The organism is Ruegeria sp. O4, from assembly GCF_056535125.1.
In genome coordinates, this window is sequence record NZ_JBQERO010000025.1 from 1 (window position 1) to 48,363 (window position 48,363).

At 60.3% G+C, this 48,363-nt stretch carries 40 protein-coding genes; 22 read left to right on the plus strand and 18 right to left on the minus strand.

Annotation, left to right across the window (positions count from 1 at the left end):
• Positions 1–124: 124 nt before the first annotated feature.
• The 6 genes from ACR0J7_RS18790 to ACR0J7_RS18815 all read right to left on the minus strand — a co-directional run bounded on the left by ACR0J7_RS18790 (position 125) and on the right by ACR0J7_RS18815 (position 5,469).
• A complete protein-coding gene (locus ACR0J7_RS18790; protein WP_480915228.1) occupies positions 125–1,528 on the minus strand; it encodes an NAD(P)/FAD-dependent oxidoreductase in 1,404 nt (467 codons plus the stop codon).
• 37 nt (positions 1,529–1,565) lie between these two features.
• Positions 1,566–1,952 carry a nuclear transport factor 2 family protein gene (locus ACR0J7_RS18795; protein WP_480488946.1) on the minus strand — a complete coding sequence of 129 codons (387 nt, stop codon included), beginning with the start codon at positions 1,950–1,952 and terminating at the stop codon, positions 1,566–1,568.
• A 26-nt stretch (positions 1,953–1,978) separates the two neighbouring features.
• Positions 1,979–2,473, minus strand: a complete 495-nt coding sequence (locus ACR0J7_RS18800) for a universal stress protein (protein WP_209507926.1) — start codon at positions 2,471–2,473, stop codon at positions 1,979–1,981.
• A gap of 17 nt (positions 2,474–2,490) precedes the next feature.
• A complete protein-coding gene (locus tag ACR0J7_RS18805) occupies positions 2,491–3,831 on the minus strand; it encodes a TRAP transporter large permease (protein ID WP_267366013.1) in 1,341 nt (446 codons plus the stop codon).
• A 17-nt stretch (positions 3,832–3,848) separates the two neighbouring features.
• Positions 3,849–4,385, minus strand: coding sequence for a TRAP transporter small permease (locus tag ACR0J7_RS18810; protein ID WP_209599380.1), 537 nt, complete (start codon positions 4,383–4,385; stop codon positions 3,849–3,851).
• A 67-nt stretch (positions 4,386–4,452) separates the two neighbouring features.
• Positions 4,453–5,469, minus strand: a complete 1,017-nt coding sequence (locus tag ACR0J7_RS18815; protein ID WP_267366014.1) for a TRAP transporter substrate-binding protein — start codon at positions 5,467–5,469, stop codon at positions 4,453–4,455.
• Positions 5,470–5,626: 157 nt separating this feature from the next.
• On the opposite strand from ACR0J7_RS18815, the gene ACR0J7_RS18820 reads away from it, so the two are divergent.
• The 4 genes from ACR0J7_RS18820 (at position 5,627) to ACR0J7_RS18835 (ending at position 12,269) form a co-directional block, all read left to right on the plus strand.
• Positions 5,627–6,553 (plus strand): LysR family transcriptional regulator, encoded by a 927-nt coding sequence (locus ACR0J7_RS18820; protein ID WP_480508719.1) that lies wholly within the window; start codon positions 5,627–5,629, stop codon positions 6,551–6,553.
• A gap of 286 nt (positions 6,554–6,839) precedes the next feature.
• A complete protein-coding gene (locus ACR0J7_RS18825; RefSeq protein ID WP_480484810.1) occupies positions 6,840–8,879 on the plus strand; it encodes an oxidoreductase in 2,040 nt (679 codons plus the stop codon).
• A 58-nt stretch (positions 8,880–8,937) separates the two neighbouring features.
• Positions 8,938–10,956 carry a CocE/NonD family hydrolase gene (locus tag ACR0J7_RS18830; protein WP_480915230.1) on the plus strand — a complete coding sequence of 673 codons (2,019 nt, stop codon included), beginning with the start codon at positions 8,938–8,940 and terminating at the stop codon, positions 10,954–10,956.
• A gap of 170 nt (positions 10,957–11,126) precedes the next feature.
• The gene (locus ACR0J7_RS18835) at positions 11,127–12,269 is read left to right on the plus strand and encodes an amidohydrolase (protein ID WP_480477513.1); all 1,143 of its coding nucleotides are present in this window, start codon (positions 11,127–11,129) and stop codon (positions 12,267–12,269) included.
• A gap of 88 nt (positions 12,270–12,357) precedes the next feature.
• Here ACR0J7_RS18835 and ubiV read toward each other — a convergent pair whose 3' ends face one another.
• Genes ubiV through ubiT form a run of 3 tightly spaced genes read right to left on the minus strand, consistent with a single transcriptional unit; the run spans position 12,358 to position 14,802 of the window.
• Positions 12,358–13,278 carry a ubiquinone anaerobic biosynthesis protein UbiV gene (gene ubiV, locus ACR0J7_RS18840; RefSeq protein ID WP_480915232.1) on the minus strand — a complete coding sequence of 307 codons (921 nt, stop codon included), beginning with the start codon at positions 13,276–13,278 and terminating at the stop codon, positions 12,358–12,360.
• Between the two features lie 4 nt (positions 13,279–13,282).
• Complete coding sequence (ubiU, locus tag ACR0J7_RS18845; protein ID WP_480915259.1) at positions 13,283–14,260, minus strand: ubiquinone anaerobic biosynthesis protein UbiU; 978 nt, start codon at positions 14,258–14,260, stop codon at positions 13,283–13,285.
• Positions 14,260–14,802: a ubiquinone anaerobic biosynthesis accessory factor UbiT gene (gene ubiT, locus ACR0J7_RS18850; RefSeq protein WP_480915234.1), complete on the minus strand. Its 543-nt coding sequence runs from the start codon at positions 14,800–14,802 to the stop codon at positions 14,260–14,262. The genes ubiU and ubiT overlap by 1 nt, the downstream gene beginning before the upstream one ends.
• Positions 14,803–14,938: 136 nt before the next feature.
• Between ubiT and ACR0J7_RS18855 the strand changes: the two genes are divergently transcribed.
• The gene (locus tag ACR0J7_RS18855) at positions 14,939–16,447 is read left to right on the plus strand and encodes a UbiD family decarboxylase (protein WP_480901029.1); all 1,509 of its coding nucleotides are present in this window, start codon (positions 14,939–14,941) and stop codon (positions 16,445–16,447) included.
• A complete protein-coding gene (locus ACR0J7_RS18860; RefSeq protein WP_480915236.1) occupies positions 16,444–17,025 on the plus strand; it encodes a UbiX family flavin prenyltransferase in 582 nt (193 codons plus the stop codon). Before ACR0J7_RS18855 ends, ACR0J7_RS18860 begins: the two co-directional genes overlap by 4 nt.
• Before the next feature lie 117 nt (positions 17,026–17,142).
• Here ACR0J7_RS18860 and ACR0J7_RS18865 read toward each other — a convergent pair whose 3' ends face one another.
• The 8 genes from ACR0J7_RS18865 to ACR0J7_RS18900 all read right to left on the minus strand — a co-directional run bounded on the left by ACR0J7_RS18865 (position 17,143) and on the right by ACR0J7_RS18900 (position 28,763).
• Positions 17,143–19,560 (minus strand): GcvT family protein, encoded by a 2,418-nt coding sequence (locus tag ACR0J7_RS18865; RefSeq protein WP_480915238.1) that lies wholly within the window; start codon positions 19,558–19,560, stop codon positions 17,143–17,145.
• A gap of 28 nt (positions 19,561–19,588) precedes the next feature.
• Positions 19,589–20,839 (minus strand): aminotransferase class V-fold PLP-dependent enzyme, encoded by a 1,251-nt coding sequence (locus ACR0J7_RS18870; protein ID WP_480915240.1) that lies wholly within the window; start codon positions 20,837–20,839, stop codon positions 19,589–19,591.
• Positions 20,840–21,149: 310 nt separating this feature from the next.
• Positions 21,150–21,890: a maleate cis-trans isomerase family protein gene (locus ACR0J7_RS18875; RefSeq protein WP_480915242.1), complete on the minus strand. Its 741-nt coding sequence runs from the start codon at positions 21,888–21,890 to the stop codon at positions 21,150–21,152.
• Positions 21,887–22,954, minus strand: coding sequence for a pyridoxal phosphate-dependent aminotransferase (locus tag ACR0J7_RS18880; protein ID WP_480915244.1), 1,068 nt, complete (start codon positions 22,952–22,954; stop codon positions 21,887–21,889). The genes ACR0J7_RS18875 and ACR0J7_RS18880 overlap by 4 nt, the downstream gene beginning before the upstream one ends.
• Complete coding sequence (locus tag ACR0J7_RS18885; RefSeq protein ID WP_480915246.1) at positions 22,951–24,603, minus strand: hydantoinase B/oxoprolinase family protein; 1,653 nt, start codon at positions 24,601–24,603, stop codon at positions 22,951–22,953. The genes ACR0J7_RS18880 and ACR0J7_RS18885 overlap by 4 nt, the downstream gene beginning before the upstream one ends.
• Entirely contained in the window at positions 24,603–26,696 is a 2,094-nt protein-coding gene (locus ACR0J7_RS18890; protein WP_480915248.1) for a hydantoinase/oxoprolinase family protein, read from the minus strand. Before ACR0J7_RS18890 ends, ACR0J7_RS18885 begins: the two co-directional genes overlap by 1 nt.
• Positions 26,697–26,939: 243 nt before the next feature.
• Positions 26,940–28,040 (minus strand): Gfo/Idh/MocA family protein, encoded by a 1,101-nt coding sequence (locus tag ACR0J7_RS18895; RefSeq protein WP_480915250.1) that lies wholly within the window; start codon positions 28,038–28,040, stop codon positions 26,940–26,942.
• 12 nt (positions 28,041–28,052) lie between these two features.
• Entirely contained in the window at positions 28,053–28,763 is a 711-nt protein-coding gene (locus ACR0J7_RS18900) for a GntR family transcriptional regulator (RefSeq protein ID WP_267365599.1), read from the minus strand.
• 105 nt (positions 28,764–28,868) lie between these two features.
• On the opposite strand from ACR0J7_RS18900, the gene ACR0J7_RS18905 reads away from it, so the two are divergent.
• Genes ACR0J7_RS18905 through ACR0J7_RS18930 form a run of 6 tightly spaced genes read left to right on the plus strand, consistent with a single transcriptional unit; the run spans position 28,869 to position 34,445 of the window.
• Positions 28,869–30,023 carry an LLM class flavin-dependent oxidoreductase gene (locus tag ACR0J7_RS18905; RefSeq protein ID WP_480915253.1) on the plus strand — a complete coding sequence of 385 codons (1,155 nt, stop codon included), beginning with the start codon at positions 28,869–28,871 and terminating at the stop codon, positions 30,021–30,023.
• The gene (locus ACR0J7_RS18910) at positions 30,023–30,913 is read left to right on the plus strand and encodes an aldo/keto reductase (RefSeq protein WP_480915255.1); all 891 of its coding nucleotides are present in this window, start codon (positions 30,023–30,025) and stop codon (positions 30,911–30,913) included. Before ACR0J7_RS18905 ends, ACR0J7_RS18910 begins: the two co-directional genes overlap by 1 nt.
• Positions 30,913–31,428, plus strand: coding sequence for a flavin reductase family protein (locus ACR0J7_RS18915; protein ID WP_480484813.1), 516 nt, complete (start codon positions 30,913–30,915; stop codon positions 31,426–31,428). The genes ACR0J7_RS18910 and ACR0J7_RS18915 overlap by 1 nt, the downstream gene beginning before the upstream one ends.
• A gap of 53 nt (positions 31,429–31,481) precedes the next feature.
• Positions 31,482–32,069 (plus strand): TRAP transporter small permease, encoded by a 588-nt coding sequence (locus tag ACR0J7_RS18920; RefSeq protein ID WP_209507970.1) that lies wholly within the window; start codon positions 31,482–31,484, stop codon positions 32,067–32,069.
• Positions 32,070–33,359, plus strand: a complete 1,290-nt coding sequence (locus ACR0J7_RS18925) for a TRAP transporter large permease (protein WP_209599366.1) — start codon at positions 32,070–32,072, stop codon at positions 33,357–33,359.
• 24 nt (positions 33,360–33,383) lie between these two features.
• Positions 33,384–34,445: a TRAP transporter substrate-binding protein gene (locus tag ACR0J7_RS18930; RefSeq protein ID WP_480915256.1), complete on the plus strand. Its 1,062-nt coding sequence runs from the start codon at positions 33,384–33,386 to the stop codon at positions 34,443–34,445.
• Positions 34,446–34,475: 30 nt separating this feature from the next.
• On the opposite strand, the gene ACR0J7_RS18935 is transcribed toward ACR0J7_RS18930, so the two are convergent.
• Entirely contained in the window at positions 34,476–34,946 is a 471-nt protein-coding gene (locus ACR0J7_RS18935; protein WP_480477549.1) for a tetratricopeptide repeat protein, read from the minus strand.
• A 33-nt stretch (positions 34,947–34,979) separates the two neighbouring features.
• On the opposite strand from ACR0J7_RS18935, the gene ACR0J7_RS18940 reads away from it, so the two are divergent.
• From ACR0J7_RS18940 to rfbA, 10 genes are all read left to right on the plus strand, one after another.
• Positions 34,980–36,233 carry a cytochrome-c peroxidase gene (locus ACR0J7_RS18940; protein ID WP_480901013.1) on the plus strand — a complete coding sequence of 418 codons (1,254 nt, stop codon included), beginning with the start codon at positions 34,980–34,982 and terminating at the stop codon, positions 36,231–36,233.
• Positions 36,234–36,367: 134 nt separating this feature from the next.
• On the plus strand, positions 36,368–37,474 hold the full coding sequence (locus tag ACR0J7_RS18945; protein ID WP_480508683.1) for a saccharopine dehydrogenase family protein: 1,107 nt from the start codon (positions 36,368–36,370) through the stop codon (positions 37,472–37,474).
• Between the two features lie 3 nt (positions 37,475–37,477).
• Positions 37,478–38,989, plus strand: coding sequence for an L-piperidine-6-carboxylate dehydrogenase (gene amaB, locus ACR0J7_RS18950; RefSeq protein ID WP_480871486.1), 1,512 nt, complete (start codon positions 37,478–37,480; stop codon positions 38,987–38,989).
• A gap of 275 nt (positions 38,990–39,264) precedes the next feature.
• Positions 39,265–40,161: a cyanophycinase gene (locus ACR0J7_RS18955; RefSeq protein ID WP_480915258.1), complete on the plus strand. Its 897-nt coding sequence runs from the start codon at positions 39,265–39,267 to the stop codon at positions 40,159–40,161.
• Positions 40,162–40,176: 15 nt separating this feature from the next.
• The gene (cphA, locus tag ACR0J7_RS18960; RefSeq protein WP_480774354.1) at positions 40,177–42,978 is read left to right on the plus strand and encodes a cyanophycin synthetase; all 2,802 of its coding nucleotides are present in this window, start codon (positions 40,177–40,179) and stop codon (positions 42,976–42,978) included.
• A gap of 14 nt (positions 42,979–42,992) precedes the next feature.
• Positions 42,993–44,738: a Mur ligase family protein gene (locus ACR0J7_RS18965; protein ID WP_480871487.1), complete on the plus strand. Its 1,746-nt coding sequence runs from the start codon at positions 42,993–42,995 to the stop codon at positions 44,736–44,738.
• A 142-nt stretch (positions 44,739–44,880) separates the two neighbouring features.
• Entirely contained in the window at positions 44,881–45,438 is a 558-nt protein-coding gene (gene rfbC / locus ACR0J7_RS18970; protein WP_480488984.1) for a dTDP-4-dehydrorhamnose 3,5-epimerase, read from the plus strand.
• 3 nt (positions 45,439–45,441) lie between these two features.
• Complete coding sequence (gene rfbB / locus ACR0J7_RS18975) at positions 45,442–46,485, plus strand: dTDP-glucose 4,6-dehydratase (RefSeq protein ID WP_209508309.1); 1,044 nt, start codon at positions 45,442–45,444, stop codon at positions 46,483–46,485.
• Positions 46,482–47,348: a dTDP-4-dehydrorhamnose reductase gene (rfbD, locus tag ACR0J7_RS18980; RefSeq protein WP_480871488.1), complete on the plus strand. Its 867-nt coding sequence runs from the start codon at positions 46,482–46,484 to the stop codon at positions 47,346–47,348. Before rfbB ends, rfbD begins: the two co-directional genes overlap by 4 nt.
• Positions 47,345–48,235, plus strand: a complete 891-nt coding sequence (gene rfbA / locus ACR0J7_RS18985) for a glucose-1-phosphate thymidylyltransferase RfbA (RefSeq protein WP_480484785.1) — start codon at positions 47,345–47,347, stop codon at positions 48,233–48,235. Before rfbD ends, rfbA begins: the two co-directional genes overlap by 4 nt.
• The last annotated feature ends 128 nt before the right edge of the window (positions 48,236–48,363 follow it).

Consider the following 48,363-nt stretch of genomic DNA (forward strand, 5'->3'; position numbering starts at 1 on the left):
CAGAGCCAATGATCCCAAACGCATGTTCAATACCATGCATCTGCAAAACCTTAACAAAGGCCTCTTCCGTCGTCATCTTCATAGGGGTGTTTCCTTATCTTCAGAACGCCAAAGCGTTGGTAAATTAGAGTATTTCGTCTCTGAGGTAATAGCCGACATAGGCTATGCGCTGGCCGAGGCGGCGGAAGGGTGTCAGGATGCCATGGCTGGGCAGCGGGGACGTGAAGATCGGCAGGGCAAAGGCCTTGTCTTTCTTGCCCGCGATCAGCTGTGCCATACGACGCCCGGCCTGAGCCGAGTACATCACGCCGTTGCCACCATATCCCATCGCGTAGAACACGCGCTGTTGCGGGTCTGGTTGAAAGATACGCGGCATCATATCGTGGCTGACATCGACCCAGCCCCACCACGAGTAATCGAGGTTGATATCCGTCAGCGCCGGGAACTTTCGGGCAAGACCCTTTTTCAGAAGCTCCAGATGTCTTTCGTTCTCGGCATCCCGCCCCGTTACCGCGCTGCGGCTGCCGATCTGCATCCGGTTGTCGGGCAATAAACGATAGTAGTGGCGCAAGGTGCGGGTGTCCGTCAGGGGTGATTTGGTCTGAATGCCACACTCATCCAGTTCGGCCTGGGTCAGCGGCCGTGTCACCATCGAGTTCGACAAGATAGGCATCAGGCGGTGCTTTGTGCGCGTGTTCAGACCCGGTGGGGTATAGCCCGCGGTTGCCAACGCCACGGTTTTGGCGCGGACGATGCCGCCCGGTGTGCGCAGGTGATGCACGCCGCTCTTCGTCTGCCATCCCATGACCGGGCTGCCAGTGTGAATTTTCACCCCCAGACGACGCGCCATGTTGACGTAGCCGAACGCCAGTTTACCCGCATGGATGCAGGTCCCGTCAGGTTCCCACATGGCACCTGCGGCCTCCATATCGCGCACGTGCTTTTCGTGCAGTTCTTCCTGGGAGAGGATGCGCGAGCCATAGCCGAACACATCGTTGAGCAGCTTGCTCTCTTTCTTGAGGGACGGCATGACCTTGTCGCGATGCGCGATGTAGTAGTGGCCACCCGGCTGGGGGTCGCAATCGATATCGTCGGTCGCAATCAGATCGTTGAACAGCTGAAACGCTTCAGTGACCTCGGCATGCATGCGCTTGGCCACGTCCGTTCCCCACCGTTCGATCCATTGCGACCGCTTGAGCCGCCCGGATGAGATCTGGGCCTGCCCGCCGTTGCGGGTGGAGCAGCCCCAGGAGACGGTATTTGCTTCTAAAACAACGGCTTGAATGCCATGTTCCTTGGCAAGATGGATGGCGGTGGACAGGCCGGTATACCCCGATCCGATCACCACCACATCTGCATCCATATCGCTGGACACAGGTCCATCATCGGCCGGAGGTGTTCCGGCCGTTCCAATCCAATATGTGGGCGCGTGGTCGCGATTGTGACCCGGACCCGCATCAATGATCGGGTCATATTTAGGGTCATAGCTGGCCTTGGGCCAGTGACGCGGGATGCTGTTATCCACCATTCTTGTTTTTCTCCGAGGCTGCGCGCAGGGCGGCGGATCAGGCTTTGAACATTGGGCGCGTTTTGCGAAGCGCCTGTTTTACAACAATTTTACCGTCACGAACGGTGAACAGATCCGCACCTTCAGCTTCGATCCGCATACCGTTTGCATCGGTTCCCGAGAAGGTCCACTCGGACACCGCACGATCACCGTGGACAAAGTGGCTGTGATGATCCCAATGGGCGTCTTTCATGCCTGCCCAGACGCCCGAAAACGCGGCGGCGATGGCGGCGGCACCTTCAACCTTGTTGCCGTATTTCTCGTCACCGGCCACGGTGTAGAACACGCAGTCGTCGGCGAAGTGGGTCATCACGCCGTCGATGTCGTGGCGGTTAAACGCGTCAAACGTATCCGCCAGGTCCTGCGCGGTCAGGGTTTTGTTCATTTTGTACTTCCTTGTCAGTGGGGTTGTTACATTTCGTCCGGGTTCGGAACGATCAGTGTCGGGATCCTCGAGCGCCGCAAAACGCGTTTTGCGACCGTGCCCAGAAAGGTGTGCGAAAAGCCGTGATCATGCGCGCCCAGCACGATCAGATCACAGCCCAGTTCGACCGAGCGGCGCAGGATCACTTCGGCCGGATGGCCATCAGTCACCTCAACCGAGGTAACCTGATCGCGAATTTTCCCGTCGTCGCCGTCGAACTGCGCCCAGAACTTGGCTTGGCGTTCGGCCAGAACCTTGCGCACCATCTCGTGACGACGCTCAATCGCGGTCTTGCGGGTCTCTTCGTTCATGATGAATATTTCCATCGTGATCTTGGCATCCTCCGACAGGGGTTCATTCACATGCAGCACGTGAATCTCCGCCCCGGTGGCCTGCGCGATGCTGGCGGCATGGCGCATGGCGTGACCCGAGTTTTCGGACAGGTCGGTGGCAAACAGGATGTTGGTGACCATCTGTTTCATGTCGTCATCCTTTCAGATCAGTAGCCAAACAGCCGTGGGAGCCACAGCGACAGTTCAGGGAAGAAGGCGATAACGAAGATCGCCACCGTGTTTGCAGCCGCAAAAGGCAGCGCGCGCAGCGAGATCTGTTCGATCGAGATGTTCGAGATACCGGATGCGATGAACAGGTTCTCGCCCAGCGGCGGGGTCTGGAACCCGATGCCCAGCGTACAGACCATCACCACGCCAAAATGGATCGGGTCAATACCCACCGAATAGGCCACCGGCAGCATCACCGGAACAAGGATCAGGATGGTGGCCAGTGTTTCCATGAACATGCCGACGAACAGCAGGAAGAAGATGATCAGCGCCCAGATCACATAGAGGTTGTCGGTAAAGCTGAGCATCCCTTCTGCGATGATTGCCGGGATCTGGTTTTCCACCAGCAGACGACCAAACACCGTTGCTGTGAACAGGATCAGCAGAACGCGGCCGGTTAGCCATGTGGTGGCTTCAAGCGACTGGAACAGCGACTGCCAGGTCAGTTCGCGATAGATGACAACACCCACGAACAGGGTGTAGAAGATCGCGACGATTGCAGCCTCGGTCGGGGTGAAGAAGCCGGTATAGATACCGCCCAGGATCACCAGCGGAGCCATCAGCGACCAGAACCCGCGATACATCTCGCACCCGACATTGCGGATCGACCAGCCCTCGGCGACACCTTTGTAGCCACGCTTTTTCGACATGAAATAGTTCAGGATCAGCAGGCTTGTGGCGATCAGGAAGGCGGGTACGAACCCGGCAATGAACAGTTTCGAAATCGAAACCGACTGGAAGGTGCCGAATTTCTCGACCGCTTCGGGCGGCGGGGCCATACCGAGCGCGGCAATGCCGAAGATCACCATCGGGATGGAGGGAGGAATGATAATCCCGAGGCCGCCAGAGGACGCAGTGATCGCCGAGGCATAGCCGCGCTCATAGCCGCGGTCAATCATTGCCGGGATCATCAGCATCCCAACAGCCGCGGTTGTTGCCGGGCCCGAGCCCGAAATTGCACCAAAGAACAGGCAGGCCATGACCGTTGCCGCCGAAATACCACCGGTGAAGGGACCGGCCAGACTTTCGGCAACGTTGATCAGGCGTTTTGAGATACCGGCGGCCTCCATCAGGGCCCCGGCAAGGATAAAGGCTGGCAGCGCCATCAGCGGGAACGAGCCCACGGATGTAAAGGCGATCTGCACGAATTTGATCGGGTTGTCGCCCAGATAGAGAAACGAGATCAGCGACGCGACACCCAGCGCCACCGTGATCGGCGCGCCAATGAGCAGCAAGAACAGAAATGATCCAAACAGGACCGTGACGATTTCGGATTCCATGGTTACCCCTCCCGGTCTCAGTGGTCTTTGGCCGCTTCGGCAGCGGCCTTGATCTCGTCCAGATCGATCTGGTCGGGATCGTGAATGTCCTCGCCTTTGACAAGGCGGAGGTAATTCACCTGAATGATGCGGAAGGTCATCAGCGCAAATGCGATGGGCAGCACCATGTAGATATACTTCATCTCGATGCCCAGTGTCTGGGATTTCCAGAACTTGTTCATCTTGTTGAAAACAAAGTCTGTCGCCAGATAGAGGAAGTAGACATTGAAGAAGAGCCAGAAGAGGTCGGCAAAGGCTTCGACATATTTGATCGACCCGTCAGGCAGGAATTTGAACTGGAACGTCACGCGGTTATGCGCCCCTTTCAGGGCGGCGTAACTTGCACCGAAATAGACGAACCATACGAACATGTAGACCGAGAGTTCTTCGATCCAGCTGACCGAAAAGCCGAAGACCTCGCGCGCGATGATCTGCACGAACAAAAGGCAGACAAAGCCGGATAAGAGTATCCGGCAGATGACACTTTCTATGTTGTCCAGAAATTTCCAGAACATGTGGTTTCACTCCTCCCTGAGATGAGAAGAGCGCCGTGGCGCTCTTCCCGGTATCGCTCTGCGGCGATTATTGCTGCACCGGCTCGCGGCCGATGGCTTCCAGAACGGTGTTCAGTTTTTCGACGCCACCGATGGAGTCGTAGAACTGGGGCCAAACGGCACCTGTTGCCAGTTCGATGAACTCGGCTTCGTCGTTTTCGGGATCGATGATCTCCATGCCTTTGGCGGTCAGCTCTTCCTTGATGGCGGCCTCGGAATCCCGCAGGAATTGTGCGGATGCCAGGGTGGCTTCCTGTCCTGCTTCAAGGAGGATTGCCTGATCTTCTGCGGACAGGTCCTGGAAGACCGCTTCTGAAACGATCAGCGGTTCAATCGAGAAGATGTAGCGCAGGTTGGTGACATGGTCCTGAACCTCGTAGAACTTCATCGCGTTGATGGTCAGGTAAGGGTTGTCCTGCCCGTCGACCACCTTGGTTTGCAGACCGGTGAAGGTTTCCGACCATGCCATCGGCGTCGGGTTGATACCCCATGCCTTGTAGGTTTCGATCATGATCTCGTTCTTGGGAACGCGGATGACCAGATCCTGAAGGTCAGCAACCGATTTGACCGGTTTTTTCGAGTTGGTCAGGCGGCGGAAACCGGTATAGGTCCAGCCGATGATGCGTACTCCGGCATCACGGATGGTGTTTTCGACCAGTTCCTGACCGATTGGGCCCTGGGTCAGCTTTTCGGCATCTTCCAGGCTGAGGATCACGTAAGGCAGCGTGAAAACACCGACCGAAGGCGAGAACGGCGTGATGTTGTTGATCGCCAGCAGCGACATATCCAGCGTGCCGATCGCTGCCTCGTTCACGGTGTCCTGTTCGGACCCCAGCTGACCGTTCAGAAACAGCGTTGCGGTGTGGGCACCGCCCGATTTCTCTTCCAGCGCCTTGACGAAGGCGATGCCCAGAGCTTCCTGTGCGCTTCCTGCGCTATCGCCCACCGCGATCTTGAAGTTCTTCGCATCAGCCGTGCCCGCAACCATCAGTGCAGCAACGGAAACGGCGGCGCTGATGGTGCCAAGCTTTTTGATAAATGACATGGATGTCCTCCCATTTGTCGTGTTTCGAGGTGCGCGATGGCCTGGGGAGAAGGTGGCCAGTCCGATTCTGCCTCGGCCACAAGAGGCTATCTTGCCAACATGGTTTCGTCGTTGTTAATATTTGCGTGAAAGGTTTCACAAATGTCGAACTTATAATATGAGACAAAACCCACTGGCCACCCGCATCGGGGACACGGACATCCGCCTTCTTCGGGTTTTCAAAACCGTTGCGGAAAGCGGAGGGTTTTCAGCGGCGGAAAATGAGCTCAACATCGGGAAGTCAACAATCTCGAAACACATATCGGATCTGGAGCTTCGGCTGGATTTGAAGCTGTGCAACCGTGGCCCGGCGGGTTTTTCCCTGACTGAAGACGGCGAAAAAGTGCTGGCCGCGACAGAAGACCTGCTGATTTCGGTTTCTCAGTTCAGAACCGAAGTCAACGAGATCAAGCAGCAACTGGCAGGAAGTATCCGCGTGGCGTTGTTCGATCAGTGTACCACGAACCCAGAAGCGCGCCTTGCCCGCGCCATTCACAGGTTCAACGAAGCCGCCCCTGCCATCCAGATCGAGTTGTCGATCGAACCGCCCAACGTCATTGAGACCATGGTTATCAGCGGGCAGCTGGATGTCGGGATCATCGCCCTGCACCGCCCCTCGGCAAGCCTGCATTATGCGCCACTTTATGGGGAAAACATGTTTCTGTATTGCGGGCAGGACAATCCGTTGTTCAGCCAGTCCGCTGACACGCTGAGTTTGCGGGACATTCAGGCGTACAACTATGCGGGTCTGAACGTGAACTCGCCCAACCTGATCTATGGCCAGCAACTGGGGTTTCGGCGCGCTGCCAAAGTGCAGAACGAACAGGCCCTTGCAATTCTTATTCTGTCAGGCAGCTATCTGGGCTTTCTTCCGGACCATCTGGCGCAGGAATTTGTCGAACAGGGGCTTATGAGGCAGGTGATGCCGCAGGAAATCAAATACAGAACGCGCTTTGCGGCGGTGACACGGAAACATCCGGATCCGACACGTGCGGCCAAGCTGTTTCTGGAAACCCTGCTGAGCGTTCATTCCGACGTGCCCTGAGCCCGGCCTCGCCGCCTGTTTGCGCGTGGCACCCCGCAAGAGAATTTGTTCACCGAAGGCATGCGCCAACCGGGTGCGCGCGGCCACGCTTGTCCTGTCCACTCGGGCGTAAGGCATGAGGAAAATGGGTCGAAAACGTCTGATTGAAAACAAGTTTGACTTGGCAATTCCAGTTTGATTTCAATCAGCAAAGACCCTCACCTCTTGCCCCCAGACAACCGGAGAGCCGCATGTCATCCGACCCTGTTGCCGCCTTGCGCACTCAAACCGATCACGAGGCGCTATCATGAGCCGCGATGCCTTGCTGCAACCTTATCAGCTAAAGCACCTGACGCTGAAGAACCGGATCATGACGACCAGTCACGAACCCGCCTATCCCGAAGATGGGATGCCGACGGAACGTTATCGTGCCTATCACGAGGTGCGGGCCAAAGCGGGGGTTGCGATGACCATGACGGCGGGGTCGGCCGTTGTCAGCCGCGACAGCCCGCCTGCGTTCAACAATATCCTAGCTTACAAGGACGAGGTGGTCCGCTGGATGGCGGAGCTGACGGATGCCTGCCATGCCCATGGCTGTGCGGTGATGATCCAGCTGACCCATCTGGGGCGGCGCACGGGCTGGAACAAGGGTGACTGGCTGCCATCCCTGTCGCCGTCGCACGACCGGGAACCGGCGCACCGGGCCTTTGCCAAGAAGATGGAAGATTTCGACATCGCGCGGATTGTGACCGATTACGCCGATGCTGCCGAACGGATGCAGGCCGCCGGGCTGGATGGAATTGAATTGCAGGCCTATGGCCATCTGATCGATCAGTTCTGGTCGCCGATGACCAATCGGATGGACGCGCCTTTTGGGGGCAATCTGGACAACCGGTTGCGCTTTGGCTTCATGGTTCTGGATGCAATCCGCGACCGCGTCGGGCGCGATTTCATCATAGGGGTCCGTTACACCGCCGACGAGGTGGAAAAGGGCGGCATCACCGAAGCGGAAGGGCTGGAGATTGCCCGAAGGCTGCGTGACAGTGGTCAGGTCGATTTCCTGAACATTATTCGCGGGCGTATTCATACCGACCCGGCCATGACGGACGTGATCCCGGTTCAGGGCATGAAAAGCGCACCCCATCTGGATTTCGCCGGGCGCGTGAGGGCCGAGGTTGGGATGCCGACCTTTCACGCCGCGCGCATTCCCGATGTGGCAACGGCACGGCATGCGGTGGCCTCGGGCCTGCTGGACATGGTCGGCATGACCCGCGCACATATGGCCGATCCGATGATCGTTGCCAAAATCCGGGCCGGACGGGAAGAGGACATCCGGCCTTGCGTTGGCGCCACCTATTGTCTTGACCGCATTTATCAGGCGGGTGAGGCGCTGTGCATCCACAACCCGGCCACCGGGCGCGAATTGTCGATGCCGCATGTGATCCCCGCCGCTGAAACGCGCCGCCGCGCGGTGATTGTGGGCGCAGGCCCCGGCGGGCTTGAGGCCGCGCGGGTTGCGGCCGAGCGCGGGCATGACGTCACCGTTCTTGAGGCCGCGCCCGAACCCGGCGGTCAGGTGCGGCTGACCGCGCAATCCCGACGCCGGGCCGAGATGATCGGGATCATCGACTGGCGCATGGCCCAATGCGCGGCGCGCGACGTGACATTTCGGTTCAACACCTTTGCGGACGCCGATGCTGTAACCGCGCTTGCGCCGGACATGGTGGTGATCGCAACCGGCGGGTTGCCCGAGGTGACGGTTCTGGAGGCGGGTAACGATCTGGCGGTTACTGCCTGGGATATCCTGACCGGTGATGTGCGCCCCGGCGACAATGTCCTTATCTATGACGATGCGGGGGATCACCCGGCCCTGATGGCGGCTGAGGCTATCGCAAAAGCGGGCGGGCGGGTAGAAATCATGACCCGCGACCGAAGTTTTGCCCCCGAAATCATGGGAATGAACCTGGTGCCCTACATGCGGGCCCTGCAAAAGACCGGAGCCGTGTTCACAGTCGCCCGGACGCTGAAATCACTGGTGCGATCAGGCAATCAGCTGGAGGCAGCCATTGGAACGGATTACTCGGACCTGACAGAAAAGCGCCTGTATGATCAGGTGGTTGTCAATCAGGGTGTTTTGCCGCTGGATGATCTGTACTTCGACCTGAAACCGCTGTCGCGCAACCTGGGCGCCGTGGATTATGAAGCGCTGGTTAGCGGGTCCGGCCCCGTGTTTCCGCAATCTGTCCCAGAGGCGGGGTTTGATCTGTACCGGATCGGCGATGCCGTTTCATCGCGCAACACGCATGCCGCCATTTATGATGCGCTGCGCTTGGGGCTTCGGTGGTGAGATCAATGAAGCACACCACAAGCAGCCTTTCACCTGACAGTCAGTCAAAGGACCGGACATGAGCAACACAGAGGTCATCGAAACCGTTTGGATTCCCATGCCGGACGGCGCAAAACTTGCGGCCCGGCTTTGGCTGCCCGGATCGGCGCGAACAACGCCTGTTCCCTGTGTTATGGAATACATCCCCTATCGCCGCCGGGATCGCACCCGGATGCGAGATGAAAGCATGCATCCGCATTTCGCCGCGGCGGGCTATGCGTCGATCCGGGTAGATATCCGCGGTTATGGCGACAGCGACGGGATTCCCGAAGACGAGTATTCGCATCAGGAGATTCAGGATGGGCACGACATCATCCAGTGGATTGCCGATCAGGACTGGTGCGACGGAAATGTCGGAATGTTCGGCAAAAGCTGGGGGGCGTATAACGCCTTTCAGGTGGCCGCGACCCGCCCGCCTGCGCTGAAGGCGATTGCGCCGGTGATGGGAACGGATGACCGCTGGCGCGAGGATATTCACTTTTACGGCGGCTGTCTGGCCAATGACAATTTCTGGTGGGGCTCGATCATGCAGCTGTACAATGCCATGCCGCCCGACCCCGAGATTGTGGGCGCGGATCGCTGGATCGACATGTGGCGCGCACGGTTGGAGGGGGTCGAATTCTGGCCCGCCATGTGGCTGGAACATCAGACCCATGATGACATGTGGCGGCGCGGCTCGATCTGCGAAAACTATGCGGATGTCGATGTGCCGGTGTATTTCTTTGGCGGATGGATGGACCTGTATCGCGACACGCCGTTCCGCATCGCGGAACACCTGAGCGGGCCGGTCAAGATCCTGATGGGCCCCTGGGCGCATCTGTATCCGCAAGAAGGGGTGCCGGGGCCCCGGGTCGATTTCGTCGGCGAGGTAATCCGGTTCTGGGACCATTGGCTGAAGGGGATCGACACCGGCCTGATGGACGAGCCGCCGCTGCGGTTTTTCCTGCAAGACAGTGCCGCCCCGTCCGGAACTCATGTACACCGCGAGGGGCGGTGGATCGAAGAGCCGAGCTGGCCATCGCCAAATGTCAAGGACCAGCCCTTGTGGCTGAATGACGGAACGCTGGACGCCTCCACCGGGTCGGGCGGGGAGATGTCGGTCTGTTCGCCACAGAATTTCGGGGCCGCAGCGGGCGACATGTGTTCCTTTGCAATACCCGGAGATATGGCAGCAGATTGCCGGATCGAGGCCGCAGGGGCGCTGCAATTCAAAGCAAAGCCCTTGGAAAAGCCCATAGATATTCTGGGCCAGCCCTCGGTAGACCTGACAGTTTCTGCCGATCGGGCGCAGGGCTTTGTTGCGGCCCTGCTGGTGGATGAGGCCCCGGACGGCGCACAGACGCTGATTGCACGCGGGTTCTGCAACCTGACGCACCGGATCAGCGACACTGAACCGACACCGATTACACCCGGCGAAGATTTGCACGTGACTGTCCCGCTTTATGGAACCGGTTATCGGGTATTGGCGGGTCATCGCATCGTTCTGCAAATCGCGTCTGCCTATTGGCCGGTTCTGTGGCCAGCGCCGGAGCCGGTTACGCTGACGATCCGACCCGGCACGTCGCGGCTGATCCTGCCCACGCGCAGCCAGCGAGATGACGCGCCAGCCCCACGCCCGCTGCCGGAACCTCAGGGTTCCGACGTCGCCCCGCGGAAGACGAACGTTCGCTCCGGCTCGATGGAGCGTTCGGTTCACACCGATCTGACCAATGGCGCGGTGACACACAGGTATTTCCTTGACGGGGGTGTCTTTGGGCCGGTGGGCGATATTCGCCTTGACGATATCGGCACGGTGCTGAGCGATATGTCGGATCGACGCTACACCATCCAGCCGGGTGATCCGTTGTCGGCAGTGGCCACAATGGAGCAAACCGCCGGTTTCGACCGCGAGGGTTGGTCAGCCAAGATCTGGACCTGTTCCGAACAAACGGCGACAGCGACCGAATTTCACCTGACCGCGCGCCTAAAGGCGTGGTCGGGTGACGATCTGATCTTTGAGGACGAACAGTCTTATGTCATCCCCCGCAACGGGATGTAGGCGCAGAATGGTTTACAGACCTGCCCGTCTTGAGGTGTGTGGGTTCACAGGATCGAAACTGTTCAGGGCGCTCATCCGGGGACAACTTGCATCAATCGGAACCGATCTTTGAGCGAGATTGCAAAATCCTGTAGCAAGGGCGCAAGAAAGCAGGATGAAGGAGTGTTGCCATGACGAGTTTTTCCGAAAACCTGCGCGCCCTGCGGCATGAGTTTCACCGTAACCCCGAGCTTGGCTTTCAGGAGGACTGGACCAAGGCCCGGATCGCCGATCACCTGAGAAGCCTTGGCATCGAGGTGCATGAAGGTGTCGGCGTTGTTGGTGTTCTGCGCGCGGGCCATGGCAACCGGTCCATCGGTCTGCGCGCGGATTTCGACGCGCTGCCCATTACCGAAGCCAACAGCTTTGCCTACAAGTCTCGGAACCCGGGCGTGATGCATGCCTGCGGCCATGACGGCCATACGACGATGCTGCTGGGCGCGGCCGAGCTTTTGGCCAGGGATCAGGGCTTTGACGGCACCGTTGTCTTCCTGTTCCAGCCCAACGAGGAGCACGGGCTGGGCGCGCGGGCGATGATTGAGGAAGGCGTCCTGCGGGATTTTCCGATTGACGAAATCTATGGCGCGCACAATCTGCCGGGCGAACCCGTCGGGCGGGTTTCAACCCGCGCCGGTGTCATTTGTTGCAGCGAAAGCCTATTCGAGATCACCATCACCGGTCAGGGCGGCCATGCCTCGATGCCCCATGTCGGGCGCGAGACAATCACGCCCGCAGCAGAGCTTGTTCTGGCCTTGCAAACCATCGTTTCGCGAAAGCTTGCCCCATTGTCTGGCGCGGTCGTTTCCGTGACCGAGTTCATCACCGATGGGCAGCGCAACGTCCTGCCGGGTCGAACAGTGTTGAAAGGGGACGCACGGGCGATGTCCCCCGATGACCGCGCGCGGATTGAAAACCATATGCGGCAGATCGCGGCGGGCCTGGCGGAAAGCCATGGTGTCGCGGTGACGGTGGAAATCCGGACCGAATTCATCGAGGCAATCAACGATGCCGACGCCGCAACCCATGTGGTTTCAGCAGCAAAAACGCTGGGCCTTGAGGTTGACGGCGACCGGACTGCCATGTCGTTTTCCGAGGATTTCGCGGAATTTGCGGCTGCGGTTCCGGGGTGTTTTCTGCTGATCGGCAATGGAACCGAGGGGTCGAATGGCCGCCCCCTGCACGCGGACGATTATGATTTCAACGACGCGCTGCTGCCATTGGGGGCAAACCTGTGGGCCGAACTGGTGCGGCAACGTCTGCCAGTGACCACCTGACTGCGCAGGACGATCCGTGGATGTTTCGGATCGCTTCCTCTGGTCGCCTCAAACATTCGCCCACGGATGCCGGACTTTTCCAGAATGATCAGCGTGCCGCTTCGGTGGACACGCGTGCCGAACCCGACCATTCAGCACCGGATGCGCCGGTCAGGAACCCATCGCTTAGCCTTATACCGGGATCGGCGGCGCGCAGCGCATGTTCCAGATCGCCCCTGCCAAGCTGACCATCCAGCCGCTGTCGGTAGAGGGCACACAGCCTTGGGAACCCCTGAGATTGCGGCGACAGTCGCAGGGCCGAGACGCCCGCGCTTTGCAGCAACTCGACCTGATGATCCGTGCAGGCATAGCTGTCTGACAGGGTCTGCACGCCGTTCATGGCCATGAACGGCTGTCCATCCCCGGTCAGCACATCCAGCCCGTCGGGATCGTTTTCACAGGCAAACTGGCAGTTGTCTTTGCTGCGCCCATGCAGGCGCGCGTGGTAACACCGGCCGGAGATGGCCAGCGGCAGGCGACCATGGCCCCAAACCTCGACCGCGACACCCAGACGGGCGGCGGCCTGTGCCAGAACCCTGACCGAGGCGATTGGCAGTTCCGGCGGCAGGCATATGCGACGCGCCCCGCGTGTCGCCAGCCATTCCAATGTGCCTTCGTTATAGACATTGATCAGCGGTCCGACATCGAAATCGGTGTTTTCGGGCAGATGCGCCAGCGCGGTCAGATCGTTGATCTCGACCGTGACGCCCAGATCCGCCAGATCGGCGGTCAGCTTGCGTTCACGCCTGAGCGTCACCAGTGCAAGACTGGTCAGCGCAACCTGTTTGCCAGCCTCAACCAGCCGGGCAATCGCGTCGGGAATCCGGTCCTGATAAAACGGCAGGCGCTTGGAGCAAACCAGCTCACCCAGCACGATGCGGTCGACGGGGGTTTGGGCCAGATCCTCATAAAAGGAAGTCCAGTTCTCGGCGGGCCAGAAAAACTGGTTGGGGCCAACGGTCAGTTCCATCGCGCTATCTCCAGGTTTTTTTGTAGGCGCCGGTTGTCATGGCCTGGCCTTCGGACAAACGGGCCAGCATCCCCTCGGGCAGAGGGCGTCCGGCCTCAAGCGCGTCGACAGCGGCGCGGAAATTCCGAACCACCTGCGCGACGTAGGATTTCGAACGCTGGCGCCCTTCGATCTTCAGCGCGGTAACACCGGCCTTCTGCAATTGCGGGATCAGCCGTTCCGCGTTCAGGCTGACGGGGTCTTCGAACAGGTGGCCCGTCTTTTCACCTGCGGAAAAGCACCCTTTGCACAGTGTCGGATAGGGTGCAGGCTGGTTTCGTTCGACCCGGTGGATCAGGTAGCCACCCAGACGGGTGTTCAACGCGCCCTTGTCGTTCTGGTATTCAACATGGCTGGCGGGCGAACAGACGCCATTCATGTTCGGAGACAGCCCGGTGGCATAAGAGGACAGCGAACAGCGACCTTCGGCCATCACACAGAGCCCGCCGAACACAAAAACCTCGGTCTCGACATCCGTTTCAGCGTTGATGGCAGCGATTTCGGGAATCGACAGCACGCGCGGCAGGACCACGCGTTTGACACCGAAGGTTTCGGAATAGAAGTTGATCACATCGGCATTTGCGGCTGCGGCCTGCACGGACAGGTGCCTGCGCAGCCCCGGATGATTGCACGCGGCATAATCCAGCAACCCAATATCGGCGAGGATCACGGCATCCACGCCGCAGGTTTCCGCATCGGCCACGGCGCGGTGCCAGATTGCTTCGTTGCCGGCGCGGGGAAACGTGTTGATCGCAACCAGCACCCTGGCCCCGTGGTCATGGGCAAAGGCAACGCCCGCGCGCATTTCGGCCCGGTCAAAGTTCAGACCGGGAAAGTTGCGCGCATTGGTTTCATCATTGAAGCCGCAATAGACCGTATGCGCCCCGGCCTTGACGGCTGCGCGCAAAGCGGCGGGCGTTCCTGCCGGGCAGACGATTTCCATTACCATAGTACAGCGTCTTCCGGTCGGGTCAGGTACAGGCCGGTTCGACGTTCCACCAACGCGATGAGCTGCTTGAGCGGGCGCGCAAGCGGGCCGGAGAGGGCTGCGGCCTCGTGCGCGAGGTCCAGTTCCGCGTCGTCGATTGCATTGCGCAGGGCCAGCGCTGCGGCCGTATCGCCCTCGATCACCAGATCACGTGAGAAGAACAGCGCATCGCCGTCAAACGCACCGTGAACCAGCCCAAGAAGGGCCGCCAGAGGGCCGGAAATACGCGCAACCCCTGTCCCGCCGCGCCGGGTCAGTGTCACCTTTGGGGCACCGCCATTCGGATTCAGCAGCAGGACAACAGGCAGATCGGTCGGATCAAGAACGAAAACTGATCTTCCGTATGCGCCAAGCCGTTGAAACATTTCCGGGTTTTTCTTTGCGATCCGGCGCGTGAAGACCGTCAGCGACAGCGACAAGGGGGCAAGCGGGGCTATCCGAAGCGTGACCGCCAAAGCCGCCGGGCAGCGCGGTATCGGGTTCTGAGGAACGGGCAACGAGACCTCCTGCTGTCTCAACGTTGTGACCTTGGATGCCTTCCTAGGGCGATCGCAACAGGGGTGACTTGACGGTTGTCAATTCGACGCCTCGCTTTCGTTGCTAGAGGGTGGAAACCACTGTCGGAGCAGCCCCATTCGCACCCTGCCGCAATATCCCAGCCTACGGCATTTTCTGAAATGGTGCGAGGACACCGGACAGTTCAGGCGCATCCCTGATCCGGTTTCCGTGCGCCACCAGATGACCGCTGTTCACCGCTCCGTGCTTGAGGCGGGCGGACCGGTTCTGCAATTTGACCACCCGACAGACGTGTCCACTGATCGGCTCGATACCCCGGTCGTCGTCAACCTGTTCGGAACGGCAGAGCGGGTTGCTGCCGGGCTGGGTGTCACACCCGACGGGCTGGACGATCTGGGCGCCTTTCTGGCCGCGCTGCGAGCCCCGACGCCGCCGGACGGGGTGCGGGACGCGCTGGCCAGATGGCCGATGCTGAAGGCGGCCCTGTCGACCCGGCCGAAACTGGTCAGAACTGCCCCGGTTCAAAGCGTCTGCCACAGCGGGGCGGATGTGGACCTGACAGCGCTGCCGGTCCAGACGCACTGGCCCGGTGATGTCGGGCCGCTGATCACATGGCCCGTGGTCCTTACCCGGCCCTACGGCAGCGATCCCAACGCGGCGCAAGGCTATAACGCGGGGGTTTACCGCATTCAGGTGCTGGACCGGAACCGTGTCATCATGCGCTGGCTGCCCCATCGCGGCGGCGCGGCGCATCACCGAAGCTGGGCGAGGTGCGCCGAAAAGATGCCCGTCGCCATTGTGCTGGGCGCAAACCCCGCGACGCTGTTGTCGGCGGCCTTGCCCTTGCCAGAGGCGGTATCCGAGCTGACATTTGCCGGTGCCCTGAACCAGAAGCGCCCACATCTGATCCCGGCCAGAACCATCCCCCTGCTGGTCCCTGCAGATGCCGAGATTGTTCTGGAAGGTTGGGTTTCACCAAGCGAAACCGCCCCCGAGGGGCCTTTTGGGGATCACACCGGCTATTACAACCCGGCTGAGCCCTTTCCGGTGATGCAGGTCAGCGCTGTCACCCATCGGGACACGCCGCTGTATCTTTCGACCTATACCGGGCGGCCACCGGACGAGCCGTCGATCATTGGCGAGGTGTTCAACCGCCTGGCCCTGCCGACCATCCGTGCGCAGATCCCCGAAATCCACGATCTTTGGCTGCCGCCCGCCGCCTGTTCCTATCGTATGGCAATCGTTGCCATCGACAAACGATATCCGGGGCAGGCCCGGCGCGTAATGATGGCCCTGTGGGGAATGCTTCCGCAATTCAGCTATACGAAAATGATCATCGCGGTCGATGCGGATATCGATCCGCGAAACTGGGAGGATATTGCCTGGGCGCTTGCCACACGCATGGACCCGGGCCGGGATGTGATGGTGCTGGACAGGACACCTATGGATTATCTGGATTTCGCATCGCCCGAACCCGGTCTGGCCGGAAAAATCGGCATCGACGCCACGACGAAACTGGGCAGTGAAACGCAGCGGGAATGGGGGACGGTGATGCACACTGCGGATGGAGATCACGCCTTTGCGGAAGACCTTGTAAACCGATTGATGCCGGAGCTGAGAGCATGACAAACACCCGTGTTGTTCTGGGGGTATCCGGTGCGTCGGGCGCGGCGTTGGGCCTTGCCGTGGCCCGGTGTCTGGCGTCATCGGATATCGAGACCGATCTTGTGGTCAGCGCAGCCGGGATGCGGACCCTTGCGCAGGAATGCGGCCCGGACGCTTTGCCAAACCTGCGGCAACTGGTGACGCGGCATCACCCGAGCGCCGATATCGGTGCCAGCATTGCGTCCGGGTCGGTTCCGGTATCCGGCATGATCGTTGCGCCCTGTTCCATGCGAACGCTTGCCGCGATTGCGCATGGGCTGGACGATAACCTGCTGACGCGCGCCGCCAGTGTTCAGCTCAAGGAACGCAGGCCGTTGGTTTTACTGACACGCGAAGCACCGCTGACGCTGGCCCATTTGCGCAACATGACGGCGGCGGCAGAAATGGGGGCCATCATCCTGCCCCCGGTTCCTGCGTTTTATCTGAAGCCCGACACCCTGATGGATATCGTGTCCCAGATCGCTGCACGCGCGGTGGACTGCCTGCGCATTTGTGACCCGGTGGCGCAAGAGTGGCGCCCGCAATGCGCTGGTGGGTGAGTTCGGGCGCCTCCGGCGGGAGTATTTGGAAAAAGATGAAGTCGCCTGAAGGGCTGAGACGAGACATCTTTTGGAGCGTCTTATTGGCCTTGCCTGCCTGTAGACGGGTTTTGAGCGTTAACACCGCAGTCTGGCGCCTGTCGGGTCAAACGGTGCCTCGGCCAGTATGCGCGCCTTGTGTGGTTTGCCGATGACCTGAATGACCACCTCATCGCCCGGCTGTGCCGTGTTTGGGTTGCGGAACCCCAGCGCCAGCGATTTCCCGACCGAATAGCCGAACGCCCCCGACGTGACACGACCCACGGGCGCGCCGTCGGGGGTAAAGATCGGCTCACCCCCGGTTGCGTCGGCATCTTCGGTCACATCCAGTTCGAAGACGGACAGCACCTCGCGCGCGGGGTTGTCCTTGATGGACAGATAGGCGTTTTTGTGCAGGAAATCCTTGTCCAGCTTGATCAGGCCGGCCAGCCCGACCTCTTGCGGCCAGTATTCCTGAGAATACTCTCGACCCCACGAGCCATAGCCCTTTTCGATCCGCAGCGCCCCCAGCGCGCGCCCACCCACCGGACCGCCACCACAGTCTTTGGCGGCCTCAAGCAAGGCGGTGTAGAGCACCACCTGATCCCCCTCGGCGCAGTGCAGTTCCCAGCCCAGATCGCCGGTAAAGCTGACCCGGATGGCCACGCATTCGACGCCGGCGACCGTGATTTTCTGCGACCGCATGAAGCGGAACGCCTCGTTCGACAGATCGGCATTGGTCAGGCGTGCCAGCGCTTCGCGTGACCTGGGGCCTGCGATGTTGAACCCCGCGACGCGGTCGGTGGCGACCTCAAGCGTGGTGCCCTCGGGCATTTCCACCATTTGAAAGAAGCGCTGATGATAGCGTTCGGCCATGCCCGACCCGATCATCATGTATTCATCCTCGGCCAGCTTGGTGATGGTGAAATCGCCCGCCACGCCACCGCGAACCGAGATCAGTGGCGTCAGACAGCTGCGCCCCACTTCGGTGGGCACCCGATTGGCCACCAGACGGTCCAGCCAGTCATGGGCACCGGGGCCCTTGATCACGTAATTGGCGAAGTTCGAGATATCGATCACGCCCACGCTGTCACGCAGCATCTGCACCTCACGGCCTACGGGCTCCCACCAGTTCTGGCGGGTAAAACCGGTGGTCTCTTCCACCTCCGGTTCATCGGCGAACCAGAGCGGATGTTCCCAGCCGCAATTGAGGCCAAAGACGCAGCCCATCTGCTTCTGCATCTCATAGGCGGGGCGCACACGGGCCGGACGGCCTGCGCTGCGTTCCTCGTTGGGGAAATGAATCTTGAAGCGGTGGGTGTACGCATCCTGAACACGGGCCTTGGTGAATGCCTTGTCGGCCCAGTCGCCAAACCGGGCCAGATCCCAGGCGAACATGTCATATTGCGGCTCGCCCTCGATCATCCATTGCGCCGCCAGCAGACCCAAGCCCCCGGATTGCGAGAAGCCGGGGATCAGACCGCCGCAGAGGAAATAGTTCTTCAGCTCGGGCACCGGCCCCCAGAGCATGTTGGCGTCGGGCGACCAGATCATCGGGCCGTTGATCACGCGTTTCACCCCGGCAGTGGCCGCAACTGGCACGCGTTCGGTGGCGCGGATGACGTTTTCCATGATCCGGTCCAGATCGTCGGGGAACAAATCATGCGCGAAGTCGAGCGGCGTGCCGTCCTCGGCCCAGAACTTCATATCTTTCTCATAAGCTCCGATCAGAAGGCCGTTGCCTTCCTGCCGGAAGTAATATTCGCCGTCGCGGTCAGCGATCGAGGGCAAACGACGGCCCAGACTGGCGACCTCGTCGATGCTTTCGGTCACGAAATACTGATGCTCGGTCGGTTGCAGCGGCAGGGTCAGACCCGCCAGCGCCGCTACCTCGCGGCCCCAGAGACCGGCGGCGTTGACAACCCATTGCGTGTGAATGTCGCCTTTGGGCGTGCGCACGATCCAGCTGCCGTCGGGCTGTTGTTCGGTGCCTGTCACCGGGCAGAACCGTTCGATGGTGGCCCCCATGGCGCGGGCCCCGGCGGCATAGGCGTGCGGCACGCCCGACGGGTCGACATTGCCGCCATCGGGTTCGTACATGATGCAGCGGATGTCATCGAACTGCGCCAGCGGGTGCAGTTCCTTGGCTTCTTCACGGCTGACTTCGTAGAAGTTCAGACCATAAAACCGGGCTTTCGCCTCTTGCAGGCGCAGCTGGTGCTCACGCTCTTCGGTCTGGGCCAGATAGAGCGAGCCGGGCTGGAATACGCCGCAGCTTTGGCCGGTTTCCTGTTCCAGCTGTTTATACAGATTCATCGTATAGTGCTGGATGCGGGTGATGTTGTTGTTGTCGTGCAGCCCGTGGATATTCGCCGCTGCGTGCCAGGTCGAGCCGGAGGTCAACTCGTTCCGTTCCAGTAGGACAACGTCGGTCCAGCCAAGCTTGGCCAGATGGTACAGGATCGAACAGCCGGCAAGGCCCCCTCCGATCACGACAGCTTGTGCATGGGTTTTCATGAGTGCTTGTCCCTTGGTCCGCCGCAGCTCAGGCGGCGATTTCTTTCATGACAGCCAGAAATCTGGCGACTTCGCCGATCGAGTTGTAGTGGCACATCGAGACCCGGACGCAGGCGTCATAACCCAGCGGTGTCAATATGTTGCCAGAGTAATGGTCGGCCTTGCGCAAATGGGTGCGAATACCCTCATCGTTCAGCCGTTTGACGACATCCGCCGAGGCCACGCCCTGCACGCGCAGCGACACCAGCCCTTCGCGTGCGGGGTTGTCGGCACCGCCCAGAATGGTGACCTTCTCCATCTCGGCCAGACCGCTCAGGTTGCCGGTGCCGTGGATCATCGCGTCGGTCAGTGCCTTTTCCTGCGCGTGGATGGCTTCGCCCGCTGCCAGAAATCTGGCACGCCGGTCGGTGGCGTCGCTGACCTGACTGCCAAGCCATTCGAAGTAAGACACAACGTCGGACATGGTCGCATAGGCCCCTGTATCGCGCGTGCCCATTTCCCAGTTATCTGCCGGACCGTCCAACAGGGCATTGTGTTCAAGCCGCGTCAGCCGGTCGGAAATCCACGCAACGCCGTAGCCATGGCGCGAAAACACCTTGTAGGGCGAGATCACGTAGCCGTCGACGTCATACGCGCTGAGGTCGATCTGGCCATGGGCGGCGTGCTGGATGCCATCGACAATGATGAAACAGTCTGGCGCCACGGCGCGGATCGCCTGCGAAACAGCGGCCACATCGACGCCCATGCCCGTCACCGGTGAGGTGTGCAGGATTGTCGCCACTTTGGTGTCGGGGGTTACGGCCGCAGCATAGGCGTCGGCAGTCACGGTGCCGGTATCGTCATCGTGGGGCACCAGCACATGGGTCTGCCCGGCGATGCGAGCCCAACGATCACAGGCTGACCGTGTGGCGGGGTGCTCCAGTGTCGACCCCAGCACAATCCCCGGACCGGTTCCGAGACAGGCGTTCATGATCAGCCGGAACAGAAGTTCGGTGCCGCTTTCACCCACAAAGAACTGACCACTGGGTGCATTCATGAAATCCCGCATATCGGCCTTGGCCGCGTTGATCGTGGAAACCAGAGCATGAGACCCCGGATTGTCACGCCCCTGATTGTCGGGAATTGCGGCGTGACGCGCCGAGCTGTCCAGCACGGATTTCAGTGTCAAAGCCCCACCGGCGTTTTCGAAAAATATCCGCTCGCCCTGTTCGGGGCAGTGATCGATCTGGGCAAAACGGTCGCGGATCCGGTTCAGCAGATTTTCCGAAATTTGGCTCATGAAAAGCGGCACCTTTGTGTTTTGTGAACGTATGATGTTTCAGACAAGCCTAAGATGGTTTCCCCGCGGGGCAGGCCAAATTTCCCGTGACTGTGCGGCTGGTTCAACATGTGCTTCAATCCCGAGCGGTCCTTATTCCGACTATGGCGTAGAAGGCGCGGTATCTTGTTCTTTTGCGACGTAAATACAGTCACGTCTGCGACACGGCGCGTTGGGTGGGCTGGAATACCCGCCCCATATGCCGGTGCGCTCCCGCCTTTGATGCGGGCAGCCGACCGGGGCGGGTTCCATGCTTTTGCCTAACCCAAGGCTATAGCAGATCAAACAACCGCCCCGGAACATTTCTGTGCCTTGGCAGGTCAAGCGCCCGCATCAGGGCAAACATCATGGCCTGATTGGACGTCACAACAGGTTTATCAAGGGCCGCTTCGATCCGGTCTATGGCCTCGACTGCGCGCATGTCGGTGCAGCTGAGTATGATGGCCTCGGCCTTTGGGTGGTCGGCCTGCATGGCAAGGTCGAAAACCTCGTCCGGGGTCAGCTCGCCCTGCCCGTAATTGCCCAGCTCGCGGCCGATATCGGCGCAATTCACCGTTGTGATCCGGTTCTGCGTCAGAAAATCCATGGCCTGCGTGTTGATCTCGCCCAGATAGGGCGAAGAAAAACCGACCCGGGACACGCCGAGCGCATGGATCGCAGCAACAAGCGCCCCTGCGGCGGTAATACACACGGCCCCCGACGCGGCCCTGATGTCCTGCGCCAGCTGGTGGTCAAAGGACGGGCCATGGGTCAGCGTGGCCGAGGTACAGCCATAGAGCACCACATCGGGCCGAACGCCCGAGATCATCTTGAGGTCGTGGCCGATATCCGAGGCCCCCAGACCCGCCATCTGATCCGATCCGGGGATCTCATCCACGTCATAGCCACCCATTCGCTGAAAATGCACCGTCGTGTCCGGGCAGCGCATCAGCATCATGTCAGCTTCGAGATTGGTGTTGGTAAAGGGCACCAGCACCCCGATTTTGGCCCGTGTCCGGGTTTCAAAGGTCATGACGTCACCTCTTTCAGAACAGTCAGGCAGCGCTCCATCACTGCCGTGTCGCAGATCGTGGCGCGCAGGCAATCCGCGAGGCCATAGCCGCCCATTCCGCGCATGAGCAAACCCGCTTTGCGCAACGCGGCATCCGCTTTTTGCGCCGTCGCGGCATCGGCAAAGCGGATCAGGACAAAATTGGTGTGGCTGCGCGGAACAGATAATCCCAGCGCTCGGCACCCATCGGCAAAGCGATCCCGGATGGCGGCAGTTCTGGCAACCGTGTCGCGCATGTGGGGCTGATCCTGCATCGCTGCTGTTGCCATGGCCTGAGAGGGGGTTGATACGTTGTTGGGGTTGAGCAGCTTTCGCAGCTCAATCGCAACCTCTGACGGGAAAAGACCCCAACCCACGCGCGCGCCCGCCAGACCGTAAGCCTTTGAGAAGGTGCGTATGACCACGGTATCCCCACGTGCAACGAGGGCAAAGATTTCAGCCGGGTCGTGATCGCGATCGGCGAATTCGGCATAGGCCTGATCGACCACCAGCAGCACGTTCCCGGGCAGGGTGTTGCGCAGGCGGATGATCTCGGCGTTCGGGATCAGGGTGCCGGTCGGGTTGCCGGGGTTGCAGACAAAGACGATCCGGGTATCAGGCGTGACAGCGGCCAGAATGTCATCGACCGAGACGGTCAGATCAACCTCGCGCGCTTTTACATAGTCTGCCCGCACCTGCGCCGTGGCTGAGGCCACATAGGCATAGCCGTAATCCGTGCCCAATACATGGTCGCCCGGCCCTGAATAGGCGCGGATCAGGCAGCCGATCAACTCCATCGATCCGGCACCGCACAGGATGTTGTCGGCTGGTACCCCGTGCGCCTGAGCGATGGCCGCGCGCAGGTCCGACCAGTCGGGATCAGGATAAAGCGGCATCCGGTGCAGTGCCGCCTGCCCCGCAGCAGTTGCGGCAGGGCTGACCGGAAAGGCGCTTTCATTCTGGGCCAGAGATACAGTGTCCGACGCGCCCAGATCGGCCAGCGCATAGGCCGCCATGGCACGAATGTGATCAACTGCGCGGATCATGAGGCACCTCCATAGGCTTTGGCCCCTTCTTCTGTGACCAGCCCGCGCCTGAGGTCCAGCGCCAGCGCCTTTGGGTCGCGCACGGCCGGATCGCCAAAGCCGCCGCCGCCGGGGGTGTCAAAGATCAGGTAATCGCCGCTTTCCACACGTAGCTCGCCCTTGCCCGGAATGTCGCCGCCGCCATCGCGAAACCGGATACGTCCCGGCGCGCCGGGCAGGCCGCCCATACGACCCAGAGCCGGGAATTTCAGACGTTCGACCGACAGGAAGACGATGAAGGGGGCATCGTTCGCGGACGTCATCTCGATCCGCTGACCCAATCCGCCCCTGAACTGGCCTGCGCCGCCCGAGTCGGCCAACAATTCGCGTCGCCACATGATCACCGGTGCGACACTTTCGGTTATTTCGACCTGCGAGCCGAACACCCCCGAAGGGTAGGCTGTCGCAGACAGGCCATCCGCGTGGGGCCGCGCCCCGGTACCGCCATTGTGAACGGGTTCGATGGCAAATTCGCGCCCGCCATTCGCCGCCACTTCGGGCGCGTGGCGCATTGGCAGGTCGAACATGCACGACGCCCCTTCGGCGGGCACCTGATCGGGCAGCGCCTGATGCAGGCAGCCCAGAACCAGATCCGGTGTGACCTGCCCCAGCGTATGCCGCATGGCCACTGGCACCGGATGCTGGGCGTTCAGGATGCAACCCTTGGGGCCGTCCACCGTGAAAGGTTCCAGCGAGCCCGCGTTGTTCGGGATATCCGGCCCGACGATGCAACGCAGGGCAAAGACCGTATAGGCGGTGGCATAGTTCAAAGGCACGTTGATGCCCTTTTTAGAACACCCGGACGTGCCCGTGAAATCGACATGCATCCCCTCTTTGGTGACGGTGAGTGTCGCGTGCAGCTCCAGCTCGGCCTCATAGCCGTCCATGCGCAGCACGTTTTTGTACACGCCTTCGGGCACCTCGGCGATGGCCTGCAACGCACCTTTACGCGAGGTGTCGATGATATATGTGCCAAGCCTGTCCAGATCATCGATCCCGAACTCCTCCATCATCGCAACAAGGCGGTTCACCCCGGCCTCGCAACAGGCGATCAGGGCGTAGATGTCGCCCTCATTGGCCACAGGCTCGCGCGAGTTGGCGCGGATGATATCCATCAGCAGCGCATTGGGCGTTCCGGCCTCGACCAGTTTGCAAGGCGGGATCAGCAGGCCTTCGTCATAGATGTCCGAGCCTTCAGGCCCCATGCCCAGACCGCCCAGATCCACCAGATGCGAGGTGCAGGAGGTAAAGCCCACCACCCTGCCGTCCTTGAACGCGGGCATCATCAGCAGGAAGTCGTTCAGATGCCCCGAGGCCAGCCAAGGGTCGTTCGTCATGTAGATGTCGCCGGGGCGCATATCCTGCACCGCGAAACGGGCGCGCAGGTGCAGCACGGCCTCGGCCATGGTATTGATATGGCCAGGTGTTCCGGTCACGGCCTGCGCCAGCATCCGGCCATTCACGTCGAATATCCCGGCGGAAATGTCGCCGCATTCGCGCACGATGGGCGAGAAAGCCGCGCGGATCAGGGTCTGGCCCTGTTCTTCGACCACAGCCAGCAGGCGGTTCCACATCACTTGCAGAAGGGCGGGGGACAGATCAGCGGTCATCATGCGCCTCCTTTCTGGTCCTGTATCAGGACAAGGTTGCCGATTGCGTCCATCTGGGCCGAGAAATCGGCGGAAACGAGTGTGGTTGTTTGCGGTTCATGGATCAGCGCGGGGCCTGCCACATGGTCACCGGGGCGCATATCGGCGCGGGCGAGAAAGGCGGCCTGTTTTACCGTGCCATCCAGATCACAGGTGATGGGGCGCGTCTGCGTGACCTGAAATGCGGTTTTGCCCGGCGTTTCCGACACTGTGGGCACCGCTTTGTCCGGGGTGGCAACGCGAACGGCCCAGTTGAGAACCTCGATCTTCATCCCCGGCACAGGGCGTGAGAATTGTTTGCGGTATTCCTCTTCGAATGCGGCCGTCAGCGGGGCGATATCCCGGCGTGTGAGGGCGCGGTCCGGCAAGGTAATCTCGACCTCATGCCCTTGCCCGCTATAGCGCATAAAGGCGGTGCGCAGGGTTTCGGTGGGTGCATCCCCTGCCCCTTGGGCGACGACCTCTTTTGCTTCGGCAATCATCGTATCGAACAGGGCGTTCACCCCGTCCATGTCCATGCTGTCGAGCAGAGAATAGCGCGAGCGGACGATTTCGAAGGATACCGGGGCAAACAGGAACCCAACCGCCGAACCGACACCGGGATTGGGCGGGATCACGATACGCGACACCCCGGCGGACCGGGCGACGCGGGTGGCATGCAGCGGCCCGTTGCCACCAAAGGCAATCATGGTGCGCGGGCCAAGGTCCTTGCCGCTTTCGACCGCATGCATCCGCCCGGCGCTGGCCATGCTTTCGACAACGATGCGGCTGACCCCATCTGCCGCACCTGTTGCATCCAGCCCCAGTTTGTCCCCGATCACACGTCTCAGGGCGGCCTTTGCCTCATCGGGGTCAAGCTGGATATGCCCCTCGGCAAAGGTGTCGGGCACGATATAGCCCAGAGTGATGTCGCTGTCGGTCACGGTCGGATCGACGCCACCGCGCATGAAAGCGACCGGACCGGGCTCCGAGCCTGCCGATTTTGGCCCGACCGTCAGACGCCCGAGACGGTCAACACCCGCGATCGAACCGCCGCCAGCACCGATTTCAATCATCTCGATCACCGGAATGCGCACCGGCATTCCCGACCCCTTGATGAACCGCGCTGCGCGGGCGATTTCGAATGAGCGCGATGTCTGGGGGCGCGCCTTGTCGATCAGGCAGAGCTTGGCAGTTGTGCCACCGACGTCAAAGGACAGGACTTGGTCCAACCCGGCACGCGCGGCGATACGGGCGGCCAGAATGGCCCCACCGGCGGGGCCGGATTCCACCAGACGAATGGGGAAGCGCGTGGCGGTGCCGATCGTGCACATACCGCCGCCTGCCGTCATCATCAGGATCGGACAGGTTACGCCCTCGGCCGTGAACTGATCCACAAACCGGGTCAGATAGTTTTCCATCAACGGTTGAATATAGGCGTTGGCCACAGTGGTGCAGAGCCGGTCAAATTCACGCGCTTCGGGGCTGACATCGGACGAGATCGAGACGGTCAAGCCGGGGCGGTGTCGCGCCAGAAGATCGCGCAAGCGCCGTTCGTGGGTCGGGTTGGCGTAAGAGTGCATCAGGCAGATGGCCACCGCCTCGGCCCCGCTGGCGTCAATCTCGGCCAGCAACCGGTCTACTTTCCCTTCATCCAGTTCAATCAGCACCTTGCCTTCTGCCGACATGCGTTCGCCTATGGTCAACGAGCGTTCGCGCGGCACCAGCATGTCCGGCTTTTCAAGGTTAATGTCGTATTGGGAATACCGACGCTCGTACCCGATATCGAGAATATCGCGGAACCCTTCGGTGCAGACCGTGGTCACGACCGCCCCGCGCCGTTCGATCAGCGCGTTGGTCGCCAGAGTGGTTCCGTGAATAAATCCGGTGACATCATTCAGCGACCGGCCAGCCTGCGCCATGACGCGCCGTGCGCCCTCCAGTGCGCCTTCTGCCGGGTTCCGGTGGGTGGTCAGGGTTTTGGTAGAGGCCAGTATCGTCTCATCACCCGAGACGAGGACCGTGTCGGTAAAAGTGCCGCCAATATCGATGGCGAGGCGCAGAGCGGTTGTCATGAGGTATTCCGTTGTCGTCTGAAAGCAGGCAGGCAGAACGGCCCCGCAGGGCGGTTACCGGCGCGTCGTGACCAGATCACAGCCGGTCGCACGGCGATCAAGGCGGGTGGGAATACACTGACAGGTCATACAGTTTTTTCCCCTACTGCGCCCCGCTTCACTAGCTGATTTACGACAGATTGGCCCGCAAGCGACACATTTGTCGCCGCAGACCTGTCTACACTGAACTTGCCTGGGGTGAGTCTAAGGGTGCTTTAGGTGAACCGTTTCACCGGTTTGCAGGGCCTGCTGTGCTGCCAATCCCATTCGCACCGCCCACAGACCGTCTTGCACTGTTACATCCGGTTCGGCCTTGTGCCCGCGCACCAGATCCAGGAACCCCCTGTGCTGATAATAGGTCGAGCCGTTGTGATCACCGGCAGCCAGCAAGCGGGGATCGACAGGGATATCCTGCGATATTGGCCCCTTGGGGTCCCGCGGGCTGACGATGACCTGCGGCACGGGCGGCGTTCCCAGATGGTCGGGCCAGAACCGTCCCGGCCCCGGCACCAGAGCCTCGACCTTGGCGTTGGGCCCGATGGCCGAAATCTCCTCCTGATAGCGGGTGCCTTCGGCAAACATGCACAGCTCGAGCATCGCGCGCGCGCCATTGGCGAAATCGACCAGAACATAGCCGTGATCCAGTATGTCAGGCGTTTCGCCCTCGTAGGTTTCGTCCAGATGGTTCACCGCCTGTCCGCCGCTTGCGGCGATCCGCACCGGGTCGGATTGCAGGATCAGCCGCATCAGATCGAAGAAGTGGCAACATTTCTCGACAAAGGTGCCGCCGGTGTTGCGGTTGAACCGGTTCCAGTCGCCGACTTTCGGCAGAAACGGAAAGCGATGTTCCCGGATCGACAGCATCCTGACCCCGCCTGTGTCCCCGATCTTGTCGATCAGGGTCGCGATGGGCGGCATATAGCGGTATTCCATCGCAACCCAGATCGGGTGTGGATAGTCGCGCTGAACCTTCTCTAGCCTTGCGGCGTCCTGGGGGTTGGTGAACAGGGGCTTTTCCACCAATAGCGGCAAGGGGCGCGTTTGCGCGATTTCACAGACCTGATCGACATGCAGATGGTTTGGGCTGGCGATGACAAGGCAGTCCAGGTCTTCGATATCCAACACCTCTTGCACCGATTGTACCATAACCGCACCCGGCGCAATCGCCTGCGCGGCTTTTGCCATCCCGGGATCGGGCTCGAATATCGCCGCGACACGCGTGCCGACCAGCAAGGCGATATTGTGCAGGTGTTCCTGCCCCATCATGCCACATCCGATCAGCCCGTAATTGATGGTCCGGGTCATGCGCGTTTCCTTTTACTTCAGACGTTGGACATAGGTGGCCCGGTCCGGGTCGAACCAGGTCTTTGAAAATTCGACAGGTTCGGCCTTGTCCGACCAGCTGAACCGTTCGATATAACCCACCGTTTCACCGGCGGCTTTGGTGAACGCCGCGGGCGTCCAATCGGGCAACTGGCCAATCGACACGCGATCTTCGGCCCGTGATATCCAGAAACCCAGCTGGTGCTGATAATAGCGGTAGAGCGAGTCCGACAGCAGGCTTCGCTTGATCAGGCCGGCTGATTCGTCCAGCCAGATCTCCTCGACCGCGATGATTGTGTCATTCAGATAGCGCATCCGACGTACGCGCGATCCGGAGTCCGAGGTGCCAAAATCCGGCAGATCGGAAGGTTTCTTCAGATGATCGACCGACAGGATGTCCGCACGCGGCAACCCGCCCCCTTGGGGCAGTTCCAGCCGGAACATCGCGTAGACACTGTTCTGGGTTCCGGTCTCGCGGATGTAATTTCCTGACCCCTGAATACGCTCCAACATGCCTTTTTTCTCAAGCTCGGCGAGCGATTTTCGCAGCGTGCCGACCGACACGTTCAGCTTGGCCGCCATGTCGCGTTCCGGGGGCAGACGCTCACCATCGATCAAACGGCCTGCAGCGATATCGCGGATCAGCAGCTCGGCAATCTGAACATAGATAGGCAGGGCATTGGGGTTTCGGGTGTTGGGGGGCATTTCAGGCGCTTCATTCGGTCGCAGGAAAAATTGATACACTATTGATCTACATCAATGTGGTTGCTACGCAAGGGGAAAGTAAAAGATGCACGGAGCGTGAATCAAATGACCATCGTCCCCATCACATCCCCTGATCTGGATGCGGCCGAGGTTTCGTGGTTCGCTGCCTTATGTTCCGACGATTATCAGTTTCTGGGTGTGCCCGATGGTGATCTGCGCTCCAGCTGGGAGCATTGCTCGGCCATCGTGAAAGAGGCCGAGGCACAGGGGTTCCGCAACATCCTGTGCCCGTCATCGTATCAGGTTGGGCAGGACACGCTGAGCTTTGTCGCCGGTTGTGCGCCGATCACGCAAAAGATCAACCTGTTGGCTGCCGTGCGCTGCGGCGAGATGCAGCCGATCATGCTGGCCCGCACGATCGCAACGCTGGATCACATGCTGAAGGGGCGGCTGACCGTCAACATCATTTCATCCGATTTTCCCGGTGAAAAGGCCGACAGCGCCTTTCGCTATCAACGCTCGCGCGAAGTGGTCGAGATCCTGAAACAGGCCTGGACGCAGGAGGAGATCAATCACGCGGGCGAGGTCTACAACTTTACAGGTCTGACAACGGACCCGGCGCGGCCCTATCAGACTGGCGGTCCGCTGCTGTATTTCGGCGGTTATTCGCCCGCGGCGCTGGAGCTGTGCGGCGAGCATTGCGATGTGTACCTGATGTGGCCGGAAACCAAGGATCAACTGGCCGAGCGGATGAAAGCTGTTCATGCAGTGGCCGAAAACTATGACCGTACGCTCGACTATGGCCTGCGGGTTCACATGATCGTTCGCGATACCGAAGCCGAGGCGCAGGAATACGCGGATTACATCGTCTCGAAACTGGATGACGACTATGGCCGCGCGATCCGCGAGCGGGCGTTGGATGCGACCTCGCTGGGTGTGGCGCATCAGACCAGGAACCGTGATCTGGCGGATGAGTATGGCTATGTGGAACCCGGTCTGTGGACAGGTGTCGGCCGCGCCCGTTCGGGCTGTGGTGCGGCACTGGTGGGATCAACCGATCAGGTCATGTCAAAGATCGAAGACTACCGGAAGATGGGCATTCGCGCCTTCATCTTCTCTGGTTATCCGCACATGGATGAGGCCAAGCATTTCGGTGCGCGTGTGATGCCGCATCTGAAAACATGCTCGCTGCCCGAAGCGTACGGGCGTGTGCCCAAGACACCCCCGGCCACGCCGCTGGGCAATGGAGTGCGCCGCTGATGCAACGTGTGAAACTATCCCCGACGCTGGAAATGAGCCGCCTTGTCTATGGCATGTGGCGGCTGGGTGACGATAGCGACACCTCGGCAGGGCATGTCGAGGCCAAGATTCAAGCCTGTCTTGATCAGGGCATCACCACCTTCGATCAGGCCGACATATATGGCGGATACGCGGCCGAAGCCGTTCTGGGCAACGCCTTGCGCGCCAATCCCGGCCTGCGCCAGAAGATGGAGATCGTCACCAAATGTGACATCGTCGCGCCCGTGGGGCGGCATTCCGATGCGAAGGTCAAATACTATGACACCTCGCGCGCGCATATCCTGAAGTCCATCGACACGTCCCTGTCGGAAATGGCCATCGACCACATCGATCTGTTGCTGATCCACCGCCCTGATCCGTTCATGGACCACCACGAAACCGGGGCAGCACTGGATGAGGCAGTCGCCAGCGGCAAGGTAGGCGCGGTTGGTGTTTCGAACTTCCGCCCGTGGGACTGGACCCTGCTGCAATCGGCGATGAAAACCCGGCTGGTCACCAACCAGATCGAGATCTCACTGGGCGAGATCGCCCCTTTCACCAACGGAGATCTGGCGTTTCACCAACAGCACGGGCACCACCTTATGGCGTGGTCGCCCCTGGGGGGTGGGCTGTTGATGGCCGGAAACCCGCCCGTTGGGGTTGTCGCTGATGAAATCGCAGAAGAGTTCGGTGTAGACCGGGCCGCTGTGGCCGTGGCCTTCCTGCTGGCTCATCCGGCGGGCATTCTGCCGGTTCTGGGCACCAACAACCTGAACCGTATCAAACGCATCTCGGACGCGCTGAAAGTCACAATTGATCGCGAAACCTGGTTCCGCCTGTACGAAGCGGCGCTGGGGCATGAGGTAGCATGATGAACGCAATCTCAAGGAATATGACCCACACTTTTGTGCCACACAAGGACGACACCCGGACCCTGCGGGATGCTTTTGGGCGGTTCGCAACCGGCGTTACCATTGTGACATGCGACAGCGGTGATGGCCCGATCTGCATCACAGCCAACAGCTTTTCTTCCCTGTCGCTGGACCCGCCACTGATCATGTGGGCCGGAGACCGCAACTCGCGCCGGTTCCCCTATTTTCGCGCGGCACCGCATTTCACGGTGCATGTGTTATCGTCTGCGCAGGCCGAGCTGTGTTTTGGCTGCTCGAAAGATGCCCATGCCCTGCGCGACATCCGGCACGAGCGCTGTGCAAACGGCACCCCGCTGCTGTCGGATTGTCTGGCACGGTTTGAATGCGAACAACATGCCTATCACGACGCGGGCGATCACGTGATCGTGGTGGGCAAAGTCCTGAAGGCCAGCATGAGCGACGGCGACGCGCTGACGTTCTATGCCGGGAAAATGGGCCAATTCGCGCAGCACTAAGCGCGATCTGACGACCGCGGGACACACCTGCGGCTGAACAAGGGAGGATCCGCATGGGCGGACTGGCATCGGTGCTTGCGCCGATTGCATTTGTGAACGAAACCGTGCTGCGTCTGGGCCGCGCGGTTGGCGTTGTTGCGATTGCATTCATGGTCATCGCAATCCTGATTCAGGTGTTCTTCCGATACGTTCTGGGCAACGCCCTGCCCTGGCCGGATGAGGCCGCGCGGTTCTGTATGTTGTGGATGACCGGATTGATGGCACCGACGGCCTTTCGGCGCGGCGGGTTTGTAGCTATCGACATGCTGCAACGGTTTCTGCCGCGTATGCTCGGCCTGTCGCTCAATCTGTTCCTCCTGCTGATCTCGCTGGCCGTGCTTTTGGTTGCGGTCAATATCGGCTGGTCCGAGGTCACGGGCTTTGGCGGCAGGTTCGCCACCGCCGCCCTGTACCTGCCGACATCGCTTGGGTTTGACGAGTGGTATCGCATTCCGCGCAGCTGGATGATGGCTTCGCTGCTGGTGGGCATCATTCTGCTGATCTCGGTCAATATCGAGCTTATCCTGCGTTCCGTGGTCACCTTGCTTGGCGGCGCGCATCTTTTGCCGGACATTCCCGACGCAGCCGTGGGGGCCGAATAAATGCTGATCTGGTTCCTGCCCACTTTCCTGATTTTCCTGTTGATCGGCCTGCCAGTCTTCTTCGCGCTTCTGGCAGCACCCGGCATTCTGCTGTGGCTGAACGGACAGACGAATGACATCACCCTGCTTTATCGCAATGTCTACAACGGCATGGACAGCTTTCCGCTGATGGCCATCCCGTTCTTCATGCTGGCCGGTGAAATGATGAACCGTGGCGGCATTACCATCCGCCTCGTCGAATTCAGCCAGGCCCTGATGGGCCATCTGCGTGGCGGGCTGGCGCATGTAAACGTGCTGAGCTCGATCCTGTTCGCGGGCCTTTCGGGATCTGCGGTGGCTGATACATCCGCCCTGGGGTCGATGCTGATCCCGGCGATGGAAAAACAGGGCTACACCCGAAAATTCGCCGCCGCCATCACAGCCGCGAGTTCGGTGATCGGGCCGATCATCCCGCCCTCGGGCATTATGATCATCTATGCCTATGTCATGGGAGAAAGCGTGGCCGCCCTGTTTCTTGCAGGCATCGTGCCCGGAATCATGGTGGGTGTCGGCCTGATGGTGATGATCAAATTCATGGCCGACAAGTACGATTTTCCCGTCGCCAGCCGGAAATACACATGGGATGAGCGGCGCAAAGCCAGCCTCAAGGCGTTCTTCCCGCTGATGACGCCGGTGATCATACTGGGCGGCATTCTGGGGGGCATCTTTACTCCGACCGAGGCCGCCGCTGTTGCTGTGGGCTACGCCTTTATCATCGGATTTTTCGTTCTGCGTACACTGACCCTGAGGGAAATTCCGGATGTTCTGAGCAATGCAGGTATGACGTCGGCTGTGGTGCTGCTGCTGGTTGGCGCAGCAATGGCGTTCAAGACCGTGGTCAGCCTGAGCCATGCCCCGGAACAATTGGCCTCGTTGATCCTCAGCCTGTCGGAAAATCCGCTGATCCTGTTATTCCTGATCAACCTGCTGCTGTTCATCGTCGGCATGTTTCTGGATGCAGGCCCTGCGATCATCATCCTTGGCCCAATCCTTGGCCCGATCTTCACCAGCCTTGGCGTCGACCCGATCCATTTCGCCATCATCATGAGCGTCAATCTGACCGTGGGTCTTGCCACGCCCCCCATGGGGCTGGTGCTGTTCGTGGCCGCCGCCGTGTCGCGGGAGCGGGTCGAGACAATCGCCAAGGCGATCCTGCCGTTTCTGGCGGTCGAAATCATCGTGATCTTTCTGATCACCTACATCCCCGCACTATCCATGACGATCCCGAGGATAACGGGATTTGCAAATTGACTGAGTATCACAGGGAGGAAACGCATGCTCGGAAACTTCATAAAAACAGCGGCGATTGCCACATCGCTTGTGGCCGCGTCTGTGGTCGCGGCGACGGCTGCGGACTATACGCTGCGCGCCACTGCCAATTCGAACGAAAATGACGAGGATTACGACGGTCTGATCGTTTTCAAGAGCTATGTCGAGGCGGCGTCGAACGGCGCCATCGAGGTTGAGTTGTTCATCGGCACCCAGCTGTGTTCGAACGGTGCTGAATGCCTGCAGGGCGTTGCGGATGGCACCATCGATATCTATATCTCTACCTCGGGCGGGGCGTCGGGCATCTTCCCCTATGTGCAGGTTCTGGATCTGCCCTATCTGATGGCTGATGACCGGATCGCCGAGCATGTTCTGTCGGGCGATTTCACCCGCACCATGCGCGACATGGCGCTTGAGGATTCCGGTGGCGCAATCCGCCTGATGACCATCGGCAACACCGGTGGCTGGCGCAACTTCGCCAACACAAAACACCGCGTCGCCGAGCCTGCCGACATGGAAGGTCTGAAAATCCGCACCGTTGTCGCCGACCTGCCACAGGAACTGGTCAAGGCACTGGGCGCGTCACCTACACCGATCCCGTGGCCGGAACTCTTCACCAGCTTCCAGACCGGCGTCGTCGAGGGGTCAAAGAACGGCATCACCGACATCATGGGCATGAAGTTCCCGGATGCCGGCCTGCAATTTGTCACGTTGGACGGGCACGCCTATATGGGTGCGCTGTGGTGGATGAACAACGCCAAATTCCAGGCGATGCCGGAAGATATGCGTCGGGTCGTTGTCGATGGGTTCTACGCCCTGCAACAGGCCACCTTTGCATCGCCCAAGCGCAAGTCGATCCAGGCCTATGAGGACTTCGTCGCAGGTGGCGGCGACCTGTATGTCCCAACGCCCGAACAGAAGGCGGCGTTCAAAGCTGCGGCTTCGCCTGTCTATGACTGGTTCCAGACCAATGTTGCCCGTGGTGATGAAATCTTTGCCGCGCTGACCGAAGCGGTCGCGGCGGCTGAGGCGGACGTGAACGCCTCGCGCAATGCGGACCTGAACTAAACGGATGGGTCGGGCCTTGTGGCCCGGCCCTTATCGAAACGGGTACATCCACCCTTTGTAGTCGTTGACCAGAACATGCGCCTTCTCGATCTGCTCCGGCGACATTTTCTTGATCACTTCCTCAAGGCTGATCGCTGCATCGGGATCGCCGCCAATGGCGCTGAGCGTGTACCACATATAGGCCCGCACCAGATCGGGGGCGGGCAATCCCAGACCCAGTTCGTAGTACCAGCCGACCCCCGACTGCGCCCCCGGATGCCCCTTCATCGAGGCACGCAGATACCATTCAAACGCCCTTTCATGGTCCTGCTCGACCCCAAGACCCAGCCCGTACATCACACCAATCAGTTCCTCGGCCTCGGCATTGCCCGACCGGGCGGCGGGCAGCAGTTCCGCGCGCGCGGCTTCAAACTCTCCGGCCTCCATCATGTCACGGGCCTGTTCCAGCTCAGCCAGAGCCGGGGTCGCAAGAAAACAAAGGGTAAAGAGAAACTGGCGCATTGGGCGATTGTCCTCGTTTGGGCGGGGGCCGCGGTGGCGCAGGACCTGCCGCGCCCGCTGACAGATGATGACTTTATCCCATTTGATATGGAACAGGCCACTATCGGTCATCAACTGTTTTACGATCCGATCCTGTCAGGCAATCAGAACATTTCGTGCGCCCATTGCCACCACCCCGATTTCGGCACCTCCGACGGGTTATCCCTGGGGATCGGCGAAGGCGGACAGGGTCTTGGACCGGAGCGCACACCGGGTACCGGGGCGGACAAGATCCGCAAACGCATTCCCCGAAATGCGCCGGGGTTGTGGAACCTCGGGGCCAAGGACATCCGTACCGTTTTCCACGATGGCCGCCTGAGCATCTCGGACCTCTATGGCAACGGGTTCAATTCGCCTGCACAGGAATGGCTGCCCGGGGGATTGAACTCGCTTCTGGCGGCGCAGGCCTTGTTCCCGCTGACCGCGCAATTCGAGATGGCCGGTAATGTCGCTGAAAATCAGGTGACCGGCGCGGTTCACGACAGGATCGACAAGGGCTGGCCGATCCTTGCCAAACGCGTGCGGACCGATCCGCGTTATGGCCCTGCCATAGTCGCGGCTTTTGACAACATCGAGACCACCGAAGACATCACGATCACCCAGATCGCCAACGCGCTGGCGGCCTTCATGGCCATCGAGTGGCGCAGCACCGACAGCCCATTCGACCAGTACTTGGCCGGGGACAAGGATGCGCTGTCAGACATCCAGAAAGACGGGATGAACCTGTTTTATGGCAATGCGCGATGCGCGACCTGCCATGCGGGTCCGTTGATGTCGGACCAAGAGTTTCACGCGCTAGGTTTGCCCCCTTTCGGGCCGGGCCGGACCCGGCAATGGGACCCATATGCGCGGGACGTTGGACGGATGGCGGAAAGCAACCGTCTGGAAGACGCCTATCGCTTTCGCACGCCGATGCTGCGCAATGTCGCCCTGACTGCGCCTTATGGACATAACGGCGCTTTTGCGGATCTCGAAAGCATGATCCGTCACCATCTTGACCCCCAGACCAGCCTTGCCAAATGGAAACCCGACATGGCTGCGTTGCCCAAGGTCCCCTGGTTGCAAGAGGTGGATTTCGTGGTGTGGGACGACCGGTTCGAGATGGAGCGCCAGCGCAGCAGGATCGACATTGTGCCAATGACGCTTTCGGATGCGGAAATCGCCGCTCTGGTCGCTTTTCTGCATTCCTTGACGGGCACTGGCGTTAGCTCTCCTCCTTTCGGGGTGCCGGCCGAATTCAACCCCTGATGGCGGTCACGCCATAATGCCAATTATTCCGGCATAATGTCGGATAAGTCGATCACTTCGTCAAATTGCGGCCTATGAAATGTCTGGCCAGCCCTGCACCATAATATCAGGAACAGAATTTTACGGAGACGTTGATGTCCTGGAATATTTGCGTAATCGGGGCTGGCAAGATCGGTCAGATGATCGCGACGCTGCTGAGGGCCTCGCCAAACTATACAGTGACTGTGGCTGACCATGACCTGAAAGCACTGGGTGAAATCACAAGGCTTGGGATTGGAACAAAGCAGATTGATGCCCGGGATGCGGATCGTCTGGCAAAGGAGCTGACCGGGTTTAACGCCGTGGTATCAGCGGCACCGTTCTTTCTTACCCCAAACATTGCCAAGGCCGCCAAAGAGGCGGGCGCGCATTATTTTGACCTAACCGAAGACGTCGCGGCCACCGAGGCCGTACGCCAGCTGGCCGAAGGCAGTGAGACGGCTTTCATGCCGCAATGTGGACTGGCACCTGGTTTTGTGGGCATCTCCGGAGCCGCGCTTGCAGCGGAGTTTGATGAGCTGGACAGCCTGCATATGCGGGTGGGCGCGCTGCCGCTTTATCCGACCAATGCACTGAAATACAATCTGACCTGGTCGACCGATGGGTTGATCAATGAGTACTGCAATCCCTGCGACGCCATTGTGAACGGCAAACTGGTCAAGACCGCGCCGCTGGAAGATTACGAGATTCTGGGTCATGATGGCGTGGAATACGAATGCTTCAACACCTCGGGCGGGTTGGGCACGCTGCCGGAAACGCTGGAAGGCAAGGCGCGGGCCGTGTCTTATCGCACGATCCGGTATCCCGGCCATTGTGAAATCCTGAAACTGCTGCTGCACGATCTGGGGCTGGAACGCCGCCGCGATCTGCTGAAAGAAATCTTCGAGACCGCCCTGCCCCGCACTGATCAGGACGTTGTGCTGGTCTATTGCACGGCCAAGGGCATGATCAACGGCGTTCTGCGCGAGAAATCCCTGATCAACAAGAGCTTTTCCCGAACCATCAATGGGCAGGTCTGGAGTGCCATTCAGGTCACCACAGCTGCGGGTATTCTGGGCGTCGTTGACCTGATGCGCACCGGCACGCTGCCTTCGAAAGGGTTCGTCCGGCAGGAACAGGTCAAACTGAACGACTTCCTGAATACAGAATTTGGCCAGCTGTATCGTGCTGGTGACGTGACCCGGCAAAACAAGGCGGCCTGAGATATGAAAGACATCGTAATGACAGCCCAAACCACGCTTGCAAATCTGGATCTGACAGACGCCGCATTGAAGGGCGGCACTCTGAAGGTGACGTCGCCGATTGACGGCTGCCTGCTGGCCGATGTGCATGAAACGCCGGCCACCGAAATGGACGCGATCATTGCCCGCGCCAAAAACGCGTTCAAGGCGTGGCGCGTTGTGCCGGCCCCGCGTCGGGGCGAGCTGATCCGCCTGCTGGGCGAAGAGCTGCGTGCGGCCAAGGACGATCTGGGCGCGCTTGTCAGCTGGGAGGCCGGCAAGATCACATCCGAAGGTCTGGGCGAAGTGCAGGAGATGATCGACATCTGCGACTTTGCCGTTGGTCTGTCGCGTCAGCTTTATGGTCTGACCATCGCGTCGGAACGCCCAGGTCATCGGATGATGGAAACCTGGCATCCGGCGGGCCCGGTCGGAGTGATCTCGGCCTTCAATTTCCCAGTTGCGGTCTGGTCGTGGAATGCCGCTTTGGCACTGGTCTGTGGCGATCCGGTGATCTGGAAACCGTCCGAGAAGACCCCGCTGACAGCGATGGCCTGCCAGAAGATCTTTGAACGCGCGCTGGTGCGGTTTGGCGATGCCCCCGAAGGGTTGCTTCAGGTCCTGATCGGTGGCGCGGAGTTGGGCGAGGCGCTGGTGGCCAGCGAAGATGTTCCGATCATCTCGGCCACAGGGTCCACACGAATGGGCCGTGCGGTTGCGCCCATTGTTGCGGCACGCTTTGGCAAGTGCATTCTGGAGCTGGGTGGCAACAACGCGATGATCGTCGGCCCTTCGGCGGATCTGGAAATGGCCGTGCGCGCCATTGTCTTCTCGGCCGTTGGGACCGCCGGTCAGCGTTGCACCACGCTGCGCCGTCTGATCGTGCACAACTCGATCCGTGAGGAACTGGTGGGCCGCCTGAAAAAGGCTTATGCCGGTCTGGCCATCGGCAATCCGCTGTCTGAGGGCACGTTGATCGGGCCACTGGTGGATGAGGCATCGGGTGCCGCCATGACATCCGCACTGGAGGCCGCAAGGGCCGAAGGCGGCACCGTGTTTGGCGGCGAACGTGTAACCGAAGGGCTTCCTGCGGGTGTCTATATGCAGCCCGCAATTGTCGAAATGCCCGGCCAAAGCGCGGTCGTGAAAACCGAAACTTTCGCGCCAATCCTTTATGTTATGGGCTACGACGACTTTGACGATGCGATCCAGCTTCAAAACGATGTGCCGCAAGGGCTGTCATCCTGTGTGTTCACGCTGAACATGCGCGAGGCCGAGCAGTTTCTGACTGCGGCGGGGTCGGATTGCGGTATTGCCAACGTCAACATAGGCCCCTCGGGCGCCGAGATCGGTGGCGCATTCGGTGGCGAAAAGGAAACCGGTGGCGGACGCGAAAGCGGCTCGGACGCGTGGAAAGCCTATATGCGCCGCCAGACCAACACCGTGAACTACTCGGCAGAGCTCCCGCTGGCGCAGGGTGTCAAATTCGACATCTGAACCAGCGCGCAAACTGACGGGCAATCTGATCCCCCCGGAGCTTTGATGTTTCGGGGGGATCGCTTTTGTCGTGCAGGGTTTGGCACTGGCAGGCTGAAGCAGGCACAAAACCGGTGGTTCTTGACGAAATCCCTGCCGTGCGGCATGTGATGTCGCTGGGGGGGGGAACGGCATGTCCGATAGGGTCAGATGGCCCGACACGGCATGTATGAACAGGTTAAGCGTCCGAGTGGCCCCGATGGCTGGCTGCTTTTATACCGGAAGGTAAGTAAGATATGTGCCCTGCACCCGTTGATGCAGAGACCCCGCGCGGGTTCATCATCCCGATCGGCGGCGGCGAAGACCGCGTCAAGGAAATGCAGATTCACCGCAAGTTCGTTGAGCTGTCTGGTGGTCCTGATGCCGATATTGTCGTGATCCCGACGGCCTCGATGTTGGAAGAGACCGGACCGGATTACAATCGCATCTTTTCCGAGCTGGGCGCGGGCAAGGTCGAATTTCTGCCCATCTCGCGGCGTGCTGATTGCGACAATCCCGATTATGCCGAGATGCTGGACCGCGCTACAGGGATATTCATGACCGGCGGCAACCAGCTGCGGCTGTCGGCGATTCTGGGTGGCACACTTGTGGCGCAGAAAATTCGGCGCCGGAATGCGGCCGGTGTGCCGGTTGCCGGCACTTCAGCCGGGGCGTCGATCATGTCCGAACACATGGTGGCCGGGGGCAGCAGCAACTCGGCTCCGGCTGAGGGCAATATCACGCTGGCTCCGGGCATGGGTTTGACCAACGCCGTCATCATCGACCAGCACTTCACACAACGCAATCGGCTGGGACGTTTGCTAACCGCTTCATCTTTCAACCCTTTTTTGATCGGACTGGGTATCGACGAAGACACGGCAGCCTTCATCGGACCCGAAAATGTCCTTGAAGTCGTGGGCAGCGGATCGGTTACCGTCGTGGACGCCAGTCATCTGACCCATTCATCGATGTGGGACGCGCGCCGCGGCGAAGCGCTGAGCCTGCTTGGACTTCGGCTTGACGTTCTGGGCGAAGGGTGCCGTTATGATCTGACGGCTCGCCAGGCTTTTCCGCCGGATGAGCATTTGGCGTTCTGCACATTGCCGGACATGTCCGGTCAAGAGGCCGCCAGCGGGGGGAAAACAAAAAGCTAACCAACGGGGAGCCTCATGAAAATAATCTCGACCAATGTCTTTGTCGGCCCGAATGTCTGGGCAAGTTTTCCGGTCATTCGCCACGTCATCGATCTGGGTGTTCTGGAAGAGTGGCCCTCGGCAAAAATTGGTTCCGAGTTTATTGACGCCTTGATCAAGGCGCTTCCCGGTCTGGCGGAACACGGCTGTTCCTATCGCGAACCCGGCGGCTTTATCCGCCGCCTGCGCGAGGATGAAGGCACCTGGCTGGGACATGTGCTGGAACATTGCGCCATCGAAGTTCAGAACGTGGCCGGGTCCGACGTGACCTTTGGACGTACGCGCGGCACAGGTGAGCCGGGCCAGTACAATATGGTCTATGAATACCGCCAGCGCGACGTCGGTCTGGATGCGGGCAATCTGGCGATGCGGTTACTGATGCACCTGCTGCCGCAATCCCTGAAAGATCAGGTGGATTACGAATTCGACCCGGACTTCAACTGGGATGAAGAACTGCGCAGCTTTGTGCTGCGGGCGCAACGCAAGGAATTTGGCCCATCGACCGGATCGCTGGTCAAGGCGGCGCAGGAACGCGACATTCCGTGGATCAGGCTGAATTCCGGCTCGCTTGTGCAATTTGGACACGGCAAGTTTCAGAAACGCATTCAGGCGACAATTACGTCCGAGACCAAGCATATCTCGGTCGAGATATCCTGTGACAAGGAAGACACCCATAATCTGCTGAACGATCTTGGCCTGCCGGTTCCGCAGCAGCGCATGGTCTATTCGGCCCGCGAGGCCGTACGCGCGGCAGCCCGGATCGGGTTTCCGGTGGTGGTCAAACCGTTGGACGCCAACCATGGGCGCGGCGTTTCGATCAATCTGAATTCCGATGCCGAGGTCGAGGCGGGTTTTGCCGAGGCCAAGGAGCATTCGCGCAGCCGCGCCATTCTGGTCGAGAGCTTCATCACCGGCTTTGATCACCGGATGCTGGTCGTGAACGACAAGCTGGTTGCGGTGGCCAAACGCGTCCCCGGCCATGTAATAGGCGACGGAACCCATACGATTGCCGAACTGGTCGACATCGTGAACCAGGACCCACGCCGGGGCATCGGGCACGAAAAAGTGCTGACCAGGCTCGAGCTGGACAATCAGGCTAACCGCCTGATGGAGAATGCGGGCGTGACGGAAGACACTGTCCTGCCCGAGGGTGAGGTTTTCTATCTGCGCTCGACCGCGAACCTGTCAACCGGTGGCACCGCCATCGATCTGACCGACGTGGTGCATCCTGACAACCGCGACATGGCCGAACGCGCCATCATGGCCGTCGGGCTGGATGTGGGCGGTGTCGATTTCCTGATCGACGATATCACCAAGTCCTACAAGGATATCGGTGGCGCGATTGTCGAAGTAAACGCCGCACCCGGTTTCCGGATGCATGTGGCCCCGTCCGAAGGTCAGCCGCGCGATGTGGCGGGCAAGGTCATCGACATGCTGTTCCCCGCCAATGAACAAACCCGCATCCCGATTGCGGCCATCACCGGCACCAACGGCAAGACGACCACGTCGCGGATGCTGGGTCATATCATGAAAACCAGCGGCAAGATCGTTGGCATGACCTCGACCGACGGCGTCTATGTGGATGGCAAGCTGAGCGTAAAAGGGGATATGACCGGCCCGAAATCGGCGCAGATCGTCCTGCGTGATCCGATGGTCGATTTTGCGGTGATGGAAACCGCGCGGGGCGGGCTGGTGCGCTCGGGTCTGGGCTATCAACGCTCGAACGTGGCAGCCTGTCTGAACGTCTCGGCAGATCATCTGGGCCTGGGCGGGATCAACACGGTCGAGGAGCTGGCCGTCGTCAAACGGGTGGTGGTGGAAAGCGCGACCGATACGGCCGTGCTGAACGCCGACGACATCAATTGTCTGAAGATGGCCGATTACGCCGGGGCGGATCAGATCTTCTATGTCACGACCAACCCCGGTCACAGTCTGGTCAAGGAACATATCAAGACAGGGGGCAAGGCCATCGTGCTGGAAAAAGGCATGAATGGCGACATGCTGACCATCTATGACAAAGGGCTTCACATCCCGGTTCTGTGGTCGCATCTGATCCCCGCCACGCTTGAAGGCAAGGCGATCTTCAACGTGCAAAACGCCATGGTCGCAGCTGCAATGGCCTATAGCTTTGGGGTCGATTTGGACAATATCCGGCATGGTCTGCGCACTTTCGACACCAGTTATTTCCAGGCACCGGGGCGGATGAATGTCTATGATGAACATCCCTTCAAGGTGATCCTTGATTACGGCCACAACCCGGCCGCGCTGAAGGCGATGGCCGCTTTGGCCGATCAGTTGGAGGTCAAGGGCCGCAGGCTGTGCGTTGTTGCGATGCCCGGTGATCGGCGCGATGAAGACATTGTTGATGGGGCCGCAGCGCTGGCCGGGCATTTTGACCACTTCATCTGCAAGGCCGATGACCGCCGCCGGGGTCGCGGGCATGACGAGGTGCCGCAAATGATGCGGCAGGCCCTGATCGATTGCGGGACACCGGATGAGGCAATCTCGATCATCCCGGATGAGGTTGAGGCCGTGACCACAGCGCTGGAGATGGCGGCACCGGGCGATCTGCTGGTGATCTTCGGAGATGACACCACACGCTGCTGGAAACAGATCATCTACTTCAACTCCGATGGAGAAACCTCTGAAACCGAGGCAGCACCCAGGACCAGCCCTGCCGACACCACGTTCGAGGACATGTTCGACAGCGATCAGAACCTGATCCGGGACGAACGCGGTGTAAGACTGGCGCGTGAAATCAGCGAAGACGCGGATTGAGCGGAGGTACCGGAATGGACCGGATCGAAGAGCTTGAAACCGCGCTGACCATCGAAAGCGCGACCGCTGATCATATTCAGGTGGATGACGCGCGGCGACTGACCGGCCCCGGCCTGTTATGGGATCACCCCGGCGCGGTGATGGATGTGTTTTTCACTATTATCGACCCCGCGCAGGTCATTGCACTGTGGGAAAAACACGCCCGGCGCGTTCTGGATGCGCTTGGCTGGCAGGATCAGGCACTGACCCACCGTACCTTTACCGGAGGCGTCAATCTGGCAATCTCGGCACCGATGGATCAGCTTTATTCCGCGATCTTTGCGGCTCAGACCGCCTGGCATTTCTGCGCGGCAGAGTTGCTGGAGACCACGCCGGGCGATTTTGATCAGATGATCCGGGACGTCAAAGGCGTCATGGCGAAGGAGGCCAATCCTGCGCTGATCGCCCTGATCGCGGCAGCCGACGCGCATGGTGTGGATATCCTGTGCGACGATGATGAGATTTCCATCGGGCATGGAACCGGCAGCCAAACCTGGCCTGTCGACGCGTTGCCCGCCCCGGATGACGTGGACTGGCCCGCCTTTCACAACATCCCCGTCGCCTTCATCACCGGCACCAACGGCAAGACCACCACGACCCGGTTGCTGGAGGCGATCGCCCGCGCCTCGGGCAAGGTCGCAGGGCTGACCTCGACCGAGTTTGTGCGGGTGGGTGACGATATTCTGGATCGCGGCGACTATTCCGGCCCCGGCGGAGGGCGGATGTTGCTGCGCGACAAGCGGCTTGAAATCGGATGCCTTGAAGTGGCCCGTGGGGGTATCCTGCGCCGCGGCCTGCCGACGCGTGCCGCCATGGCCGCCACTGTCACCAACGTGGCGAACGATCATCTGGGGCAATACGGCGTCAACACGGTGCCCGAGCTGGCTCAGGCGAAATTCGCCGTGCACCGGACACTGACCAAGGGCGGTGTTCTGGCCCTGAATGCCGATGATCCTTTTGTCCGTGCCGAGGCCGAAAACACGGCGGCGAATATCTGGTGGTTTTCACTGGATGCCGGGAATGATCTGATCCGTCGGGCGCGCGACGCGGGAACATGCTGCGCTTATGTCTCGCAGGGCAACATCGTCTTCTTTGACGGCCGGTCCGAGCATACGGTCATTGCCGTGTCCGACGTGCCCCTGACCATGGGCGGGGTCGCGAAATACAACATCCTGAACGCTCTGGCGGCTATGTGCCTTGCGCTGGCTTTGAAACTGCCGCTTGAAGCGGTGCGGCATGGGTTGGCCGGGTTCAAACCGGATGCCAAGGACAATCCGGGTCGCTGCAACGAATTCCAGCACAACGGCGCTCAGGTTTTCGTGGATTTCGCGCATAATCCGCATTCGATTTCTGCCGTGTGCGATGCGCTGTCGGCCTTGCCGGCAAAACGGCGGTTCATCATGCTCAGCCATGCCGGAGACCGCTCGGACCAGGACATTCGCGACGTCACCGCAACCGCCTTGAATTTCCAACCCGACGTGGTCGTTGCTGCTGAACTGGAAGGGTACCTACGGGGTCGCGCTTTGGGAGAGATACCGGACCTGATTGAAAAGTCGGCTCTGGAACAAGGGTATGACAAGACCCAGATCCAAAGGGCCGCATCCCCGTCCGAGGCCGCCGCGATGATCCTGAAACAGGTGGAACCGGGCGATCTAGCACTGCTGCTGGTTCTGTCGGAACGCGACGCCGTGCTTGAGATGCTGGACCAGCAGGTGACGTAGTGGGTTGAGGGAGCAGGAAGGCAGCGAGCCGCCATCTCCGGCTGCGGTCATCTAAGCAGCAAATTGCGCAACACCCTTGCATTGAAACCCAGCCTGACAATACTCGCCCAACACAGGCAACAGGTGGTTGAGGTTAGGTGTTATGGAGATTGAGCAGACGGGGTTGTCGGGTGTGTTGGTTATTCGCCCGCAGCGGCATGGGGATTTGCGCGGGTTTTTTTCCGAAAGCTGGAACAAGGCGCGGCTGGAGGAGGCTGGGGTTGTGTTGCCGGAATTTGTGCAGGACAACCATTCGCTGTCGTCCGCGGTGGGGACATTGCGCGGCCTGCATTTTCAGGCGCCTCCGCATGCGCAGGGCAAATTGGTGCGCGCGGGCCGGGGCGCGCTTTATGATGTCGCCGTCGATATCCGCAAGGGATCGCCAACTTATGGGCAATCTTTCGGCATCGAGCTCAGCTTTGAGAACGGGCGGCAGCTTTGGGTGCCGGCGGGATTTGCCCATGGTTTTGTGACGTTAGAGCCCGACACCGAAATCTGCTACAAATGTACCAGCTCTTACAATGCGGATGCCGATGGGGGTGTGCGCTGGGACAGCTGTGGTATTGATTGGCCCTTGCAGGGGAACCCGGTGCTGAGCGACAAGGACAGGATTGCGCCTGCGCTGGCCGATTTTGACAGCCCGTTTGTTTACGAAGGATAGAATATGAAACTGTTGGTGACAGGTGGTGCGGGTTTCATCGGGTCCGCGGTCGTGCGGCGTGCCATTGCGGACGGACATCAGGTCGTGAACCTTGATGCGCTGACCTATGCGGCCTGCCTCGACAATGTTGCCGAGGTTGCAGAGAACCCGAACTATGCCTTTGTTCACGCAGATATCCGCGACCCTGCGGCCCTGAAGGCGGTGTTTGCCGAGCATGCGCCTGATGCGGTGATGCACCTGGCGGCGGAATCCCATGTTGACCGGTCCATCGACGGGCCGGGGGCTTTCATCGAAACCAATGTCCTGGGCACATACAACATGCTGGAGGCGGCGCGCAGCTATTGGGCCGGACAAGGAAAACCGGACACTTTCAGGTTCCACCATATCTCGACCGATGAAGTCTTTGGCAGCCTGGGCCCCACCGGCCAGTTCACCGAGGATACCCCCTATGATCCGCGGTCACCCTATTCCGCGTCGAAAGCCTCCAGCGATCATCTGGTCCGGGCCTGGCACGAGACCTATGGCCTGCCGGTGGTGCTGACCAACTGTTCGAACAATTACGGGCCCTATCATTTCCCTGAAAAGCTGATCCCTGTTGTGATCCTGAACGCAATCGCGGGCAAGGCGCTGCCGATCTATGGCGACGGCTCGAATGTCCGCGACTGGCTGTATGTCGAGGATCACGCCGACGCGCTTTTGCTGGTGGTGCAAAAGGGGGCTGTCGGCCGGTCCTATAACATCGGTGGCGAGAACGAGCGCAGCAATCTGGAACTGGTGCAGACGCTGTGTGCGATCCTGGACGACCTGCGCCCGAAACCGCAGGGGGTCTATGCGGACCAGATCACCTTTGTCACAGACCGCCCCGGGCATGATGCGCGTTACGCCATCGATCCCTCGCGGATGCGCAACGAAATGAACTGGCGCCCGTCCGTGACGGTAGAGGAAGGTCTGCGCAGAACGGTTGAATGGTACCTGAACAATGAAGACTGGTGGCGGTCTTTACAGAACCGGTCCGGCGTTGGCGAACGGCTGGGGGTCAGCGCGTGAAACTTCTGGTCTTCGGGGCGACCGGTCAGCTGGGCCGGGAACTGATCCGGTGTGGCGGGGATATCTCGGTTGAAGCGCTTGGGCGCGACAAGGCGGATTTTACCGATCCCGAAGGGTGCGCGGCCCTGGTTCGCAACACCGATGCGGATGCGGTGATCAACGCCGCCGCATATACCGCCGTCGACAAGGCCGAAGCGGAGGAAGACCTTGCCCTGCTGATCAACGGAGCCACGCCCACGGCGCTGGCCAAAGCCGCGGCCGGGCGCGGATTGCCGTTTGTTCAGGTCTCGACAGATTATGTGTTTGACGGGGCGGGCACGGCCCCGTTCTTACCCAACCACGCGACCGGCCCGCTGGGCGCCTATGGGCGCACCAAGCTGGCGGGTGAGGCCGGTGTGATTGCGGCGGGCGGACCCCATGCAATCATACGAACCTCGTGGGTGGTGTCGTCACATGGGCATAACTTCGTCAAAACCATGCTGCGCCTCGGCAAAGAGCGTGACCACCTGACGATCGTCGCAGACCAGATTGGCGGTCCAACCCCGGCATCGGCACTGGCCGGGGCCTGTATCGGCGCGGCCCGCGCCCTTTTGACAAACCCGGATGAAAAGACCGGAATTTACCATTGCAGCGGTGGCCCTGATGTCAGCTGGGCCGATTTTGCGCGCGAGATCTTCGATCAGGCCGGTATTGACTGCAATGTCGAAGACATCCCGTCCAGCGCATACCCGACCCCCGCGAAACGCCCCCTGAACAGCCGCCTGGACTGCACGACACTGACAACGGAACTGGGCGTGCCCCGTCCGGATTGGAAGGCGGGCCTGCACAGCATACTTGAAGACCTTGGAGAGCTCGGCACATGACGACCCGGAACGGCAAGAAACGCAAAGGTATCATTCTGGCAGGCGGGTCAGGCACCCGTCTTTATCCGATCACGATGGGCGTCTCGAAACAGCTTTTGCCCATCTATGACAAGCCGATGATCTATTACCCCCTTTCGGTGCTGATGCTGGCCGGGATCCGCGACATCGCGATGATCACGACGCCGCAGGATCAGGAGCAGTTTCAGCGCCTGTTGGGTGACGGAAGCCAATGGGGCCTGTCCCTGACCTGGATTGTTCAACCTTCTCCTGACGGGTTGGCGCAAGCCTATATTCTGGCAGAAGATTTTCTGGATGGTGCCCCCTCGGCCATGGTGCTGGGCGACAACATCTTCTTTGGGCACGGCCTGCCCGAGATCCTGCAATCGGCAGACGCCAAAGAGACGGGTGGCACTGTCTTCGGCTATCGGGTCGCTGATCCCGAACGCTATGGGGTCGTGGCCTATGACGAGGCTGGCGCCGTCACCCAGATTGTCGAGAAACCCCAAGTGCCGCCATCGAACTACGCCGTGACCGGGCTGTATTTTCTGGACGGCTCTGCCCCTGAACGGGCCCGCGCCGTAAAACCGTCTGCACGCGGCGAGCTTGAGATTGTCACCTTGCTTGAAATGTACCTTGAGGCCGGGTTGCTCAGCGTCAACCGCATGGGGCGCGGTTATGCCTGGCTGGATACCGGAACCCACGCAAGCCTGCTGGACGCCGGAAACTTTGTGCGTACGCTTCAGGACAGGCAAGGCCTGCAAACCGGATCACCTGACGAAATCGCCCATACGCTGGGCTGGATCAGCGACCAGGACCTCGAAGCCCGCGCCCAAAGATTCGGCAAAAACGACTACGGCGAATACCTCAAGAACCTGCTGAACCATTAGCCGTTCAATAGCGGTATTGGCTTGGTTGAGTTTTTTGGTTTTGGTTGTGGGTTTGGTGGTGAGGTCTTATTTAGCGTGTTTGGATGTTGGGATGGGTTGGTCTGCCGCAGGGTAGCATCAGCCCTTTA

What these genes read in the sequence shown, in the direction of transcription:
- ACR0J7_RS18790 (WP_480915228.1), bottom strand. Translation starts at nt 1,528, where the DNA reads ATGGTGGATAACAGCATCCCGCGTCACTGGCCCAAGGCCAGCTATGAC.
- ACR0J7_RS18795 (WP_480488946.1), bottom strand. Translation starts at nt 1,952, where the DNA reads ATGAACAAAACCCTGACCGCGCAGGACCTGGCGGATACGTTTGACGCG.
- ACR0J7_RS18800 (WP_209507926.1), bottom strand. Translation starts at nt 2,473, where the DNA reads ATGAAACAGATGGTCACCAACATCCTGTTTGCCACCGACCTGTCCGAA.
- ACR0J7_RS18805 (WP_267366013.1), bottom strand. Translation starts at nt 3,831, where the DNA reads ATGGAATCCGAAATCGTCACGGTCCTGTTTGGATCATTTCTGTTCTTG.
- ACR0J7_RS18810 (WP_209599380.1), bottom strand. Translation starts at nt 4,385, where the DNA reads ATGTTCTGGAAATTTCTGGACAACATAGAAAGTGTCATCTGCCGGATA.
- ACR0J7_RS18815 (WP_267366014.1), bottom strand. Translation starts at nt 5,469, where the DNA reads ATGTCATTTATCAAAAAGCTTGGCACCATCAGCGCCGCCGTTTCCGTT.
- ACR0J7_RS18820 (WP_480508719.1), top strand. Translation starts at nt 5,627, where the DNA reads ATGAGACAAAACCCACTGGCCACCCGCATCGGGGACACGGACATCCGC.
- ACR0J7_RS18825 (WP_480484810.1), top strand. Translation starts at nt 6,840, where the DNA reads ATGAGCCGCGATGCCTTGCTGCAACCTTATCAGCTAAAGCACCTGACG.
- ACR0J7_RS18830 (WP_480915230.1), top strand. Translation starts at nt 8,938, where the DNA reads ATGAGCAACACAGAGGTCATCGAAACCGTTTGGATTCCCATGCCGGAC.
- ACR0J7_RS18835 (WP_480477513.1), top strand. Translation starts at nt 11,127, where the DNA reads ATGACGAGTTTTTCCGAAAACCTGCGCGCCCTGCGGCATGAGTTTCAC.
- ubiV (WP_480915232.1), bottom strand. Translation starts at nt 13,278, where the DNA reads ATGGAACTGACCGTTGGCCCCAACCAGTTTTTCTGGCCCGCCGAGAAC.
- ubiU (WP_480915259.1), bottom strand. Translation starts at nt 14,260, where the DNA reads ATGGAAATCGTCTGCCCGGCAGGAACGCCCGCCGCTTTGCGCGCAGCC.
- ACR0J7_RS18860 (WP_480915236.1), top strand. Translation starts at nt 16,444, where the DNA reads ATGACAAACACCCGTGTTGTTCTGGGGGTATCCGGTGCGTCGGGCGCG.
- ACR0J7_RS18865 (WP_480915238.1), bottom strand. Translation starts at nt 19,560, where the DNA reads ATGAAAACCCATGCACAAGCTGTCGTGATCGGAGGGGGCCTTGCCGGC.
- ACR0J7_RS18870 (WP_480915240.1), bottom strand. Translation starts at nt 20,839, where the DNA reads ATGAGCCAAATTTCGGAAAATCTGCTGAACCGGATCCGCGACCGTTTT.
- ACR0J7_RS18875 (WP_480915242.1), bottom strand. Translation starts at nt 21,890, where the DNA reads ATGACCTTTGAAACCCGGACACGGGCCAAAATCGGGGTGCTGGTGCCC.
- ACR0J7_RS18880 (WP_480915244.1), bottom strand. Translation starts at nt 22,954, where the DNA reads ATGATCCGCGCAGTTGATCACATTCGTGCCATGGCGGCCTATGCGCTG.
- ACR0J7_RS18885 (WP_480915246.1), bottom strand. Translation starts at nt 24,603, where the DNA reads ATGACCGCTGATCTGTCCCCCGCCCTTCTGCAAGTGATGTGGAACCGC.
- ACR0J7_RS18890 (WP_480915248.1), bottom strand. Translation starts at nt 26,696, where the DNA reads ATGACAACCGCTCTGCGCCTCGCCATCGATATTGGCGGCACTTTTACC.
- ACR0J7_RS18895 (WP_480915250.1), bottom strand. Translation starts at nt 28,040, where the DNA reads ATGACCCGGACCATCAATTACGGGCTGATCGGATGTGGCATGATGGGG.
- ACR0J7_RS18900 (WP_267365599.1), bottom strand. Translation starts at nt 28,763, where the DNA reads ATGCCCCCCAACACCCGAAACCCCAATGCCCTGCCTATCTATGTTCAG.
- ACR0J7_RS18905 (WP_480915253.1), top strand. Translation starts at nt 28,869, where the DNA reads ATGACCATCGTCCCCATCACATCCCCTGATCTGGATGCGGCCGAGGTT.
- ACR0J7_RS18910 (WP_480915255.1), top strand. Translation starts at nt 30,023, where the DNA reads ATGCAACGTGTGAAACTATCCCCGACGCTGGAAATGAGCCGCCTTGTC.
- ACR0J7_RS18915 (WP_480484813.1), top strand. Translation starts at nt 30,913, where the DNA reads ATGAACGCAATCTCAAGGAATATGACCCACACTTTTGTGCCACACAAG.
- ACR0J7_RS18920 (WP_209507970.1), top strand. Translation starts at nt 31,482, where the DNA reads ATGGGCGGACTGGCATCGGTGCTTGCGCCGATTGCATTTGTGAACGAA.
- ACR0J7_RS18925 (WP_209599366.1), top strand. Translation starts at nt 32,070, where the DNA reads ATGCTGATCTGGTTCCTGCCCACTTTCCTGATTTTCCTGTTGATCGGC.
- ACR0J7_RS18930 (WP_480915256.1), top strand. Translation starts at nt 33,384, where the DNA reads ATGCTCGGAAACTTCATAAAAACAGCGGCGATTGCCACATCGCTTGTG.
- ACR0J7_RS18935 (WP_480477549.1), bottom strand. Translation starts at nt 34,946, where the DNA reads ATGCGCCAGTTTCTCTTTACCCTTTGTTTTCTTGCGACCCCGGCTCTG.
- ACR0J7_RS18945 (WP_480508683.1), top strand. Translation starts at nt 36,368, where the DNA reads ATGTCCTGGAATATTTGCGTAATCGGGGCTGGCAAGATCGGTCAGATG.
- amaB (WP_480871486.1), top strand. Translation starts at nt 37,478, where the DNA reads ATGAAAGACATCGTAATGACAGCCCAAACCACGCTTGCAAATCTGGAT.
- ACR0J7_RS18955 (WP_480915258.1), top strand. Translation starts at nt 39,265, where the DNA reads ATGTGCCCTGCACCCGTTGATGCAGAGACCCCGCGCGGGTTCATCATC.
- cphA (WP_480774354.1), top strand. Translation starts at nt 40,177, where the DNA reads ATGAAAATAATCTCGACCAATGTCTTTGTCGGCCCGAATGTCTGGGCA.
- ACR0J7_RS18965 (WP_480871487.1), top strand. Translation starts at nt 42,993, where the DNA reads ATGGACCGGATCGAAGAGCTTGAAACCGCGCTGACCATCGAAAGCGCG.
- rfbC (WP_480488984.1), top strand. Translation starts at nt 44,881, where the DNA reads ATGGAGATTGAGCAGACGGGGTTGTCGGGTGTGTTGGTTATTCGCCCG.
- rfbB (WP_209508309.1), top strand. Translation starts at nt 45,442, where the DNA reads ATGAAACTGTTGGTGACAGGTGGTGCGGGTTTCATCGGGTCCGCGGTC.
- rfbA (WP_480484785.1), top strand. Translation starts at nt 47,345, where the DNA reads ATGACGACCCGGAACGGCAAGAAACGCAAAGGTATCATTCTGGCAGGC.